At 67.7% G+C, this 55,465-nt stretch carries 55 protein-coding genes (2 of these 55 running past the window's edge); 30 read left to right on the top strand and 25 right to left on the bottom strand.

Annotation, left to right across the window (positions count from 1 at the left end; translation table 11 throughout):
• Positions 1–1,503: the 5' portion of an OpgD/OpgG family glucan biosynthesis protein gene (locus tag GGR03_RS07400; RefSeq protein WP_183206883.1), read on the bottom strand. It extends 72 nt beyond the left edge of the window; the window shows 1,503 of its 1,575 coding nt (coding positions 1–1,503); it begins with the start codon at positions 1,501–1,503; its stop codon lies off the left edge, out of view.
• Between the two features lie 118 nt (positions 1,504–1,621).
• Between GGR03_RS07400 and GGR03_RS07395 the strand changes: the two genes are divergently transcribed.
• The 8 genes from GGR03_RS07395 (at position 1,622) to GGR03_RS07360 (ending at position 11,539) form a co-directional block, all read left to right on the top strand.
• Complete coding sequence (locus GGR03_RS07395; RefSeq protein WP_183206882.1) at positions 1,622–1,786, top strand: hypothetical protein; 165 nt, start codon at positions 1,622–1,624, stop codon at positions 1,784–1,786.
• A 130-nt stretch (positions 1,787–1,916) separates the two neighbouring features.
• Complete coding sequence (locus GGR03_RS07390; RefSeq protein ID WP_183206881.1) at positions 1,917–4,106, top strand: anthranilate synthase; 2,190 nt, start codon at positions 1,917–1,919, stop codon at positions 4,104–4,106.
• A 9-nt stretch (positions 4,107–4,115) separates the two neighbouring features.
• Positions 4,116–5,033: a cation diffusion facilitator family transporter gene (locus tag GGR03_RS07385; RefSeq protein WP_183206880.1), complete on the top strand. Its 918-nt coding sequence runs from the start codon at positions 4,116–4,118 to the stop codon at positions 5,031–5,033.
• Positions 5,034–5,252: 219 nt separating this feature from the next.
• Positions 5,253–6,284: a sensor histidine kinase gene (locus GGR03_RS07380; protein ID WP_183206879.1), complete on the top strand. Its 1,032-nt coding sequence runs from the start codon at positions 5,253–5,255 to the stop codon at positions 6,282–6,284.
• Positions 6,285–6,703: 419 nt separating this feature from the next.
• Positions 6,704–8,392, top strand: coding sequence for a 2-isopropylmalate synthase (leuA, locus tag GGR03_RS07375; protein ID WP_183207078.1), 1,689 nt, complete (start codon positions 6,704–6,706; stop codon positions 8,390–8,392).
• Positions 8,392–10,059, top strand: coding sequence for a thiamine pyrophosphate-binding protein (locus tag GGR03_RS07370; RefSeq protein WP_183207077.1), 1,668 nt, complete (start codon positions 8,392–8,394; stop codon positions 10,057–10,059). The genes leuA and GGR03_RS07370 overlap by 1 nt, the downstream gene beginning before the upstream one ends.
• Complete coding sequence (locus GGR03_RS07365; RefSeq protein WP_183206878.1) at positions 10,056–10,841, top strand: alpha/beta fold hydrolase; 786 nt, start codon at positions 10,056–10,058, stop codon at positions 10,839–10,841. The genes GGR03_RS07370 and GGR03_RS07365 overlap by 4 nt, the downstream gene beginning before the upstream one ends.
• Positions 10,842–10,924: 83 nt before the next feature.
• The gene (locus tag GGR03_RS07360) at positions 10,925–11,539 is read left to right on the top strand and encodes a hypothetical protein (protein ID WP_183206877.1); all 615 of its coding nucleotides are present in this window, start codon (positions 10,925–10,927) and stop codon (positions 11,537–11,539) included.
• A 431-nt stretch (positions 11,540–11,970) separates the two neighbouring features.
• Here the strand turns inward: GGR03_RS07360 and GGR03_RS07355 are convergent, their stop codons facing one another.
• Positions 11,971–12,948, bottom strand: a complete 978-nt coding sequence (locus GGR03_RS07355) for a metallophosphoesterase family protein (protein ID WP_425486699.1) — start codon at positions 12,946–12,948, stop codon at positions 11,971–11,973.
• A gap of 49 nt (positions 12,949–12,997) precedes the next feature.
• On the opposite strand from GGR03_RS07355, the gene GGR03_RS07350 reads away from it, so the two are divergent.
• Entirely contained in the window at positions 12,998–13,459 is a 462-nt protein-coding gene (locus tag GGR03_RS07350; protein WP_183206875.1) for an NUDIX domain-containing protein, read from the top strand.
• A 3-nt stretch (positions 13,460–13,462) separates the two neighbouring features.
• Here the strand turns inward: GGR03_RS07350 and GGR03_RS07345 are convergent, their stop codons facing one another.
• Positions 13,463–14,449, bottom strand: a complete 987-nt coding sequence (locus GGR03_RS07345) for a glutathione S-transferase family protein (protein ID WP_183206874.1) — start codon at positions 14,447–14,449, stop codon at positions 13,463–13,465.
• A 292-nt stretch (positions 14,450–14,741) separates the two neighbouring features.
• On the opposite strand from GGR03_RS07345, the gene GGR03_RS07340 reads away from it, so the two are divergent.
• Entirely contained in the window at positions 14,742–15,245 is a 504-nt protein-coding gene (locus tag GGR03_RS07340; RefSeq protein WP_183206873.1) for a GNAT family N-acetyltransferase, read from the top strand.
• Positions 15,246–15,352: 107 nt separating this feature from the next.
• The gene (locus tag GGR03_RS07335) at positions 15,353–16,255 is read left to right on the top strand and encodes an HNH endonuclease (protein WP_183206872.1); all 903 of its coding nucleotides are present in this window, start codon (positions 15,353–15,355) and stop codon (positions 16,253–16,255) included.
• A 14-nt stretch (positions 16,256–16,269) separates the two neighbouring features.
• Here GGR03_RS07335 and GGR03_RS07330 read toward each other — a convergent pair whose 3' ends face one another.
• The 4 genes from GGR03_RS07330 to GGR03_RS07315 are packed head-to-tail and all read right to left on the bottom strand — an operon-like array spanning position 16,270 to position 23,133.
• Positions 16,270–18,342: a hypothetical protein gene (locus GGR03_RS07330; protein WP_183206871.1), complete on the bottom strand. Its 2,073-nt coding sequence runs from the start codon at positions 18,340–18,342 to the stop codon at positions 16,270–16,272.
• Complete coding sequence (locus GGR03_RS07325; protein WP_183206870.1) at positions 18,339–21,203, bottom strand: DUF4159 domain-containing protein; 2,865 nt, start codon at positions 21,201–21,203, stop codon at positions 18,339–18,341. Before GGR03_RS07325 ends, GGR03_RS07330 begins: the two co-directional genes overlap by 4 nt.
• Positions 21,203–22,114: a DUF58 domain-containing protein gene (locus GGR03_RS07320; protein WP_183206869.1), complete on the bottom strand. Its 912-nt coding sequence runs from the start codon at positions 22,112–22,114 to the stop codon at positions 21,203–21,205. The genes GGR03_RS07325 and GGR03_RS07320 overlap by 1 nt, the downstream gene beginning before the upstream one ends.
• A gap of 8 nt (positions 22,115–22,122) precedes the next feature.
• A complete protein-coding gene (locus GGR03_RS07315; protein WP_183206868.1) occupies positions 22,123–23,133 on the bottom strand; it encodes an AAA family ATPase in 1,011 nt (336 codons plus the stop codon).
• A 147-nt stretch (positions 23,134–23,280) separates the two neighbouring features.
• On the opposite strand from GGR03_RS07315, the gene GGR03_RS07310 reads away from it, so the two are divergent.
• Genes GGR03_RS07310 through GGR03_RS07300 form a run of 3 tightly spaced genes read left to right on the top strand, consistent with a single transcriptional unit; the run spans position 23,281 to position 25,783 of the window.
• Positions 23,281–23,904 carry a DUF1285 domain-containing protein gene (locus GGR03_RS07310; protein ID WP_435372962.1) on the top strand — a complete coding sequence of 208 codons (624 nt, stop codon included), beginning with the start codon at positions 23,281–23,283 and terminating at the stop codon, positions 23,902–23,904.
• A gap of 53 nt (positions 23,905–23,957) precedes the next feature.
• Positions 23,958–24,542, top strand: a complete 585-nt coding sequence (locus tag GGR03_RS07305) for a CoA pyrophosphatase (protein WP_183207076.1) — start codon at positions 23,958–23,960, stop codon at positions 24,540–24,542.
• Positions 24,539–25,783 (top strand): CCA tRNA nucleotidyltransferase, encoded by a 1,245-nt coding sequence (locus tag GGR03_RS07300; protein WP_183206866.1) that lies wholly within the window; start codon positions 24,539–24,541, stop codon positions 25,781–25,783. The genes GGR03_RS07305 and GGR03_RS07300 overlap by 4 nt, the downstream gene beginning before the upstream one ends.
• A 66-nt stretch (positions 25,784–25,849) precedes the next feature.
• On the opposite strand, the gene GGR03_RS07295 is transcribed toward GGR03_RS07300, so the two are convergent.
• Together GGR03_RS07295 and hemF are read right to left on the bottom strand one after the other, a co-directional pair.
• Entirely contained in the window at positions 25,850–26,026 is a 177-nt protein-coding gene (locus GGR03_RS07295) for a DUF1059 domain-containing protein (RefSeq protein ID WP_183206865.1), read from the bottom strand.
• A 111-nt stretch (positions 26,027–26,137) separates the two neighbouring features.
• Positions 26,138–27,046, bottom strand: a complete 909-nt coding sequence (gene hemF / locus GGR03_RS07290; protein WP_183206864.1) for an oxygen-dependent coproporphyrinogen oxidase — start codon at positions 27,044–27,046, stop codon at positions 26,138–26,140.
• Between the two features lie 213 nt (positions 27,047–27,259).
• Between hemF and GGR03_RS07285 the strand changes: the two genes are divergently transcribed.
• Entirely contained in the window at positions 27,260–27,520 is a 261-nt protein-coding gene (locus GGR03_RS07285; RefSeq protein ID WP_183206863.1) for a hypothetical protein, read from the top strand.
• A gap of 18 nt (positions 27,521–27,538) precedes the next feature.
• Here GGR03_RS07285 and GGR03_RS07280 read toward each other — a convergent pair whose 3' ends face one another.
• Positions 27,539–28,516: a calcium/sodium antiporter gene (locus GGR03_RS07280; protein WP_252920083.1), complete on the bottom strand. Its 978-nt coding sequence runs from the start codon at positions 28,514–28,516 to the stop codon at positions 27,539–27,541.
• Between the two features lie 160 nt (positions 28,517–28,676).
• Entirely contained in the window at positions 28,677–29,210 is a 534-nt protein-coding gene (locus tag GGR03_RS07275; protein WP_183206862.1) for a tRNA (cytidine(34)-2'-O)-methyltransferase, read from the bottom strand.
• A 224-nt stretch (positions 29,211–29,434) separates the two neighbouring features.
• On the opposite strand from GGR03_RS07275, the gene GGR03_RS07270 reads away from it, so the two are divergent.
• The 9 genes from GGR03_RS07270 (at position 29,435) to bluB (ending at position 38,671) form a co-directional block, all read left to right on the top strand.
• Positions 29,435–31,309 (top strand): ABC transporter ATP-binding protein, encoded by a 1,875-nt coding sequence (locus GGR03_RS07270; protein ID WP_183206861.1) that lies wholly within the window; start codon positions 29,435–29,437, stop codon positions 31,307–31,309.
• Entirely contained in the window at positions 31,306–33,219 is a 1,914-nt protein-coding gene (locus GGR03_RS07265) for an ABC transporter ATP-binding protein (RefSeq protein ID WP_183206860.1), read from the top strand. Before GGR03_RS07270 ends, GGR03_RS07265 begins: the two co-directional genes overlap by 4 nt.
• Positions 33,220–33,332: 113 nt before the next feature.
• Positions 33,333–33,845 (top strand): hypothetical protein, encoded by a 513-nt coding sequence (locus GGR03_RS07260; RefSeq protein ID WP_183206859.1) that lies wholly within the window; start codon positions 33,333–33,335, stop codon positions 33,843–33,845.
• Positions 33,846–34,156: 311 nt separating this feature from the next.
• Positions 34,157–34,717, top strand: coding sequence for a ubiquinol-cytochrome c reductase iron-sulfur subunit (petA, locus tag GGR03_RS07255; protein WP_183206858.1), 561 nt, complete (start codon positions 34,157–34,159; stop codon positions 34,715–34,717).
• A 17-nt stretch (positions 34,718–34,734) separates the two neighbouring features.
• Positions 34,735–36,033, top strand: coding sequence for a cytochrome b (locus tag GGR03_RS07250; protein ID WP_183207074.1), 1,299 nt, complete (start codon positions 34,735–34,737; stop codon positions 36,031–36,033).
• A 27-nt stretch (positions 36,034–36,060) separates the two neighbouring features.
• On the top strand, positions 36,061–37,002 hold the full coding sequence (locus GGR03_RS07245) for a cytochrome c1 (protein ID WP_183206857.1): 942 nt from the start codon (positions 36,061–36,063) through the stop codon (positions 37,000–37,002).
• Positions 37,003–37,123: 121 nt separating this feature from the next.
• On the top strand, positions 37,124–37,444 hold the full coding sequence (gene hmuQ, locus GGR03_RS07240) for a heme-degrading protein HmuQ (protein WP_183206856.1): 321 nt from the start codon (positions 37,124–37,126) through the stop codon (positions 37,442–37,444).
• Between the two features lies 1 nt (position 37,445).
• A complete protein-coding gene (locus GGR03_RS07235) occupies positions 37,446–38,009 on the top strand; it encodes an adenine phosphoribosyltransferase (RefSeq protein ID WP_183206855.1) in 564 nt (187 codons plus the stop codon).
• Positions 38,009–38,671, top strand: a complete 663-nt coding sequence (gene bluB, locus GGR03_RS07230) for a 5,6-dimethylbenzimidazole synthase (RefSeq protein ID WP_183206854.1) — start codon at positions 38,009–38,011, stop codon at positions 38,669–38,671. Before GGR03_RS07235 ends, bluB begins: the two co-directional genes overlap by 1 nt.
• Positions 38,672–38,700: 29 nt before the next feature.
• Here the strand turns inward: bluB and GGR03_RS07225 are convergent, their stop codons facing one another.
• From GGR03_RS07225 to lgt, 11 genes are all read right to left on the bottom strand, one after another.
• The gene (locus GGR03_RS07225) at positions 38,701–39,171 is read right to left on the bottom strand and encodes a MaoC family dehydratase (RefSeq protein ID WP_183206853.1); all 471 of its coding nucleotides are present in this window, start codon (positions 39,169–39,171) and stop codon (positions 38,701–38,703) included.
• A complete protein-coding gene (locus GGR03_RS07220) occupies positions 39,168–39,620 on the bottom strand; it encodes a MaoC family dehydratase (protein WP_183206852.1) in 453 nt (150 codons plus the stop codon). The genes GGR03_RS07225 and GGR03_RS07220 overlap by 4 nt, the downstream gene beginning before the upstream one ends.
• Before the next feature lie 70 nt (positions 39,621–39,690).
• Entirely contained in the window at positions 39,691–40,794 is a 1,104-nt protein-coding gene (gene ychF / locus GGR03_RS07215; protein ID WP_183206851.1) for a redox-regulated ATPase YchF, read from the bottom strand.
• A 48-nt stretch (positions 40,795–40,842) separates the two neighbouring features.
• Positions 40,843–41,580, bottom strand: coding sequence for an aminoacyl-tRNA hydrolase (pth, locus tag GGR03_RS07210; protein ID WP_183206850.1), 738 nt, complete (start codon positions 41,578–41,580; stop codon positions 40,843–40,845).
• 44 nt (positions 41,581–41,624) lie between these two features.
• Positions 41,625–42,278 carry a 50S ribosomal protein L25/general stress protein Ctc gene (locus GGR03_RS07205; protein WP_183206849.1) on the bottom strand — a complete coding sequence of 218 codons (654 nt, stop codon included), beginning with the start codon at positions 42,276–42,278 and terminating at the stop codon, positions 41,625–41,627.
• Between the two features lie 189 nt (positions 42,279–42,467).
• Positions 42,468–43,400 carry a ribose-phosphate pyrophosphokinase gene (locus tag GGR03_RS07200; protein ID WP_183206848.1) on the bottom strand — a complete coding sequence of 311 codons (933 nt, stop codon included), beginning with the start codon at positions 43,398–43,400 and terminating at the stop codon, positions 42,468–42,470.
• Between the two features lie 163 nt (positions 43,401–43,563).
• The gene (locus GGR03_RS07195) at positions 43,564–44,352 is read right to left on the bottom strand and encodes a hypothetical protein (RefSeq protein WP_183206847.1); all 789 of its coding nucleotides are present in this window, start codon (positions 44,350–44,352) and stop codon (positions 43,564–43,566) included.
• A 106-nt stretch (positions 44,353–44,458) separates the two neighbouring features.
• Entirely contained in the window at positions 44,459–45,613 is a 1,155-nt protein-coding gene (locus GGR03_RS07190) for a M24 family metallopeptidase (RefSeq protein ID WP_183206846.1), read from the bottom strand.
• A 4-nt stretch (positions 45,614–45,617) separates the two neighbouring features.
• Positions 45,618–46,427, bottom strand: a complete 810-nt coding sequence (pgeF, locus tag GGR03_RS07185; RefSeq protein WP_183206845.1) for a peptidoglycan editing factor PgeF — start codon at positions 46,425–46,427, stop codon at positions 45,618–45,620.
• Between the two features lie 33 nt (positions 46,428–46,460).
• Positions 46,461–47,564, bottom strand: coding sequence for a class I SAM-dependent methyltransferase (locus tag GGR03_RS07180; protein WP_183206844.1), 1,104 nt, complete (start codon positions 47,562–47,564; stop codon positions 46,461–46,463).
• On the bottom strand, positions 47,561–48,439 hold the full coding sequence (gene lgt, locus GGR03_RS07175) for a prolipoprotein diacylglyceryl transferase (RefSeq protein ID WP_183206843.1): 879 nt from the start codon (positions 48,437–48,439) through the stop codon (positions 47,561–47,563). Before lgt ends, GGR03_RS07180 begins: the two co-directional genes overlap by 4 nt.
• Positions 48,440–48,633: 194 nt before the next feature.
• Between lgt and GGR03_RS07170 the strand changes: the two genes are divergently transcribed.
• The 4 genes from GGR03_RS07170 (at position 48,634) to GGR03_RS07155 (ending at position 50,914) form a co-directional block, all read left to right on the top strand.
• Entirely contained in the window at positions 48,634–48,948 is a 315-nt protein-coding gene (locus GGR03_RS07170; RefSeq protein ID WP_163042343.1) for an accessory factor UbiK family protein, read from the top strand.
• 291 nt (positions 48,949–49,239) lie between these two features.
• Positions 49,240–49,740, top strand: a complete 501-nt coding sequence (locus GGR03_RS07165; protein WP_183206842.1) for a type III secretion system chaperone family protein — start codon at positions 49,240–49,242, stop codon at positions 49,738–49,740.
• Positions 49,740–50,552 carry a pyrroline-5-carboxylate reductase gene (gene proC, locus GGR03_RS07160; protein WP_183206841.1) on the top strand — a complete coding sequence of 271 codons (813 nt, stop codon included), beginning with the start codon at positions 49,740–49,742 and terminating at the stop codon, positions 50,550–50,552. The genes GGR03_RS07165 and proC overlap by 1 nt, the downstream gene beginning before the upstream one ends.
• 5 nt (positions 50,553–50,557) lie before the next feature.
• Positions 50,558–50,914: a tRNA-binding protein gene (locus tag GGR03_RS07155; protein ID WP_183206840.1), complete on the top strand. Its 357-nt coding sequence runs from the start codon at positions 50,558–50,560 to the stop codon at positions 50,912–50,914.
• A gap of 28 nt (positions 50,915–50,942) precedes the next feature.
• Here GGR03_RS07155 and GGR03_RS07150 read toward each other — a convergent pair whose 3' ends face one another.
• The 3 genes from GGR03_RS07150 to GGR03_RS07140 form a co-directional block, all read right to left on the bottom strand.
• Positions 50,943–52,238, bottom strand: a complete 1,296-nt coding sequence (locus GGR03_RS07150) for an ATP-binding protein (RefSeq protein WP_183207073.1) — start codon at positions 52,236–52,238, stop codon at positions 50,943–50,945.
• A 184-nt stretch (positions 52,239–52,422) separates the two neighbouring features.
• A complete protein-coding gene (locus tag GGR03_RS07145) occupies positions 52,423–53,148 on the bottom strand; it encodes a response regulator (protein ID WP_183206839.1) in 726 nt (241 codons plus the stop codon).
• On the bottom strand, positions 53,145–53,687 hold the full coding sequence (locus GGR03_RS07140; protein WP_183206838.1) for a MarR family winged helix-turn-helix transcriptional regulator: 543 nt from the start codon (positions 53,685–53,687) through the stop codon (positions 53,145–53,147). Before GGR03_RS07140 ends, GGR03_RS07145 begins: the two co-directional genes overlap by 4 nt.
• A 196-nt stretch (positions 53,688–53,883) precedes the next feature.
• Between GGR03_RS07140 and GGR03_RS07135 the strand changes: the two genes are divergently transcribed.
• Positions 53,884–54,774 carry a branched-chain amino acid aminotransferase gene (locus GGR03_RS07135; RefSeq protein ID WP_183206837.1) on the top strand — a complete coding sequence of 297 codons (891 nt, stop codon included), beginning with the start codon at positions 53,884–53,886 and terminating at the stop codon, positions 54,772–54,774.
• Positions 54,775–54,856: 82 nt separating this feature from the next.
• A protein-coding gene (locus tag GGR03_RS07130) for a spermine/spermidine synthase domain-containing protein (RefSeq protein WP_183206836.1) crosses the window boundary here: on the top strand, positions 54,857–55,465 show its 5' portion. It continues 72 nt past the right edge of the window; the window shows 609 of its 681 coding nt (coding positions 1–609); it begins with the start codon at positions 54,857–54,859; the stop codon falls past the right edge of the window.

Raw genomic sequence — 55,465 nt, 5'->3', positions numbered from 1 at the left:
ACGCACGAGGTAGAGCCGCAGATCCACCGGCTCCGTCCCGTCGACGGTGAGGTCGAAGGTCGACCGCCAGGCGGTGCCGACCTTCACCGAATAGGCGTCGATCCGCGACAGCGTGCCGCGGGAGGCGGTGACCACGGCCTCGACGCCGCTTGTGTCGCGGGAGAGCGCCGCCACCTTGCCGCCATCGAAATCGACGGCGAATTTCGAGGCGTCGGCGGGGCGTGGCTGGCCGGGTATGCCGCCGCGGCCCATGCGGGTGGCGCTGACCGTGCCGACCTCCGGCGGGTAGGGATCGTCCTTCGACCAGGTCAGGCGATAGTCCAGCGCGATCTCGTCGCCGCGGCGAAACGGCTTTTCCGGCACCCAGGTGGCGACGATGTTGTCGTGGATCTCGTCGTCGGTGGGGATCTCGACCAGTTGCACGCTGCCGGCGCCCCAACCGCCTTTCGGCTCCACCCAAAGGCTCGGCCGGCGGTCGTAGAACACCCCGTCGTCCTCGTAGGATTCGAACTCCCGGTCGCGCTGCATCAGGCCGAAGCCCTTCGGGTCGCGGTCGGCGAAACTCGAGGTGATGACCCGCGTCGGATTGTTCAGCGGCCGCCAGATCCGTTCGCCGGCGCCGGTCCACATCGCCAGCCCGTCGGAATCGTGCACTTCCGGCCGCCAGTCGATGCGCCGGTCGCGGTCGGTCTCCGAATACCAGAACATCGACGTCAGCGCCGCCAGGCCGAGACGGTCGATGTCGGCGCGGGCGAAGAAGCGGGCCTGGATGTCCATGATGACCCGGCCGCTTTTGCCGACCTCCATCTTCACGACGCCGGTCATGCGCTGGCTGTCCAGCGGGCAGGTGATCGACAGGTCGTGCTCGGGCGAGCTCGGCGGGCCGAGATAGAAGTCGGTGAAGCGCGGAAATTCCTCCGGCGTCGGCATGGCGACGTCAACGGCGACGGCGCGTGCCGACAGGCCGTACTGGTTGAGCTCCCCGGCGCTGCGGAAGTAGCAGCCGCCGAGGAAGGCAAGCCAGTCGGCTGCCGAATTCGGCTCCATCACCCGAAAGCCGGCAAAGCCGACATCGTGGGGCAGGTCGCGTGCCGGGCTGTCGGACGGCATGTCGAACAGCGCCTCGTCGTAGATCAGCTTGCGGGCTTGGCCGCCCTCGACGACATGGATGTTCACCGGGACCTGAAAGTACCGCCCGAGATGGAACAGGCTGACCGGCGCCTTGCCGTCCGCGACGTCCAGAACCGCATCCGACCGGTACTTGATCTTCCAGTGCGTGTCGAAATCGATCCGGTCGAGGACGCCGCCGCCGCGCACCTGCGGCGGGACGTAGGGCTCGGCCGCGAGACGACGGGCATGGTCTGCCAGCGCCTCGAAGGAAAATGGCCTTGCGGCTTCGAATTGCAGAGGCCCATCCGCCGCATGGGCGGATCCGGGCAGTCGTACGACACCGAGTGCCGTCAGCCCCGCGAGGATCTCGCGGCGCGTCATTGCTGAAGTCATGGTTCGCCCCTTCGCTTACACTGGAGCGAAGCCGGCACGATCGGATCGTCCCCTCCGGCACCCCTCCGGCAAGAAGCTCGCGATACCGACCTGTCATTGGGGCAGGAGCGTGGCGAATATGTCGCACCAGTCGATGGTGGTGCCGGAGACGCCGGCAACATCGCTGCCGCGCCATTCTTTCCCCGCGCTTCGGGGAGCCTTGCCCTTCGCCGCCGCCTCGGCTATCGATCATGCCATGAACACTCGGATGATCCTCGCGATGAACTGGTGGCGGACGCGCTAAAGCGGCCGGACCATCACGCATGTGATCAGTACCTCAAGGCCGCCTCGGATCATCCGGCGGCCTTTTTGCTTTGTCGCCAGGGGTCCGGGGCCGAGACCCGCGAACGTGCCCTTAGACCCGGAGATAAGTCATGGTGATCGAGCAGACCGAAGACGAGCGCGAGCGGTACGTCACCGCCGGCGGCATCGTGATTACCCGCAACCGGCGGACGGTGGCCTACGAGGGCGCCATCGAGCCGTATTTTGACCGGCTGGATGATCGCCGCGGCGCGGTGCTCTTCTCCAACTACGAATATCCCGGCCGCTATACCCGCCAGGACGTCGCCTTCGTCGATCCGCCGCTGGTGCTGGCCTCGCGCGGCCGCAAGATGTGGATCGAGGCACTCAACCCGCGCGGCGAGGTCCTGCTCGGCTTCATCGCCGACGCGCTCGCAGGCCACGCGGACATCGCGCATCTCGAGCGGCAGGCGGCCCGCATCGACCTGACGGTCCGGACACCTTCGGGCGCGGTGACCGAGGAAGAGCGGTCGCGCATGCCGACCGTGTTCTCGGTGCTGCGCTCGATCGTGTCGCTGTTCAAGGCCGATGACGACAGCCAGCTCGGCCTCTACGGCGCCTTCGGCTACGACCTCGCCTTCCAGTTCGATCCCGTCGCTGAGGTGCTGCCCCGCGATCCCGCCGGCCGCGACCTGGTGCTGTACCTGCCGGACGAGATCCTTTCGGTGGACCATTATTCGGCGAGCGCGGTCCTCACCCGCTACGCCTTCGCCCATGACGGCGTCTCGACCGACGGCCTTGCCGGCGGCGGAGAGCCGGCGCCCTTCGTGCCATCCGAGCGGATCCCGCCGCGCGGCGACCACCGGCCCGGCGAATATGCCGAGCTGGTGCGCGCTGCCAAGGACAAGTTCATCCGCGGCGATCTCTTCGAGGTCGTCCCCGGCCAGGTGTTCTACGAGCGCGCCGAGCATCGCCCGTCGGAGATTTCCCGCCGCCTCAAGGCGGTGAACCCTTCGCCCTACTCGTTCTTCGTCAATCTCGGCGAGAACGAGTTCCTGATCGGCGCCAGCCCCGAGATGTTCGTGCGGGTGAACGGCCGGCGGGTCGAGACCTGCCCGATCTCCGGCACGATCAAGCGCGGCGAGGACGCCATTGCCGATTCCGAGCAGATCCTGAAGCTGCTCAACTCCAAGAAGGACGAGTCGGAGCTGACAATGTGCTCCGACGTCGATCGCAACGACAAGAGCCGGGTCTGCGAGCCGGGCTCGGTCAAGGTGATCGGCCGTCGGCAGATCGAGATGTATTCGCGGCTGATCCACACGGTCGACCATATCGAGGGCCGGCTGCGCGACGGCATGGACGCCTTCGACGCGTTCCTCTCCCACGCCTGGGCGGTGACGGTCACCGGTGCGCCGAAGCTCTGGGCCATGCGCTTCATCGAGAGCCACGAGAAGAGTCCGCGCGCCTGGTATGGCGGCGCCGTCGGCATGGTGCATTTCAACGGCGACATGAACACCGGCCTGACCCTTCGCACCATCCGGCTGAAGGACGGCATCGGCGAGGTGCGCGCCGGCGCGACGCTGCTCTACGATTCCAATCCGGAGGAAGAAGAGGCCGAGACCGAGCTGAAGGCTTCGGCGCTGCTCGGCGCGATCCGCGAGGCGGGCGCCACCGGCGCGGTCGGCGGCGAACGGCACGCCGCGAAGGTCGGGGAGGGGATCCGGATCCTGCTCGTCGATCACGAGGATTCCTTCGTCCACACGCTCGCGAACTATTTCCGCCAGACCGGCGCGACCGTCTCGACGGTCCGCACGCCGGTGCCCGCGGAAGTGTTCGAGCGGATCGATCCGGACCTCGTCGTCCTTTCGCCAGGACCCGGCCGTCCCTCGGACTTCGACTGCAAGGGAACCATCGCCGCGGCGCGTGCGCACGGCGCCGGGATCTTCGGCGTCTGCCTTGGCCTGCAGGCGCTGGCCGAGGCCTACGGCGGATCGCTGCGCACGCTGCACCTTCCGGTGCACGGCAAGCCGTCGCGCATCCGCGTGTCAAAGCCCGGCATCATCTTCCAGGGCCTGCCGGGCGAGGTCACGGTCGGGCGCTATCACTCGATCTTCGCCGATCCGGTGCGCCTGCCCAAGGAGTTCGAGGTCACTGCCGAGACCGACGACGGCATCGTCATGGCCTTCGAGCACCGCACCGAGCCAGTCGCGGCGGTGCAGTTCCACCCCGAGAGCATCATGAGTCTGGGCGGCGACGCCGGGATGCGGATGATCGAGAACATCGTCGCCAAGCTGCCGCGCCGCGCCCGCGTCAAGGCCGCCTGAGACGTGAGCATGGCTGCCCAGGAACCGCGGGACGGCGGCGGGACGCTGGTCAAGCGCATCGCCATGATCTCGGTCGTGGTGGCGCTCGTCGTCCTGGCGATCAAGTACGCCGCCTATCACGTGACCGGCTCCGTCGCGCTGTTCTCGGACGCGATGGAGTCGATCGTCAACGTCGTCGCCGGGCTGATCGCGCTGTGGGCCGTCTCCCTGAGCTACAAGCCGGCCGACAGCGATCATCCGTTCGGCCATACGAAGGCGGAGTACTTCTCGGCGGTGGTCGAAGGCGTGCTGATCGTCGTCGCCGCGATGCTGATCCTGCGGGAGGCCTGGGGGGCCTATCTCGTGCCGCGCGCGATGGAGGCGCCGCTCACCGGCATCGCCATCAACGCGATCGCCACCACGATCAACGCCGCTTGGGCGCTCTACCTGATCCGCCGCGGCGCCGAGAAGCGCTCGCCGGCCCTGGCGGCGGACGGGCGCCACATCATGGCCGACGTCGTCACCTCGGTCGGCGTAATCGGCGGCCTGCTGATCGCGACGGCCACCGGCTGGTCGATCCTCGACCCGCTGATGGCGGCGCTCGTTGCCCTCAACATCCTGCGCGAGGGCTATCTGGTCGTGACCAGTTCGCTGTCCGGCCTGATGGACCAGGCGATGCATCCGGGCGAGGAGGCGCAGGTGCGCGACCTCATCTCCGCCAATGCCGACGGCGCGATCGAGGTCCACGACCTGAAGACGCGGCTGGCGGGTCGGGCGATGTTCATCGAGTTCCACATGGTGGTGCCGGAAGCGATGACGGTCGGGGCGGCGCACGACATCTGCGATCGCATCGAGGACGCGCTGAAGCATGAGTTCCAGGGCGCGCGGGTGCTGATCCACGTGGAGCCCGAGGCCGAGGCGAAACAGACTGGCGTGCCGGTGCTCTAGCACCGTTTTTTCTGCGCATGGATCAGCGAATTTCATTGCGCTGCACGCCGAAGTTTTCGATATGTTCCGAAGGGGCCAGTATTCTCCGGAAGGCGGAAACGCGCGGATTGTCGGCTGGGCGCTGCCTGGCGCCGCCAGCCGCAGGTTGCGCGACGTGGACGCATGGAGACAGGGGACGTTTTGACAGTAGCGCCTTCCAGGCTGAAGGGGATCCAGGCATTGCTGGCCCGAACGTCGCTCAGCGAGCGGCCGGTGCTGCGCTGGGTGTTCGCCGTCGCCGCCTTCGTGATCGCCTTCGCGATCCGCTACGAGCTGGATGCGCAGCTGCCGGTCGGCTTTCCCTATCTGTCGTTCTTTCCGGCCGTCATCATCACCGCCTTCTTCGCCGGTATCAGGCCCGGGATCGTCGTCGCCCTCGCGGGCGGCATCGCCTCCTGGTACTTCTTCATACCGCCGCTCAATTCGTTCGAACTGACCGGCGGCTCGGTGCTGGCGCTGGCCTTCTACGTCTTCATCGTAACGGTCGACATCGCGCTGATCCACTGGATGCAACTGGCGCTGCAGCGGGTCACGGTGGAAAAGGAAGCGGCGAGCCGCTACGCCGGCGAACGCGATCTGCTGTTCCAGGAGATGCAGCACCGGGTCTCCAACAATCTCGGCGTCGTCTCCGCGCTGCTCAACGCCCAGTCGCGCGGCACGACGAACCCGGAAGCGACGGCGGTGCTGCTGCAGGCATCTGCCCGCATCGGGCTGATCTCCAAGATCCAGCGGCAGCTGCACGATCCGGGCAAGCAACTGCTCGACATGGGTCCCTATCTGGCGCAGCTCGGACCGGACCTGCTCGAGGCGTCCGGCATCGAGGGCGTGCGCTACGAGATCGACGTCGAGACGGTCGAGCTCTCCGCCGACATGGCGGTGCCTATCGGCCTGATCGCCACCGAGCTGATCTCCAATTCCATCGAGCATGGCCGGGTGCCCGGACAAGGCGGCATGATCCGCGTCACGTTGGGGCGGGACGGGGCCGGCAAGGACGGCGGGAGCGTGCCGCTCGTCCTGCGCGTGGCCGATGACGGGCCCGGCTGGCCGGAAGGTTTCTCGCCAGCCGCCTCGCGCAACCTCGGCATGCGCATCGTCGTGTCGCTGACCCAGCAGATTGGCGGGCGCCTCGATATCGCCAATTCGGGTGGGGCGGTCACCACGCTGCGCTTCGTCTCGCAGCCTGTGCCGAAGCTCGTCGGACGCGCCGCCTGAAGCGGGGTGGCCGGACGTCCCTGCCGAAGCGACAGCTTTTTTGCTTGCTTCGGCGCTGTTTCCGGTTAGCTTCGCAGCCATGAACCTGGCTCGTGCCCCTTTCGCGTCTTTTGCCGCTGCCGCATCCGTCGGCGGCGCACGCTCGGCCGGCCTGCTTCTTGGACTACTTATCGGCGGCCGTCGGACCCGTTGATCGAAGGGGCGTCCGGCGGTCGAGCCGGCGCGTAGAGTGGGCCTTTCGGCTCCTGCGCTCTGCCCCTCAATCTTTACAACCATGTTCCAATTGCCGATGACCGGTCTGAAGCGCGCCTTGTCGCCGCCGCCGGCATCCGCCCGAGATGAAGGTCAGAGCCATGTCCGTCAGTCCCGCCATCGAACCCGTCATCGAAGCTGAGAAGCCGGCCGGCCGCGCCGCGCCGATGCCGCTCGCTTCCCGCAAGTACCAGCCCTATGGCCAGGTCGACCTGCCCGACCGGACCTGGCCGTCGAAGACCATCACCGCCCCGCCGATCTGGTGTTCGGTCGATCTGCGCGACGGCAACCAGGCGCTGGTCGACCCGATGGGCCACGACCGTAAGGCGCGGTTCTTCCGGCTCCTGAAGGACATGAACTTCAAGGAGATCGAGATCGGCTTCCCGTCGGCCTCGCAGACGGACTTCGACTTCGCGCGCTGGTGCATCGAGGAGGGCGACACGCCCGAGGACGTGTCGCTGCAGGTGCTCGTCCAGTGCCGGCCGGAGCTGATCCAGCGCACCTTCGAGTCGCTCGAGGGGGCGGTGCGGCCGATCGTGCATTTCTACAACTCGACCAGCGAGCTGCAGCGTCGCCTCGTGTTCCAGAAGGACCGCGCCGGGATCAAGCAGATCGCTACGGACGCTGCCAAGCTGATCACCGACATGGCGGCGAAGGCCGGCGGCGGCTACCGCTTCGAGTATTCGCCGGAGAGCTTCACCGGCACCGAGCTCGAGTTCGCCGCCGAGATCTGCAACGCGGTTGCGGAAATCATCGGGCCCTCGGCCGACAACAAGCTGATCCTCAACCTGCCGGCGACCGTCGAGATGTCGACGCCCAACATCCATGCCGACCAGATCGAGTGGATGTGCCGCCAGCTCGACAATCGCGAGAACATCATCGTCTCGCTGCATCCGCACAACGACCGCGGCACCGCCGTCGCGGCGACCGAGCTCGGCCTGATGGCGGGTGCCGACCGGGTCGAAGGCACGCTATTCGGCAATGGCGAGCGCACCGGCAATGTCGATCTGGTGACGCTGGCGCTGAACATGTTCACGCAGGGGATCGACCCCGGCCTCGACATCACCGACATCAACCGGATCAAGGACGTCTACGAATACTGCAACCAGCTGACGATCCCGGAGCGCCACCCTTACGTCGGCGAGCTGGTCTACACGGCGTTTTCCGGCTCGCACCAGGACGCGATCAACAAGGGCATGAAGGCGCGCAAGACCGCCAACAAGGAACTGTGGGAGGTTCCCTACCTGCCGATCGACCCGAAGGATGTCGGGCGCAGCTACGAGGCGATCATCCGGATCAACTCGCAGTCCGGCAAGGGCGGCATCGCCTATGTGCTGCAGGCCGATTACGGGCTCAACCTGCCGCGCAATCTGCAGATGGAGTTCCGCGAGGACATCCAGCACATCACCGACGAGGAAGGCCGCGAACTGCCGGTGAAGCGGATCTACGACCGGTTCATCGAGCTCTATGTCGAGCAGCCGGGCGCGCGGATCCGTTTCCTCGACCATCACACGCTGCCCGATCCGGAGCATCGCGGCGAGCGGCTGCTCGAGGCGACGATTCTCGACGGCGACAAGGAAGTCACGATCACCGGCCGCGGTACCGGACCGATCGACGGCTTCATCGACGCCCTTTCGCGCCATCTGGGGCTCGAGATGTCGGTCGCCGACTATTCCGAGCATTCGCTGCAGCACGGCTCCAACGCCTCGGCGATCTCCTACATGGACATCGAGTATCAGGGCGGAGCGCTCGGCAGTGGACGGCTGTTCGGCGCCGGCATCAACAAGAACATCGTCACCGCGTCGCTGCAGGGCATCGTCTCGGCCGCCAACCGTATCGTCGGAGCGGTGAAATGATGGCGGAAGGCGGCGTCCTTCTCGTCCGCGCGCTGGAAGCGCAGGGCGTCGACCGCGTCTTCTGCGTGCCGGGGGAGAGCTATCTCCCGGTGCTCGACGCACTCGTCGACAGCGGCATCGACACCGTCCTCTGCCGGCAGGAGGGCGGTGCCGCGATGATGGCGGAGGCCGACGGCAAGCTCACCGGCCGGCCCGGCATCGTCTTCGTCACCCGCGGCCCCGGCGCGACGAACGCCGCCTCCGGCGTGCATGTCGCCTCGCACGACCTGACGCCGATGATCCTCTTCATCGGCCAGGTGCCGACCGAGTTCCGTGGCCGCGGCGCCTTCCAGGAGGTGGACTACGACAAGATGTTCGGCGGCATGGCCAAGGCGGTGTTCGAAGCGACCACCGTCGCCGAACTGCCCGACCTCGTCGCCGAGGCCTTCCGCATGGCCCTCGACGGCGCGCCGGGCCCGGTGGTCGTCGCCCTGCCGGAGGACACATTGTCCGGCGAGGCGGCGGCGGACATTCCGAGCCGCGTCGAGGCGATCGAGATCCATCCGGCCGAGTCCAAGCTCGAAGACCTCTGGGCGATGCTGGAAGGCGCCAAGGCGCCGATCATGATCCTCGGCGGTTCGCGCTGGACGGACGGGGCGATCGCCGACGTCGAGGAATTCGCGACGCATTTCCACCTGCCGGTCGCCTGCTCCTTCCGCCGCCAGTCGCTGTTTCCGAGCCTGCACCCGAACTATGCCGGCGATGTCGGCATCGGCATCTCGCCGGCGCTGAAGGCGCGGATCGCGACCTCCGACCTCGTCATCGCCATCGGTGCGCGGCTCGGCGAGATGCCGAGCCAGGGCTACACGCTGTTCGACGTGCCGGCGCCGCGCCAGCGCCTCGTCCATGTCCTTCCCGACGACACCGAACTCGGCCGGCTCTACCACCCGGCGCTGTCGATCCTCGCTGATCCCGTCTCCTTCGCGCGGAAGGCGGCGCAGCTCGCCGCGCCCGCGACGGTCGCCTGGTCGGGCGAGGCGGAGGCGGCGCATGCGGCCTATCTCGCCTGGTCGGAGCCCGCACCCGACGCCACGGCGCGGCCGGGCTACGTCGACATGAACATCGTCATGGCGCATCTGGAAGAGGTGTTGCCGGCAAGAAGCACGCTGACCAACGGCGCCGGCAATTATGCCGGCTGGCTGCACCGCTACCATCGCTTCACCGATCACGCCGCGCAGCTCGCGCCGACATCCGGCTCAATGGGCTACGGCCTACCGGCAGCGGTTGCAGCCAAGCTGCGCCATCCCGAGCGGACGGTGGTGTGTTTTGCCGGCGACGGCTGCTTCCAGATGACGATGCAGGAATTCGGCACCGCTTGCCAGGCCGGCGCGGCCGTCGTGGTCCTCCTCGTCGACAACAGCCAGTACGGCACGATCCGCATGCACCAGGAGCGGCACTATCCGGGCCGGCCATCGGCGACGACCCTGGTCAACCCGGACTTTGCGGCGCTCGCCCGCAGCTATGGCGGACACGGCGTCACGGTGACCGAGACCGCCGCGTTCCCCGCGGCGATGGAGGCGGCGCTCGCCGCCGGTGTCCCCGCGCTGGTGCATCTGCGAACCGATCCGGACCGCATCTCCACCACAGCGCGCCTGCCGTTCGCGCCGGCCGGAGACGCCGCGGGGTGAGCGATCCGACGCGCCTTTTCGGGTTGGAGGAAGGCGCAGGCGAGGGCTCCCCGGTCGTCTTCCTGCATGGCTTCGACGGCCGGGCGGCGCTCTGGTCGAGGGTGCGCACCGCGCTCGGCGATATCGGGCGCCGAACCATCGCCTTCGATCTGCCCGGCCATGGCCGTTCGCTCGATTACCCGGGCGCGGGCCCGGCGAAGGTGGCGGCCCGCGCGGTGCTGAGCGAGCTGGACCAGCGGGGCATCGACGCGGCACATCTCGTCGGCCATTCGATGGGCGGTGCCGTTGCCGCGTTGATCTGCCTGTTCGCGCCGGAGCGGGTGGCGTCGCTCACGCTGCTGTCGCCCGGCGGCTTCGGGCCGGAGATCGGCACGGGACCAATCCGGGCGATGATGGAAGCGTCGGAGGGACAGGATCTGCAACAGGCCCTCAGCCTCATGGGCGGGCCGGGCTGGGTGGCACCAGCGGATGTCGCCGCCGGCGGCGACCGCACGCCGGAAGGTCGGGCGGCCATGCGCCGGATCTTCGAGGAATTGTTCGCCGGCGGCGGGCAAGGGGTCCTCCCGCTGGCGGCGATCGCCGAAAAGCATCGGCCGATCCATTTGATCTGGGGGAGCGAGGATCCTGTGACGCCGATCGCCCAGACCGCCGGTCTGCCGCCGGGCTTCACCCTCCACCGGCTCGACGGTGTCGGCCACATGCCGATGCTGGAAGCGCCAGATGCCTGCGCCGCGGTAATCCGGGCCGTCGTGGCGGACGGGAAGCGGGCGTCCGCAGACTGATCGACACGGCCGCGGTTTCTTCCGCCGGGAAAGCTGGGTAAGATGAAGACCGCGTTAACGAAGCGGATTCGAGGATGCCGGTGATGGGCGAAGGCAAGGACAGCGCGGCGTCCCTGATGGGCACGAAACGTCTATCCGACGCCGTGCGGCAGGCGAAGATCGCCGCGGCGCACCGCTCCGACGTCGTGATCGACATCCGCGAGGCCGATCGTGCCCGCCTGGAGATCCTCGCCGATGAGCTGCAGCCGCTGCTCGATGAACTGCCGCCGGGCGAGGACCTCTTCGATTTCACCATTTCCGGAGGCATGCATCCGCGCCTGTGGGTCGACGGTACCGCCAACGTCATGATGGCGCGCGACCGGCGGACCTATCGCCTGGTGCGCGAGACCCGGCTCGGCCGGGTGGTTCTCATGGAAGCCGCGGAGGCGCGGGTGATCGCCGACCGGGTGACGGACTACGTCGCCGAGCGCATCGTCGAGCGCGACAAGGCCTTCGCGGCGGAAGACGGGCTGAACGAGCGGATGATTACCCCGGCTCGCCCCGCCCGGGCGGTCAGCGACGAGCCGCTGCGCGTGCCCGCGCAGAAAAGCCGGGCGACGGACGTCGTCGTGGCGCTGACCTGGCTGATGATCGGCGTGGTCATCGGTGCCGGCATCCTGCTTGCCATTGCCTCCTACCAGGGCGTCTCGATCGGCTGATCGATGGCGGGCGATGCGGACCGCGGATGCGCAAACCCCTCTCCTGCGATTTCTATCGTTCAGCACCTGCGGCGCTGAGCCGATGAAATCGCTTACTCCCCCTCAAGGGGGGGGAGAGGGAGCCTGGACGTCGACGGGTACGCCGTCAGCGGTGATCCGCTCTCTCTCTCCCCTTGAGGGAGAGAAAGCCTTTTCGCGGTCTTGGTCCCGAGGCGAGGGCCAAGTCGCAGAAAAGGCAAGAGAGGGGCGAGGGACTTTGCCGGGGGGCGCTGAGGCGCGTGGAAGCCGAATACCCCTCTCTTGCGATTTCTATCGTTTAGCACCTTCGGCGCTAAGCCGATGAAATCGCTTTCTCTCCCTCAAGGGGGAGAGAGGAGTCTGGTTCGAGGTGAAACCGCGGAAAAGAACGCGGTCGCATCATCTGCCGGGTCTCAGGCCGCATCCTGCGGTTCGCGCGCCGGTCTTGCGTCCTCGCGCGGTCTTGCCTGGACGGCCCGACCGCTCGACAACAGCTCGTGTTCCCGGATCCAGTCGATACCGGGCGCCTCCTTGCGGGCACCACGTTCCCGCTGGACGAGCGACCATTTGCCCGGTCCCCCGTCGATCTCGAAGAGATTGTAGCGCGACGCCGGGTTCGAGCCCCCTGGGCTCTGGCTTGCCGAGGGCACGCCGACGACGGGCACCATGTGGTCCGGTCCCCTCAGCCAGTGCAGCGTGTCGAGATGCGTATGGCCGTGAAGCACCAGGTCGGCGCCCACCTCGTGAATGACCTTGTAGAAGAACTGCTTGCCGATCAGCCGCTTGTGCCAGGCCGCCGCACCGGAAACCGGCGGGTGGTGGATGAGCACGACCCTGAAGTGACCGGTCGCCCGGCAGTTGTCGAGCAGGCGCGCAAGGTGCAGCGCCTGGCCGCGCTTGAACGTGCCGGTGGCCATGAAGGGCGCCGTCGCCTCGGCGGTGGAGACCCCGAAGATCGCGACATTGTCGCGCACCCGCAGATAGGGAAAGGAGTTGCCCACGGCCGACAGCGGATTGTCGCCCAGCATGTACTCGTGCCATTCCTTGTAGGCCCGCCTCAGGGCGCCCGGCACATAGGCGTCGTGATTGCCCGGCACCACCGAGACGTCGCGCGGCAGGCCGAGTTCCTCCAGCCAGATGCGGGCGGCGATCGTCTCCGTCTGGGTTGCGAGATTGACCAGATCGCCGGTCACCGCGACGTGGTCGGGCGCCTCCTGCTTGAGGTCCTGGACGAGGTCGGTCAGGGTTTCGCCGAACATCACGCGTCGACGATTGCGGTGCCAGTTGACGTAGCCGGTCACGCGCTTCGAGGCGAGTTCCCGGATGGACAGGGCGGGCAGCGGACCCAGATGAATGTCGGAGAGATGGGCAAGGCGGAACATTCCTGCCATCCTAGCTCAAGTCGCCGCGATTGGTAGGGCTCGCGGCTCGGGAGAATCCATGCTGTTCGAGAAACCGCTGATCCGGCTGCTGCACGGCGTGCATCTGGTTGCGCGGCCCGTGACCCTCGGTGTCCGCGCCGCGATCTTCGACCCCGACGGCAGGATCTTCCTCGTCCGGCATACTTACGTTTCCGGATGGTACATGCCCGGGGGCGGTGTCGAGCCCGGCGAGACGGCCATCGAGGCGCTGACCCGCGAGGTCTTCGAGGAAGGCAATATCGAGCTCGACGCACCACCGGCGCTCTTCTCGGTGTTCTTCAATCGCAACGCCTCGAACCGCGATCATGTCCTGCTCTATCGCTGCGGCGCCTTCAGTCAGGCCGTCGACAAGAAGCCCGATGCCGAGATTGCCGAAACCGGGTTCTTCGCCCCCGATGCGCTGCCCCCCGGCACCACCGACGCGACCCACCGGCGGCTGGCGGAGCTGCGCGGCGAGGCCGAGACCGACCACTATTGGTAGCCGTCAGGCGCCCGGCCGCAGGCGCCCGTGCGGCCGGGTGAGGTCCTGATCCGGACCGAGCGGCACGATCCCGGTCGGGTTGATCATCCGGTGGCTCGAATAATAGTGACCCTTGATGTGCTCGAAATTGACCGTCTCGGCGATGCCGTCCGTCTGGTAGAGCTCGAGCATGTAGCCGAACAGGTTCGGATAGTCGGCGATCTGTCGCCGGTTGCACTTGAAGTGGCCGTGATAGACCGCGTCGAAACGGATCAGCGTGGTGAATAGCCGCCAGTCTGCCTCGGTCGGCGCCTCGCTCGCCACCAGATAGCGCTGGCGCGACAGCCGGTCCTCCAGCTCGTCGAGCGCCTCGAACAGTTCGTGGAACGGCCGTTCATAGGCCTTCTGCTCGGTGGCGAAGCCGCATTTGTAGACGCCGTTGTTGACGCTGTCATAGACCATCGCGTTGATCGCATCGATCTCGGGAAGCAATGCTTCCGGCGTGATGTCGACCGAAGCGTCGCCCCATTCGTCGAAACCCGTGTCGAGGATCCGGATGATCTCCGCGGACTCGTTGTTGACGATCGTACCGGTCTGCTTGTCCCACAGCACCGGCACGGTGACGCGGCCGGTGAACTGCGGATCCGCCTCGAGGTAGACCTCGTAGAGCCGCTGCTTGCCGAGCACGCTGTCGGGGATGGCACCGGGACGATCGGAGAAAGTCCAGCCCTCGTCCCCCATCAGGTAGTCGACGACGGACAGCGAGATAACGTCCTCCAGCTTCTTCAGCCGGCGCACGATCAGGGTGCGGTGTGCCCAGGGGCAGGCGAGCGAGATGTAGAGATGGTAGCGGCCGGCCTCGGCCTTGAACGCCTTCTGGCCGTCAGGGCCGGGCGCGCCATCCGGCGTGATCCAGTCCCGGAACACCGTCTTGGTTCGCTCGAAGCTGCCGCCGGTCGACTTGGTATCGTACCATTGATCCTGCCATTTTCCGTCGACCAGAAGTCCCATTGCGTCAGTTCTCGCTGTTCAGTGCCTTGCTTGTCCTACAGTCTAACCGGACATCGGGTCTCCCGTTCCCCCGGCGTTCGTGACGGATCGTCAACCGGTGGCGTGTTGCGGTCGGTGCTGGACCGACCCGCGATGCGGTGGTAACAGCACCGCCAACTGAAAGGGCGTCCGATGATCCTGCTGCGACGACGATCCTGGCTGCGCGCTGCCGCGCACTGACCGAAGTCGTTCGCCGCAGGTCCAGGGGACCGGCGCGGGCACTCCAAGGCCTGCCACCATCCGGTTCCCGCCCATGTTCGATCTCGCCGACGTCCGGTTTATGCCGGAACATCCCGACCACGCGCCGCTGATCGCCGCGATCACCGACGAGGCTTTCGGCCCCGGCCGCTTCGTTCGCGCGGCGGAGCGGGTCCGCGAAATGGCGTCTCATGATCCGGCGTTGTCCTTCGTCGCCGAGCACGGCGGCGCGATCATCGGCTCGGTCCGGCTGACTCCCATCGCGATCGGCAGGGCGCCCTCGCTGATGCTCGGTCCACTGGCCGTCCGCCCGGACTACAAGAACCGCGGTGTCGGCAAGGCGCTGATGCGGCTCGCGGCCGAAGCGGCGCGGGACGCCGGCGAGCGCTCGGTCATCCTCGTCGGCGATCCGCCCTATTACGCGCCGCTCGGATACTACCCTTTGCCGCCCGGTTCGGTGATCATGCCGGGCCCGGTTGATATTTCGCGGCTGCTCGGCCTGCCGCTCGCCGACGGCGCGCTGGCAGAACTCGTCGGCAAGGTCGGACCGCGGCGATAGTCAGACCGGTAGCCCCGCGCCGACATTCCCTGTCGATGGCCAATTCTACCTGCTCTTTTTGCAAGGCAAGCTATGGTCTTGTCCGCGCTGCCGGTATCCACTGACGCATGGCATTCGGCATCTTCATCCACCGCACAGATTCGATCTACGACGATAGCCCGACGGAGCGCTATCAGTTCCCGAGTCAGTATCTCGGTCGTGTGCGTGCATGCCTCGGCGATTGGATCGTCTATTACGAACCGCGGAAGGTGATCGACACTCGAGGATATTTTGCGATCGCGAAGGTCCAAGAGGTTATTCCCGACCCCAAGGCGCCTGGAATGTACATCGCCTTGATCGAGCCGGGGAGCTATCTGGATTTCCCGAACCCCGTACCGTTCAGCGACGCGGATGGCGTCGTCGAGCATGGTGTGCTGAATGATATGGGTCGGATCTCCGGGCGAGCGCAATCAGCGGTACGGCAGATTTCTGCTGGGGATCTCGACCGCATTCTGGAGCGCGGATTCGAGATGGACGCGGATATTCTGCCGCGAACCGACTTACGAAATCAGACGGGCTTCGAAGATGAGCAGGCGCCGTACCGATATGCTGAAGAGGAAGAACGCGCTCGGATCGAATACATTGGCTCACGGATAGTGCGGGACCGTGTCTTCCGGCGGCTTGTCTTGCGCGCCTACGACTCGCGATGCGCCATCACCGGTTTGAAGCTGATCAATGGCGGCGGGCGGGCGGAGGTCGAAGCAGCCCACATCCGCCCGGTGGAATTGGATGGGCCCGATGTCGTCAACAACGGGGTGGCGCTGTCGGGCACAGCCCACTGGATGTTTGATCGCGGGCTGATCGGTATCGCCGACGATCTTGAGATACTGGTGTCGCGGCAGGTGAACGACCCCTTCAGCGTCCGAAGCATGATCAACAAAAGCGGTTATCTGCTGCCACCACATCGATTGGCGGATCGCCCGCACCCCCGCTTTCTAAGCTGGCACCGGGAAAACTGCTTCAAACAATAGCGCCCGACGTCCCGCTACCGCCCTTCGCGGTACCAGGTCGCCGAGAGCGCCATCAGCAGCACGGCGAGGCCGAGGAAGCCGGCGAAGAGCGGCGTGCGCTCGACGCCGCGCAGCACGGTCTCCTCCGTCGTCCTGAGGCCGATCCAGTCGCGGCCGTTGGCATCGGCGCGGCCGCTGACCGGCACGATGCGCGGCACCGCGACATCCTCGCCCAGGCGGCGGACACTGCCGCTGGTGGCATCAGTGAGCGGCGCCAGCTTGTCCTCGGTGGAGATCGCCTCGCGATATTCGCGCGGATTGACCGGGCCGACATTGGCAAGCGCCCGCAATTCGCCGTTCGCCGCCTGGAACAGGCCGAGCTCCTCCGTCGCAAGCCGGCCTTCCCAGCGACCCTCGCCGGCCGCCAGCATCGGCACGGTCACCGCCTCGCCGGAGGGCGTCAGCACGGTCGAAGGTCCCGGGTCCTCGCCGATGGTCTGGCGGGTGATGACGAGGTCGGATCCACTGGCCTCGGCGTCCAGCGCCTCTTCCTCGAGCTCCGGCTCCTTCATCAGCCAGTGGGCGAGGCGGCGGAACAGCGCGACGTGCGGCCCGCCGCCCTCGAAGCCGCGCGACCACAGCCATTCGTGATCGGACAGGAGCAGCGCGATGCGCCCTTCGCCGACGCGGTCGAGGACCAGCAGCGGCTTGCCGCCCGGGCCGTCCATGACGGTCTCGCCGCGGGGCTCGTCGACATCGATCGAGCGGAACCACTGGCTCCAGTCGGGCGGCTCGCTGGCCGAGCCAGGCAGGTCGCGCGTGACCGGATGCTTGCGCCCCAGCTCCGACAGTTCGGGGTGAAAGGCCTGCTGGTCGATGCCGCCGGTCGGCAGCGCCGGCAGGATCGATTGCAGCGGCGTCGTCGCGACGCTCTCATCGCCGGCATATTCCGGACCCGCGGCGATGAGGATGGCGCCGCCGTTTTCGACATATTGGGCGATGTAGTCGAAATACAGCGACGGGAGCACGCCGCGCTCCTGGTAGCGGTCGAAGATGATCAGGTCGAAATCGTCGATCTTCTCGACGAACAGCTCGCGGGTCGGAAAGGCGATCAGCGACAATTCGTCGATCGGCGTGCCGTCCTGCTTCTCCGGCGGGCGCAGGATGGTGAAGTGGACGAGGTCGACGGCGGCGTCCGACTTCAGGAGATTGCGCCAGGTTCGTTCGCCGGCATGCGGTTCGCCGGAGACCAGCAGCACGCGCAGATTCTCGCGGATGCCGTCGACGACGGCGATCGCCCGGTTGTTCACCGCGGTGATCTCGGCCGGGTCGCGCGCGACGGACAGTTCCAGGATGTTCTTGCCGGCGCGCGGCAGCTGGAAGGTGAGGGCGGCGTCGCTGCCCGGCCGCGCCTGCTCGCGCGAGACGAGGTCGCCATTGACGAAGACCTGCACCTCGACCGGCCTGTCGGAGGCCTGCGGGCCTTCTTCAACGACGCGGTAGCGCAGCGTCTGGTCCTCGTCGACGAGGCCGAATCGTGGGCTGGTGGTGATCTCGATGCGACGGTCGAACTCGTCCTCCCGGCCGGTGATCAGCCCGTGGACCGGAGCATTGAAGCCGAGCGCCTGGGCTTCCGCCGGAATGTCGTGGATCTGGCCGTCGGTGATCATCACCGCGCCGGCGACGCGCGCAGGCGAAACGTCCTTGAGCGCGCCGGAAAGCGCGCCGAACAGCGCCGTGGTCGCGTCGTCGCCGGGCGTCGCGCCGGACCGGGCCTCGACCGTGCGGACCTCGAATTCGGGGAAACGTGCGAGGCTCTCCTTCAGCGCTGCCTCGGCCGTGTCGGCCTGTGCGGTGCGCTCCTCGATGGTCTGGCTCTGGCTGCGGTCGACGACAAGCGCGACGACGCTCTTCAGCGGGTCGCGCTCCTCTTCCAGCACCACCGGGTTGATCAGCGCCAGGAGGATGGCGGCAATGGCGACGACGCGGATGAGGGCGCCGCGCATCCGGGCGAGCAGCAAAGCGAGCGCGAGGATCACGGCCGGAACCGCCAGGATCGCGATCACCGTCCACGAAAACAGCGGGGCAAACTCCATCGACCAGGTCACTGGCCGAGCCTTTCCAAGAGCGCCGGCACGTGCACCTGGTCCGCCTTGTAGTTGCCGGTCAGCACGTACATCACGATGTTGACGCCCGCCCGATAGGCGAACTCGCGCTGCGCCGGGTCAGCAGAGTCGGTGGGGAACAGGAACAGGCCCTGCTCGTCGACCGCCCAGGCGCTGGCGAAGTCGTTCGAGGTGATCATGATCGAGGAGACGCCGTCGCCGCCGCGCGCCGGCCGCGCCGTGCCGTCCGCATCCTGCACCAGCGACTCCACCCACAGATCCGAGCCGGTATGGCGGCCGGGAAAATCGTCGAGAATGTAGAAGGCCTTGGTCAGCACGTGGTCGGCGGGCACCGGCTCCAGCGGCGGGATGTCGAGGTCCGCGAGAATGTCGCGCAGCCGGCGCTGCCCGGCGGAGACCTCGGTGCCGGAGAGCCCGGCCAGCGTCTCGTCGGCGACGTCGAACAGCACCGTGCCGCCCTGCTTCATGTAGGCGTCGATGCGGCTGATCGCAGCCTCTTCCGGCATCGGCGCGGCCGGGTCGATGGGCCAATAGATCAGCGGGAAGAAGGCGAGTTCGTCCGTCGCGATGTCGACGGCCATCGGCTCGCCCGGCTCGAGGGCCGTCTTCGCCGCGACATACTGGCTGAGCCCGGCGAGGCCCGCGCGGGCGACGTCGTCGACGGCCGGAAGGCCGGTCTCGACATAGGCGAAATGCGTCGATTCCGTCGCCAGGATGGCGCGTTCGACGTCGAGCGGCACCGCCGTCTCCGGCGGGGCCGGCGTGCCGGGTGCCTCCTGGGCATGCGCCGGGGGGACGGCGGCGAGCAGCAGCCCGGCAGCCGCGAGCACGGCGATGGCCGGCAACGCCGTAGCCCGCCGGCGCGACAGCGTGCCGCCGATGCGCGAGAAGGCGCCGTTCAGCCACAGCAGCGCCAGCGCGTCGAGGGCGAAGAGCACGAGCGCGGCAGCGAACAGCCAGGGCGCCAGGTTCAGCGCGCTTTCGCCGCCATAGCCGCGCGCCTCCACCGGTGCGCCGAGATCCAGCGCCGGCAGCCGTCGCAGTTCCGCGCCCGCCGGCAGGAGATTGAGCGCCATGTAGCCTTCCTCGTTGCCGTAGAGCCCGGGCGGGTTCTGACGGGTCACCGGCGGCACGCCTTCGGCGACGGGTTCCAGCGGCTGGACCTCGGCCCCCGGTCCGACCAGCCGGCCCTGGCCGTCGAGAATGCGATAGGGCGGCAGGCTGTCGGCCGCCGTCCGCCCGTCGGTAGTCCCGCCGCTGGCGCGCGACAGCGTCACAATGCGCCGCAGCATGTCGACGAAGGCGCCGGAAATCGGCAGGTTCGACCAGGTCGCCTCGGCGGTGACGTGGAAGAGCACGATGGAGCCGGCGCCGACGTTCGCCGCGGTGACCAGCGGCGTGCCGTCAGACAGGCTGGCCCAGGTGCGCTCGGGCAGGTCAACGGAGGGCTCGGCCAGCAACTGGCGCGCCACGGTGACGTCCGCCGGCACCTCGATACCGGCAAATGGCGTCTCGGCAGCCATCGGGGCAATCGTCTGCGGCTCGGACCATGACATCGCGCCGCCGAGCTGCCGTTCGCCGGCCCGCAGGCGCACCGGCACCAGCGGGTCGTCGCCGGTCGTCGCGGCGAGCCGCGGCCCGGCGAAGCGGACGAGATAGCCACCGCCCTCCACGAAACCCTGCAGCGCCACCTGGGCGCGTTCGGGCATCACGCCGATATCTGCGAGCACGATCATCGACGGACGGCGCTCGACCAGTGCCGGGATCGCCTCGCCAAGGTCGGCGCTCTCGGCGCGCACGATGTCGGCGAAGGGCTCCAACGCGCGGCTGATGTAGTAGAGCGGGGAGAGCAGCGGCTGCGCGACGTCGGCGGATTCGCCGGAAACCAGGCCGACGCGGCGACGTCGGAAACTGTCGTCGACCAGCCGGACGGCGCCGGCCTGCGACGCGCCCTCGACCTCGATGCGGGCGATGTCGTTGCGCAGCTCCACCGGGATCGCGAAGCGGGCTTCGGCGGTGGCGGCGCCTTCGGCGAATTCCAGCGGCGCGCGGCCGACTTCGCGGCTCTGCGAATCGAGGGCCCGCAGCGCCAGATCGGCGGCAAGCGCGCCCTCAGGGCGAACCGCCTGCACGACCAGCGCCTCGGTGGAATTGTCGGCGCCGGTGAGGCCGACCAGCCCGTCGACATTCGGCGCGTAGACGATGGCTTCGCCCGGCGCCAGCGCGGCAAGGCTGCGCGCCGCGGCCTCGGTGCCTTCGCTGTCCAGCCCGTCGGCGAGGAACACCAGCGACCCAGGACTCTCGCCCGCCAGCGCAGTCACCAGCCGGTCGGCCGCTGCGACGCGGTCGGTCGGGATCGGGCGCGGTCCCGCGGCGGCCAGCCGTTCGAGCGCCGTATTGGCCTCGGCGGGCGTCGCGTCGTCCTCCGCCGCTTCGGCGGTGAAGGCGAGGGCGATCGGTCGGCCCTGGTCGCCCGCCCGCTGGATGAGCTCTTCGGCGGCCTCGCGCCGCGCATCCCAGTCGCCGCCGCTCGCCCAGCCATTGTCGACCAGCAGCGCCAGCGGGCCGGAGCCTGAAAGGAGACCCTCGCGCGGGTTCAGCGTCGGCGCCGCCAGCGCCAGGATGATCAGGGCAGCCAGCAGCAGCCGCAGCAGCGTCAGCCACCACGGGCTCTTCGACGGCGTCTCTTCGCTCTTCAGGACGCGTTGCAGGATCCGCAGCGGCGGGAATGTCTCTGTCTGGGGCCGCGGCGGTGTCAGCTTCAGCAGCCACCAGATCACCGGCAGGGCCAGAAGTCCTGCCAATACCAGCGGTGCGCCGAAGGAAAGGGCGAGGCCGCCCATCACGGCAGACGGCCCGTCGGCTGCGGCGCGCCGCTCAACCGTGCGTGGATGGCGACCAGCGCCTCCGAGGCCGGCCGGTCGGTGCGGTGCGGGATGAAACTCCAGCCAAGGCGTCGGCAATGCTCGGCGATATGGTCGCGGCGGGCGTTGTAGAGCGTGACGTATTCGGTGCGCAGCGTCTCGGCGCGTCCGGCGGTGAGCTTGGCGCCGGTCTCCGGATCGCGGAACTCGGTACGCCCAGCATAGGGGAAGGCTTCCTCGGCCGGGTCGGAGACCATGACCACGTGGCCGCGAATGCCGCGGCGCGCGATGCGGTCGATCCGCGCGACGATCTCGTCCACAGGGTCGAGCAGGTCGCTGACGATCACCATCTCGGAGAAGCGCTTCAGCCTGTCGTCCGGCGGAAAGGCATCGTCCGGGCGGCTGCCGAGCAGGGTCGCGGCAATCCGCTCGGCGGCATTGCGCGCCGAGATCGGATCGACGACGCCCGGATAGCCAATGCGCTCGCCGGAGCGCGACAGGATTTCCGCCAGCGCCAGGACGAGCACCAGCGCGCGCGACTCCTTCGATACCGGCGCGGTCTTCGACTGATACTGCATCGACGAGGACGGGTCGGCCCAGACCCAGACCGTGTGCGCCGCCTCCCACTCCTGGTCGCGCAGATAGACATGATCGTCGCGGGCCGAGCGTCGCCAGTCGATGCGAGATACCGCCTCGCCTTCGACGAAGGGGCGGAACTGCCAGAAATTCTCGCCGACGCCGCGGCGCCGTCGGCCATGCCAGCCGGCGATCACCGTCGCCACGACGCGCCGGGCCTCGACCAGGAGGTCGGGCATCAGCACGGCGCGCTGCCGGGCCCTGACCAGGGCCTCCGGCGCGGCGGTGAGTTCGACGGTCGAGCCGATGGGCATCAGCGTTCCTACGCCGCGTCGCGCTTGAGCGTGGCGATCACGTCGCGCACGCTCATGCCCTCGGCGCGGGCGGCGAAGTTCAGCGCCATGCGGTGCTGCAGGATTGGCTCGGCTAGCGCCATCACGTCGTCCACCGAGGGAGCGAGACGGCCGTCATAGAGCGCGCGGGCGCGGACGCAGGTCATCAGCGACTGCGAGGCGCGCGGGCCGGGACCCCAGGCGATGTGCGCGTCCGCCTCCTTGTGTCCGTTGCCCGGCCGGGCGGAGCGGACGAGGGAGAGGATCGCCTCGACGACGCTTTCGGCCACCGGCATCCGACGGATGAGCGCCTGGATCTCGCGCAGCCGCTCGGCGGTCACCACGGGTTCTGCCGACTGATCGTGGCCGCCCGTCGTCTCCAAGAGGATGCGGCGTTCGGCGGCGAGGTCGGGATAGGAGACGTCGACCTGCATCAGGAAGCGGTCGAGCTGCGCCTCGGGCAGCGGATAGGTGCCCTCTTGCTCGAGCGGGTTCTGGGTCGCCAGCACGTGGAACGGGGCGGGCAGGTCGTGGCGCTCGCCGGCGACGGTGACGTGGTATTCCTGCATCGACTGCAGCAGCGCCGACTGAGTGCGCGGCGAGGCGCGGTTGATCTCGTCGGCCATCAGCAGCTGCGCGAAGACCGGCCCCTTGACGTATCGGAACGAGCGACGGCCGTTCTCGTCCTGGTCCATCACCTCGGTGCCGATGATGTCCGAGGGCATCAGATCCGGCGTAAACTGGATGCGGCGCGCGTCGAGGCCGAGCGCGACGCCGAGCGTGTCGACCAGCTTGGTCTTGGCAAGGCCGGGCACGCCGACCAGCAGCGCATGGCCGCCGGCGAGGATCGCGATCAGCGCCTGTTCGACGACCGTCTCCTGGCCGAAGATCACCCGCCCGACGGACTGGCGGATCGCGGCGATGTCGGAAAGGGCCGTCTCGGCCAGGCGAACCACTGCGCCTTCGTCGAGCGTTGCCTCGTGGGGCGCGAGAATCGTCATGGTGATGTCTCCGTCGAGAAGGCCGCTATCGGGCGCTGCAGCGCGAAAGTGGCGCCGCCGCCGCTTGCCGCCTCATGAAAACCGCCGCGACCGCTCCTGGCAAGCAAGGAAAGGACAACTATTTCGTGACTGCGAAGGCGGGCCAAAATAAGACCAGCAGGGCCTGGAAGTACCGCGTCGCAACACAAGGGCGTTATGGAAAATCAAGCATCTAGCAGCGGCGGTCCAAGCCTCAAAGCGCTGGTGTCGCGCGCCGAGCGCGCAGGCAAGGGCGCACCGCCCGTCGAGATCTGGAACCCGCCCTTCTGCGGCGATATCGACATGGTGATCCGCGCGGACGGCACCTGGACCTATGGCGGCTCGCCGATCGGACGAAAGCCTCTCGTCCGGCTGTTCTCGACCGTCCTGCGCAAGGACGCAGACGGCCGCACCTATCTGGTGACCCCCGTCGAAAAGCTGGGGATCACGGTGGAGGACGCGCATTTTCAGGCGGTGGAGATGAGTCGCGACATGCAAGGCGGCGAGCCCATCCTGACGTTCCGGACAGAGGTCGGCGACGTCGTCATCTGCGGACCTGACCGCCCGCTACGCTTTGCTGGCGACACGGAAGACGGCGCGTTCCGCCCCTACGTGACGGTGCGGGGTCGCCTCGAGGCGCGGCTGACGCGGGCGCTCGCATATGATCTCGCCGACTTCGTCGAGGATGACGGCGCCGGCCCGTTCGTGCGCTCCGGCGGCGCCCGCTTCGCCATCGGCAAAGGCGCGGCGTGACCGCATGGCCTGACGACTATGCCGGCTTCACCGCCGCGGACCTGCGGGCGCGGATGGCAGCCGCCGGGCCGGCTTTGCCGCCCGAGCGGCACTATGGCGACCATTTGCTCAACCCGGACCTCGTCCAGCTGATGGAGCGCGAATCGGCGCGCGAGGCCGCCGTCCTCGTGCCCGTCGTCGATCGCCGCGAGGGTGCGACGGTGATCCTGACGACGCGGGCCTCGCATCTGCGCCAGCATTCGGGCCAGATCGCCTTTCCGGGCGGCTCCGTCGATCCGGGCGACGCCTCGCCCGAGGCCGCGGCGATGCGCGAGAGTCTCGAGGAGATCGCGCTCGACCCGGACCATGTCGAGCCGATCGGGCGGCTGCCGCATTACCGCACCACCACCGGTTTCCGCATCACCCCGGTCGTCGGCCTCATCCGGCCGGGATTTGCGCTCAGTGCCAATCCGGTCGAGGTCGAGGACGTCTTCGAGGTGCCGCTGGGCTTCCTGATGAACGAGGCCAACCACCGCCAGGAAAGCCGGGTCTGGCAGGGGCGGACCCGGCACTACTATGTGATGCCCTTCGGCGAACGCTTCATCTGGGGCGTCACCGCCGGCATCATCCGGACGCTCTACGAAAGGCTCTACGCATGACCAACCGGCGGATCGACGACGCACCCTGGCTTCGCGCGCCATCTTTGCAGGCGCTGCTGGCGGCGTTGTCGGCGGACGGCGAAAGCGCCCGCGTCGTCGGCGGCGCGGTCCGAAACACGATCATGGGCCATGCGGTCACCGACGTCGACGTGGCGACCACCAACCAGCCTTCCGAGACGACGAGCCGGATCGAGGCAGCCGGGTTCCGCGCGATCCCCACCGGCGTCGAGCACGGCACGGTCACGGCGGTGACGCCCGACGGCGTCTTCGAGGTCACGACGCTCCGCCGCGACATCGAGACCGACGGACGCCGCGCCGTCGTCAGCTTCGGCCGCGACTGGCAGGCGGACGCCGAGCGCCGCGATTTCACGATCAACGCGCTCTATTGCGAGGCGGACGGAACGGTGGTCGACCTCGTCGGCGGGCTCGCCGACATCGAGACGAAGACGCTGCGCTTCATCGGCGACGCCGAGGCGCGCATCCGCGAGGACTATCTGCGCATCCTGCGCTTCTTCCGCTTCTTCGCCTGGTACGGCGACGGCCGGCCGGACGCCGCCGGCATCAGGGCGGCGACGCGGCTGAAGGAGGGGCTCGACGGGCTGTCCCCCGAGCGGGTCTGGAAGGAGCTGAAGCGCCTGCTGGCAGCGCCCGACCCGTCGCGGGCACTCCTGTGGATGCGCCAGACCGGCGTCCTGACGCGAATCCTGCCGGAGAGCGAGCGCTGGGGCATCGACGCCATCCACGGGCTGGTCGACGCCGAAAGCGCCTTCTCCTGGCCGGCGGATCCGATGCTGCGGCTGGCGGCGATCGTGCCGCCCGATGCCGCCCGGCTTGCCGAACTCGCGAAAAGGCTGCGGCTGTCCAATGGCGACCGCGACCGGCTGCTGGCCTTCGCCCAGGCCGAAGCCGTCGCGCCCGAGACCGACGACAATGCCCTGCGCACCCGGCTCTATTTCGGCGACCGCCCGGCGATCGCCGACCGGCTGAAGCTGGCACTCGCCGCCGAGCGGGCGAGGGCCGGCGTGACGGCCGACAGCTTGACGCGCATCGCCGCGCTGGTGCGCCAACTTGAGACGACGACGCGATTTGCGCCGCCGGAATTTCCGCTGAACGGGACGGATCTGCAGGAGGCCGGCATCGCGCCGGGGCCGGAACTTGGCCGGACCCTCGACCGGCTCCGCCGCATCTGGGCCGACAGCGGCTTCACGCTGGGCCGGCAGTCGCTGTTGGGGAAGCTGTAGGCGCCGGTCCGCGCCGAACAAAAAAGGCGGGCTTGTGAGCCCGCCTACTATACGCCGTCGTTCGCGTCAGTTTGCCATTTCGCGGGTCTTCTGGCGCATCGTGTCCAGCATTTTCGGCGTGATCCGCGCGACCCCGAGCTGCTTTGCCTGGACCACGGCCCGGCGGAAAACTTCCGCCTGGGTCTCGGCCCTGATGATGCGCTGGCAGCCGGGGATGACGCCCGAACAGTCGAGTTCGTACATGGTCGATCCTCCCTTTGAGTAGCCTCCACTACCGCAGGATCAACGGCGCAACCTTCAACTGGTTCAACATTGGCAATAAAATGTGCAGGTCGTGGCTAGGAATTGATCAGATCACGGCCACTTCACGACGGGTGGCATCGACGACAGGATCGACGCGACGTTGCCGCCAGTCTTGAGCCCGAACAGCGTCCCGCGGTCGTAGAGCAGGTTGTACTCCACATAGCGGCCGCGGCGGATGAGCTGCTCCTCGCGGTCTTCCTCGGTGAATGGCAGTTCGACATTCTGCCGGACGATGTGCGGGTAGACCACGATGAAGGCCTTGCCGACGTCGCGGGTGAAGGCGAAATCGGCGTCCCATCCGCCCTTCTCCTGCGGCGAATGCAGCCAGTCGTAGAAGATGCCGCCGACGCCACGCGCCTCGCCGCGATGCGGCAGGAAGAAGTATTCGTCGCACCATTCCTTGTATTTGCCGTAGTCGGCGACGCCGGAATGGCGGTCGCAGACGAATTGCAGCGCCTTGTGGAAGGCGCGCGTGTCGGCATCGTCCTGGCTGCGCCGCCGCTCCAGCGTCGGCGTGAGGTCGGCGCCGCCGCCGAACCACTGGCGGGTGGTGACGACCATGCGGGTGTTCATGTGGACCGCAGGAACGTTCGGATTGCGCAGATGCGCGATCAGCGAGATGCCGGAGGCCCAGAAGGTCGGGTCCTCGTCGGCGCCGGGGATCTGCTTGCGGAACTCGGGCGAGAACTCGCCGTGCACCGTCGACGTATGCACGCCGACCTTCTCGAAAACCCTGCCGTGCATCATCGACATCACGCCGCCGCCGCCATTGCTCTCGCGCGACCAGGGCGTCCGCTCGAAGCGCCCCGGGGCGAGGCCGGTGCTTTCGCCGTGGCGATCCTCGATCTCCTCGAAGGACGCGCAGATCCGATCGCGCAGCGTTTCGAACCAGGCCTGCGCCGTCGCCTTCTTGGTCTCGATGTCGTCCGGAAGCCCCTCGGGCAGGTCTGGCCGTTCCATGTCACTCTCGTCCGGTTGGCCGCGTGCGTTGCCTGCGGCTCCTGGCGCCCCTCGCGAAAACAGGACGCCTTTTCTTTCGGCAATCGCATCTGGCGGCCCGAGGCGCAATGCCGACGCCCGGTCGCAGCGGCTCTGCATCGATTCGCAAACGCTGCAGCGCCACGCTATCTTGGGGATAAGTTGGAACGATCGGAGCCACGGAGGCTGCGCAGAATGTCACGGCTCTCTCGCCCGCCGCTCGACGGCCTGAGACGGCAGCTGCACCGCGGCCGCAACGAACGTGCCGGCGGCACGAGCGGCGACAGCTTCGTGCGCGAGACGTTCACGCTGCCGCGCGACGCCGCCCGCAGCAAGGCACGCGAGTGGTTCGAGCGCTATCCCAAGGCCGCCTACTGGACCTCGGTCGAAAGCTGGCGGCTGCTGCCGGGAGACGAGGTGGAGTTCACGATGCGCCGCCTGCCCAGCGCCGACTGAGCCGGCGCTGGCCGGCCATCAGGCGACGGCCTGCATCCCCATGTAGCCGGCGTAGAGCGCCAGCAGCAGCGCACCGGTCCACCGCCCGATCGAGCGGAAGGCGAAAAGATAGATGAGCGTCGCGATCGCGATCGCAGTCATCAGCGGACCGTCCAGCACGGCGAAGCGATGGGCGACCCCGATCGGCGCGATGATCGCCGTGATGCTCAGGATGCAGAGCAGGTTGAAGATGTTCGAGCCGACGACGTTGGCGAGAACCACTTCGGCGTGCCGTCGCCACGACGCGATGATGGCGGTCGCCAGCTCCGGCAGGGAAGTGCCGATGGCGACTACGGTCACGCCGATCACCGCCTCGGAGATGCCGAAGCCGCGGGCGATGCCGACGGCGCCGTTGACCATCAGACGCGCGCCGACGACCAGCAGCACGAGGCCGAGGAGCGCTGCAACGATCGCCAGGAACAGCGACATCGGCTTCTGCGCCTGCTCCTCGGCGTATTCGCTCTTCTCGATTGCCCCTGCGTCGCCGTTGGCGGCCTTCACCCGGCGCGCTTCCAGCGCGTAGGTGACGCCGAGATAGAGGGCGAGGGCGGCCAGCATGGCGACGCCCGTCAGCCGGCTGATCTCGCCGGTGAAGAAGATCGCCGTGACGCCGATGGAGGCCAGTACCATCACGACGAGGTCGCGCCGGATCGCCGGATCGCTGTTGGCCACCGGCGCGATCAGCGCCGCGACACCGACGATCAGCAGGACGTTGGCGATGTTGGAGCCGACGACGTTGCCGACCGAAATGTCTGGCGAACCGCCGAGCGCTGCCTGGATGGAGACGAGCAGTTCCGGCGCGGACGTGCCGAAGCCGACGATGACGAGGCCGACGACCAGCTTGGAGATGCCGAAGCGGTCGGCGATCGAGACGCTGCCGCGGACGAGGAATTCACCGCCACCGAACAACAATACGGCGCCCACGGCCAGATAGACCCAATCCCATGTCAGCAGCACGTGAACTCCAGTTCCTGTCGAGCGTCGTCGAATGGCGAAGGCCGCAACGCCGGCGCAAACAGGCGGTAGGGAATGATGCGGCCGTCCCCAAGATGGGAAGAGGCCGGCGTTTTCCAACCGTATCGACCGGCGTCTTCCCCGTGAACGCCACCGGCGTCCGCTACCGGCGAGAAGCCGACCACCGCAACTGCCGAAGCGCTTCGCCGGCGACCATCGCCACCGAAACTGCGAGGTTGAGGGACCGCGTCCCCTTCTGCATCGGGATCGTCAGGCGCGCGTCGGCGACCTCGTGCAGGTCGTCCGGTACGCCGGCGCTCTCGCGGCCGAACAGCAGCGTGTCGCGCGCGCTGAAGGCGAAATCGGTATAGTTCGTGTCCGCCTTCGTCGTCAGCAGCACCAGTCGCCGCCCGGCGCTCCGCCGTGCATTGTCGAAGGCCTCGCGGTCGACATGGCGGACCAGCTGCGACATCTCGATATAGTCCATCCCGGCCCGCCGCAGGGCCCGATCGGAGAGATCGAAGCCGGCGGGGCCGATCACCTCGACCGTGAGACCCAGACACGCGCCCAGCCTCAGGATCGTCCCGGTATTGCCCGCAATGTCGGGCTGGTACAGCGCGATGGATGGCTGCGGCACCGGGCTCGACTGCGCAAGATCCGGTCCGCCGGCCACACTGTTCTCGGGATCGCTCGTCATCGTCGGTTCGTCCAAATGGCGTAGGCGGCCCAGGCAGGGCGTGAATCTTCGCAAACCCTGCCTATATCGTGGAAGCCGCGCCCGCCACGCGGCGACAGCATCGGATTTGACCCGACCATAGCGCCCGCCCGAAAGGCGCAGCGGCGTCGGCGAGGCCGTCTCTCATCCGCTTGGCGATCCGGCGCCAGCTGGTCCCTTGCGGCACATCGATTGGAAGTACGTCCATGTTCTCCTTCTTCGAAAGGATGGTCGAGCCGTTCCCCGATCGCGGGGTCGCGACGCCCCCCAGCGGCGGCATCGTGCGGTTCATCTGGTTCTATGCCAGGCCGGTGTGGCCGCTCTTCCTGGCGATGGGCGTGCTGACCGCCTTGGTGTCGATCGTCGAGGTGTCGCTGTTCGGCTTTCTCGGCCAGATCGTCGACTGGTTCTCCGGCGTTTCGCGCGAGACGTTCCTGGCCGAGCGCGGCTGGATGCTGGCCGGCATGGCCTTCGTCATCCTGGTCGCGCTGCCGGCGCTGATTTTCGTCGAGGGCCTCGTCACCTTCCAGGCGCTGTCGGCCAATTTCCCGATGCGCTTTCGCTGGATGGTGCATCGCTGGCTCCTCGGCCACTCGATGGGCTTCTACCAGGACGAGTTCGCCGGACGGATATCCACCAAGCTGATGCAGACGGCGCTCGCCATCCGCGAGACGCTGATGAAGTCGATCGACGTCTTCCTCTATGTCGCGGTCTATTTCACCGGCATCATCGTGCTGGTGGCGGCGGCCGACTGGAAGCTGGCGCTGCCCTTCGCCGGCTGGCTCGTGGCCTATGGCGTGATCCTGTGGATCTTCATCCCGCGCCTCGACCGCATCTCGGAGAAACAGGCCGACGCGCGGGCAGAGATGACCGGTCGGGTGGTCGACGCCTACGCCAATATCGCCACCGTCAAGCTGTTCGCCCACACGCGGCGGGAAGCCGATTTCGCGCGCCGTTCGATGCGCGGGTTCCTCGGTACCGTCTACGGCCAGATGCGGCTGGTGAACCTCTTCTACGTCTCGCTCTACGTGCTGAATTCGGCGCTGCTGTTCGCCGTCGGTGCCCTGTCGATCTCGCTGTGGCTGGACGAGTTGGTGAGCATCGGCGCGATCGCCGCGGCGATCGGCCTCGTCCTGCGTATCAACGGCATGTCGCAGTGGATCATGTGGGAGGTGGCGGCGCTGTTCGAGAATATCGGCACGATCCGCGACGGCATGGCGACCTTCGCCAACCCGCACACGATCACCGACCGGCCGGACGCAAAACCACTGGCGGTGCCGCGCGGCGAGATCGCCTTCGAGAACGTTTCGTTCCACTACGGCAAGGGCGGCGGCGTCCTCAGGGACTTCAACCTCGTCATCCGACCGGGTGAAAAAGTTGGGCTCGTCGGCCGATCCGGCGCCGGCAAGTCGACGATCCTCAACCTCTTGCTACGCTTCCACGACGTCGAATCCGGCCGCATCCTGATCGACGGCCAGGACATCGCGACGGTCCAGCAGGAGACCCTGCGCGAGAATATCGGCATGGTGACGCAGGACACCTCGCTGCTGCACCGCTCGATCCGCGACAACATCCTCTATGGCCGGCCGGATGCCAGCGAGGCGGATCTGCGCCGTGCCGTCGAGCGCGCGGAAGCGGCCGATTTCGTCGAGGAATTGCGCGACAAGGAAGGGCGGCAGGGCCTCGACGCCGAAGTCGGCGAGCGCGGCGTCAAGCTGTCGGGCGGCCAGCGCCAGCGCGTCGCCATCGCCCGCGTCATGCTGAAGGACGCGCCGATCCTGCTGCTCGACGAGGCAACGTCGGCGCTGGACTCCGAAGTCGAGGCAGCGATCGCCGCCAATCTCTACCGGCTGATGGAAGGAAAGACCGTCATCGCCGTCGCCCACCGCCTGTCGACCATCGCCGCGCTCGACCGGCTGATCGTCCTCGACAAGGGCCGCATCGTAGAGGAGGGCAGCCACGCGGATCTGATCGGCGCGGGCGGCCTTTACGCCCAGCTCTGGGCGCGGCAGTCCGGCGGCTTCCTGCCGGTCGAGCCGGTCGATGACGCCGAGGCGGCGGCGCCGAGGGCGGCCGAATGATGGACCGGCTTCTCCAGCGCTTCGAAAACTGGCTCGATCCGTTCGAGGACGAGGGCGAGGACCGCGAGGATGCGCGGCTCAACCGGACCGGCCATCTCGAGCCGCTGCCGGACGAGACCAACCGCTTCATCTGGCACTTCGCCAAACAGGCGAAATGGCCGCTGCTCGGGCTGCTGATCACCGGCGGCCTGACCGGCGGGATCGAGGTGGTGATGTTCACCGGCGTCGGCTGGCTGGTCGACGCGCTGGGCCAGTCCTCGCCTGAGACGCTGTTCACCGACCATTTCTGGCTGATCGCGGGCCTCGCCTTCATCACGCTGGTCGGCCGCTCGGTAATCCTGTTCCTCGCCTCGGTGCTGGAGGAGCAGGTCGTCTCGCCCAGCTTCTACAACCGCATCCGCTGGCAGAGCTATCGGCGGCTGATGGAACAGACCTACACCTTCTTCCAGAACGACTTCGCCGGTCGCCTGGCCCAGAAGGTGCAGCAGGTCGGACAGGCGACCGGCGACTTCATCACCACCGTGCTGCAGACCTTCTGGTCATTCGTCACCTTCATCGTCCTGACGGTGACGATCCTCGGCGCCATCGACTGGCGCATGGCGGTTGTGCTGGCGGTCTGGTCGCTCGGCTATGTCTGGATCGTGCGCAATCTCCTGCCGCGCATCCGCGAGAACGGCCGCGCCGCTGCGGAGGCCCGCTCCGCCGTCTCGGGCAGGGTGGTCGATGCCTTCACCAACATCCTGTCGGTGAAGCTTTTCGACTCCGACCGCCGCGAGGACAGTTTCGTCAAGGAAGGCTTCCAGCACCTCGTCGACACGACGCGGCGGATGACCCGCGCGCTGACCGAAGTCCGCACCGCGGTCGCCGTCCTCAATGGCTTCATGATGACTGGTGTCGGCGCCGTCGCGCTCGTCGGCTGGCAGGCGGGCAGCGTCTCGACGGGCGGGGTGGCGACGGCGCTCGGCCTGGTCCTGCGCCTCAACCAGATGTCCGGCTGGATGATGTTCAACATCAACGGCCTCGTGCGCAATTACGGCACAATCCAGGATGCCGTGGCGACGGTGACGCGCGTGCCGACGCTGGTCGACGACCCGCAGGCGCAGCCGCTGGTCACGAAGCGCGGCGAGATCCGCTACGAGGACGTGACCTTCCATTATGGCAAGGGCGCCGGCATCATCGAGCGTCTCTCCTTGACGATCCGGCCCGGCGAGAAGGTCGGGCTGGTCGGGCGTTCCGGCGCCGGCAAGACGACGCTCGTCAACCTGCTGCTGCGGCTCTACGACCTCGAGGGTGGGCGGATCCTCATCGACGGGCAGGACATCGCCAAAGTCACGCAGGCCTCGCTGCGGTCCGCGATCGGCGTGGTCACCCAGGACACTTCGCTGCTGCACCGCTCGATCCGCGACAATATCGCCTATGGCCGGCCTGGCTCCGAAGACGGCGACATCCTCTCGGCGGCCGAGCGCGCCAGCGCCGAGGAGTTCATCCCGACGCTGCGCGACCCGAAGGGCCGCGAGGGCTACGACGCGCATGTCGGCGAGCGCGGCATCAAGCTTTCCGGCGGCCAGCGCCAGCGCATCGCGATCGCCCGGGTGCTGCTCAAGGACGCGCCGATCCTCGTCCTCGACGAGGCGACCGCCGCTCTCGACTCGGAGGTGGAGGCGGCGATCCAGGACAATCTGACCAAGATGATGCAGGGCAAGACGGTCATCGCCATCGCCCACCGCCTGTCCACCATCGCGGCGATGGACCGCTTGATCGTCCTTGACAAGGGCCGGATCGTCGAGGAGGGCACCCACGCCGAGCTCGCCGCCTCGGGCGGGCTCTATGCCAGCCTGTGGGCCCGGCAGTCGGGCGGGTTCCTCTATGCCGATGCGGACGCGGAAGAGGGGGCGGCGGCGGCGGAGTAGGCGTGGCCGGACGCGGGAGCGCCCGTTCGTGCCACTGGACTGCAACCCCGGGGCGCCGAGGGGGTTAGGTCTTACACGACCATTCATTTCAAAGAACGACAGAGTGAGAATCGATGGCCCGAACACGACGCGAAGAAGACCGACTCCTCAGCGCCGACGAGCGCGAAACCGTTGCGCAGACCCATCATCCGGTCCTGGCGGAACTCAGCGACTCCGATCTGACGGCGTTGATCAAGCGGCTGCGCGATCGTCGCGACCGGGCCCAGGGCATTGCCCGCCAGCAGCGGCGGGAAATGCGCGGCAAATCCGCGCCCGCAGGTGCTCGTGCGGCGACCGACGATACGGGCAGCCAGGAAAAAGGCAGCGTCCTCTCGGCCGCGCTGAAACGGGTCAACAAGGAAAGGACCCGCCGCGGCAGCGCCGAAGCAAAGAGCGAGTTGGTCCGCAATGCGCGGCGCGCCCTGAAGCAGGCCAACGCGGCCAAGGCACAACGGCCCAAGCGGCCGCGTTCGCGAACCGCCGACGAGGGCATGCAGCCGATCCCCAACGAGGGCATCGCCCCGTCCGGCAATTTCGACGGCGAAGGCGGCCGTCCGGTGCTGGAGCGCAGCCGCAAGGTGCGCTGAGGCCCACCAGGGCATCTGCGATTTGACAGGAAGGCGTGCCCGGTCGCGCGCCTTCCTGAGACGCTTGCCAGCCGCCGGGGGACCTGCCGTCACGCGTAGCTCCGGTGCCGGCCTCGCACGCCGCGCGACAGAACGACCTTAAAGCCCTTCTAGTCTGGACAATGGGCCAGCATCCCGCTTAGAACCGGCGCGAAATCGTCATCGCCTGAAGGGCGTTGCGGCCGTCCGGCCGCGTCTCCCCTTGCCGCATCGGCCGGAATCGGCAAGAAGCGGTCGATCCGCGCGAGACCAGTCAAGGAGTGGCAGCCGCCGTGAGCGTCAACGACACCGCCGAACCGACCCGTCGGGACTTCCTCTATATAGCGACCGGCGCCGTCGCCGCGGTCGGTGCCGCCGCCTTCGTCTGGCCGTTCATCGACCAGATGAACCCGGATGCGGCGACGCTCGCGCTGGCTGAGATCGATGTGGACGTCAGCCAGGTCGCGGAAGGACAGTCGATCACCGCCAAATGGCGCGGCAAGCCGATCTTCATCCGCCAGCGTACCGCCCAGGAGGTCGAGGAAGCCAAGACCACCGATCTTGGCGAACTCAAGGATCCGATCGCCCGCAATGCCAACATCGCGGCCGACGCGCCGGCGACGGACGTGAACCGCGCCGCCGAAGGGCGCGAGCAGTGGCTGGTGATGGTCGGCGTCTGCACGCATCTCGGCTGCATCCCGCTCGGCCAGTCGGGGAACTACGACGGCTGGTTCTGCCCGTGCCACGGCTCGCACTACGATACCGCCGGACGCATCCGGCAGGGACCTGCTCCGACCAACATGGAGATCCCGCCTTTCACGTTCACGTCCGACACCACCGTCCGCATCGGCTGATCGGTTAGAGGGTACACATCATGAGTGGTCATTCTTCCTACGTGCCGTCCAGCGGGATCATGCAGTGGATGGACGCGCGGCTGCCGCTGCCGCGCCTGGTCTACGACTCGTTCGTCGCCTATCCGGTGCCGCGCAACCTGAACTACGCCTACACCTTCGGCGGCATCCTCGCGGTCTTCCTGGTGCTGCAGATCCTCACCGGCGTCGTGCTGGCGATGCACTATGCCGCATCCTCGGCGCTGGCCTTCGAGTCGGTCGAGAAGATCATGCGCGACGTGAACTGGGGCTGGCTGCTCCGCTACATGCACGCCAACGGCGCGTCGTTCTTCTTCATCGCCGTCTATCTCCACATCTTCCGCGGCCTCTATTACGGCTCCTACAAGGCACCGCGCGAGGTGCTGTGGATCCTCGGCGTGATCATCTTCCTCCTGATGATGGCGACGGCGTTCATGGGCTACGTGCTGCCCTGGGGCCAGATGTCGTTCTGGGGCGCCACGGTCATCACCGGCTTCTTCACCGCATTCCCGCTGATCGGCGAGCCAATCCAGCAGCTGCTGCTCGGCGGTTTCGCCGTCGACAACGCCACGCTCAACCGCTTCTTCTCGCTGCATTACCTGCTGCCGTTCATGATCGCCGGCGTGGTGATCCTGCATGTCTGGGCGCTGCACGTCACCGGCCAGACCAACCCGACCGGCGTCGAGGTGAAGTCGTCGAAGGATACCGTGCCGTTCACCCCGCACGCGACGATCAAGGACGGCTTCGCCATGGTCGTCTTCCTGGCGATCTTCGCGTATTTCGTCTTCTACATGCCCAACTACATGGGCCATGCGGACAACTACATCCCCGCCAACTCGCTGAAGACGCCGTCGCACATCGTGCCGGAATGGTACTTCCTGCCCTTCTACGCCATGCTGCGGGCCATCACCTTCGACATCGGACCGATCGACTCCAAGCTCGGCGGCGTTCTGGTGATGTTCGGCTCGATCATCGTCCTGTTCTTCGTCCCGTGGCTGGACACGTCGCGGGTTCGCTCGAGCGTCTTCCGGCCGATGTACAAGATCTTCTTCTGGATCTTCGTGGCGAACGCCATCTTCCTCGGCTGGCTCGGCGCCAAGCCTGCGGAAGGCATCTACCCGGTGCTCGCCCTGATCGGGACGATCTACTACTTCGCCCACTTCCTGATCGTCATGCCGGTCCTCGGCCTGGTCGAGAAGCCGAAGAAGCTCCCGAACTCGATCACCGAGGCTGTGCTCGCCAAGAGCGCGGCGCGCGGACACCCGGCCGGTGCGACGGCTTCCCCGGAAACCCACGGCTGACCTGACGGTTCGAAGAGAGACATATCCATGAAAAGACTCCTGTCAGCCCTTCTTGCCGCCGGCCTGCTCTTCGGCCCGGTGGCGGTGGCGACCGCCCAGCAAGATGGCGGCCAGGGCCCGGTCGAGAACGACGCGGCCGAGACCGAAGCCGCGGCAACGGGCGAAGATCCCGCTGCCGAAGTTGCCGAAGAGGGTCATGCCGAGACGCCGCATTACCCGCTGAAGCGCCCCGAGGAGATGAGCTGGACCTTCGCCGGTCCGTTCGGCCACTGGGATCTCGGGCAGCTGCAGCGCGGCCTGAAGGTCTACCAGGAGGCCTGCGCCGTCTGTCACTCCATGAACCTCGTCTCGATGCGCTCGCTGGCCGACCTCGGCTACAGCGAGGAGCAGGTGCAGACCTTCGCGGCGCAGTTCCAGGTGCAGGACGGGCCGAACGATTCGGGCGAGATGTTCGAGCGTCCCGGCACGCCCTCGGACCGCTTCCCGGCGCCGTTCCCCAACCCGGAAGCCGCGGCGGCCGCCAATAACGGCGCCGCTCCCCCGGACTTCTCGCTGCTCGCCAAGGCCCGCGCCGTCGAGCGGGGCTTTCCGACCTTCGTCTTCGATATCTTCACCCAGTACCAGGAGGCGGGCGTCGACTATATTCACGCTCTGCTGACGGGGTACGACGAGGAAGCGCCGGCCGGTCTCGAGATCCAGCCGGGCACCTATTACAACCCCTACTTCATCGCCGGTCCGGCGCTGGCCATGCCGCCGCCGATCTCCGACGACCAGGTCGAGTACACCGACGGTGCGCCGCAGACGGTGGACCAGTATTCGCGCGACGTCGCAGCCTTCATGATGTGGGCGGCGGAGCCCCACCTCGTCGAGCGCAAGGCGACCGGCTTCGTGGTGATGATCTTCCTGGTCATCTTCGCGGTGATGATGTTCCTGGTGAAGCGTCGGGTCTGGGCGAACACCCCGCACTGACCTGATAGCGTCTCCTTCGAAATGACGGAAAAGGGGGCCACGGCTCCCTTTTTCTTTGGCGGTCCGCCGTGCGAGGTTGCGAACCGCCGGAAGCCGGTGACCAGACGTGAGGAGAATGCCGATGTATATCGCGATGAACCGCTTCAAGGTTCTGCCCGGCTCGGAAGCCGATTTCGAGACGCTGTGGATGAGCCGCGAGTCGAAGCTTCCGGAGGTTCCGGGCTTTGTCGAGTTCCACCTCCTGAAGGGACCGGAGCGGGAAGGGCACCGGCTCTATTCCTCTCACACGATCTGGCAGGACTATCCTTCCTTCGAGGCCTGGACGAAGTCGGAGGCGTTTCGCGCCGCCCATGGCGGCGCCGGCAGCACCAAGCCGCTCTATGACGGCCACCCGCAGTTCGAGGGCTTCGAGGTCATCCAGACCATCGGCAAGGACGGCTGACATGGCGAATGACGCGGCGCCGGCCCTTCGCGACCCGACGGATTTCGCCGCCGCGATCCGCACGATTGCGGACTATCCCAAGCCCGGGATTCTCTTCCGCGACATCACCACGCTGCTCGCCGATCCGGCGAGCTTCAGCGCCGCCGTGGACGCGCTGGTCGAGGGCCACCGCGACGACCGGGTCGATCTCGTCGCCGGCATCGAGGCGCGCGGGTTCATCCTGGGCGGGGCGCTGGCGCATCAGCTGTCCGCCGGGTTCGTCCCCATTCGCAAGAAGGGCAAGCTGCCGCACGACACGGTGCGCATTGCATACAGCCTGGAATACGGCGTCGACGAGATGGAGATGCACCGCGACGCGGTCCGGCCGGGCCAGCGCGTGCTCCTGACCGACGACCTGATCGCCACCGGCGGCACCGCCGAGGGGGCGGTCCGCCTGCTGCGCGAGCTCGGCGCCGAGATCGTCGCCGCCTGCTTCGTCATCGACTTGCCGGATCTCGGCGGCCGCAGGAAGCTCGAAGCGATGGGGGTCGAGGTGCGGACGCTGGTGGCTTTCGAGGGCCACTGATGTCGGCGGGCGGAGACGCCGATGACGGCGCGCCGCATTTCGACGATGGCTTCTTCGCCGGTTTCCTGACGCTGCTGCGCTGGCGCCGCGATGTCCGCGCCTTCGATCCGCGGACAGTGCCCGATGCCGAGCTGGCGCTGGCACTCGCCGCCTGCGATCTCGCGCCGTCGGTCGGCAACAGCCAGCCCTGGCGCTTCATTACCGTCGCCGATCCGCAGCGTCGTGCGGCCGTCCGTGCCAGCTTCCTGCGCTGCAATGCCGAGGCGCTCGCCGCCCAGCCCGATGACAGGGCGCCGCTTTATGCGCGGCTGAAGCTGGAAGGGCTGGACACGGCGCCGGTGCATCTGGCGGTCTTCTGCGACGAGGGCACGACCCAGGGGCATGGGCTTGGCATCCGGACCATGCGCGAGATGCTGCGCTATTCGGTGGTCACGGCGATCCATAATTTCTGGCTGGCCGCCCGCTGCCGCGGTCTCGGGGTCGGCTGGGTGTCGATCATCGAGCCGGACGTCGTGGCGGCGGCGCTGGACGTGCCCGCCGAATGGCAGCTGGTGGCCTATCTCTGCGTCGGCTATCCGCGCGCACCCGATGACGTGCCGGAGCTGGAGCGCGAAGGCTGGCAGGCCCACAGCGAAGGCGGCCTCCGTCTGATTCAGCGCTGAGCTGCATCCCGCCGCCGCGATGCCGACGCTCAGTCGGTGCCGTAGAACGCCGCGGCGTCGAAGGAGAACACCGTCTCACCCGACTGGTTGACGCCTTCGCAGCTGAACTCGATGACGCCCCAGCCGGGACGGCTGGCGGACTTTCGCTTGGCGGTCACGTGCTGGGTGAAGGTCACGGTGTCCCCGGCATAGATCGGCTTCAGCCAGCGCAGGTTCTTGAGGCCAGGGGAGGGGCCCACCTTCGGGACCGGGTTGCCGGCCGCGACGAACGCGTTGATCCGCGCCGTCTGGCTGTCGATATTGAGCCGCATCCACACGGCGGTCGTATGCCAGCCGGAGGCGCAGAGCCCGCCGAGCACCGAATGACGGGCGGCTTCCTCGTCGAGATGGAAGGGCTGCGGGTCGTATTTGGCGGCGAAGCGCTTGATGTCCGTCGCCTCGAAACGGTGCGAGCCGATCTCGACCTTCTCGCCGATGACGATCGCGTCCCAGTAGCTCATGCGGCCAATCCGGCGCGGGTCAGCAGCAGCAGCGTGTATTCGCTCTCCAGCACCGCCTCGTCCCGCTGGTTGCGCAGCACGGTGATGATCTTCGCCAGACCCATGGCCGGGCGCTTGGCCGAAAGGCGCCGCGACTCGACCCTCGCGGTACCGGTCAGCACGTCTCCTGGCTGGACCGGGCGCAGCCATTTCACATAATCGACGCCGGGCGAGCCCTGGGAACTGGAATCGAGCACGTAGCTGTCGGCCATCATCCGCATCATCATCGCGCATGTGTGCCAGCCGGATGCCGACAGACCGCCGAGCAGGGAGTCGCGCGCGGCTTCCTCGTCGAGATGGAAGGGCTGCGGATCGAACTCGCGCGCGAACTCCAGCACTTCCTCTCGCGTCACCGCATAGGGACCGAGCGGCAGTTCCAGCCCCTCGGTGAAGTCTTCATAGGTTCGCATCGATGCCTCTTGCGTCAGCTTCCTGTGAAGGCCGCACGCAAGCCGGCCCCGCCTGCGCCCCCGCGTCCGGTCAGTTGTTGAACTTGAACATCAGCACGTCGCCGTCCTGGACGACATATTCCTTGCCTTCGTCGCGCGCCCTGCCGGCTTCCTTCGCCGCGACCTCGCCACCAAGTCCGACGAAATCGTCGAAGGCGATGGTCTGGGCGCGGATGAAGCCCTTCTCGAAATCGGTGTGGATGACGCCGGCGGCCTGCGGCGCCTTGGCACCGCGCCGGACCGTCCAGGCGCGCGTCTCCTTCGGACCCGCGGTGAAGTAGGTGATCAGGTCGAGGAGCTCGTAGCCGGCGCGGATCACCCGGTCGAGGCCTGGCTCGGTCAGACCCATCGACTCCAGATACTCGCCGACCTCGGCTTCCGGCAGCTGCGCGATCTCGGCCTCGATGGCGGCGGAGATCACGACGCTCTTGGCACCCTGGCGCTCGGCCATCGCGGCGACCGCGGCCGAATGGGCGTTCCCGTTCGCGGCGTCCGCCTCGGCGACGTTGCAGACATAGAGGACGGGTTTGGAGGTAAGGAGGTTCAGCGCCTTCAGCTCGCGCCGGTCGTCGGCGTCCATGCCGGCCAACAGCACCCGCACCGGCTCGCCGGCCTGCAGCTTGGCGAGCGCGGCTTCCATCACCGGGAGCGCCTGCTGCGCTTCCTTGTCCTTGCCGGCGGCCTTCTTGCGCGTCGCCACGATACGCCGCTCGATGCTCTCGAGGTCCGAGAGCATCAGCTCGGTCTCGACCGTCTCGGCGTCCGCCACCGGGTCGATGCGGCCCTCGACATGGGTGATGTCGTCGTCCTCGAAGCAGCGCAGCACGTGGACGATCGCGTCGACCTCGCGGATGTTCGCGAGGAACTGGTTGCCGAGGCCTTCACCCTTGGAGGCGCCGCGCACGAGGCCGGCGATGTCGACGAAGGTGATGCGGGTGGCGATGGTGTTCGCCGACTTGGCGATGCCGGCGATGTCCTTCAGCCGCGGGTCCGGCACCGGCACGTCGCCGGTGTTCGGCTCGATCGTGCAGAACGGATAGTTGGCGGCCGCGGCGGCCGCCGTCTTGGTGAGGGCGTTGAACAGTGTCGACTTGCCGACATTCGGCAGCCCGACGATCCCGCATCTGAAACCCATGGGGTCAATCCTTGTCTCTTGCTGGCGGAGGCGAGGGCTTGTCGCCGCTCAGTCCTTGCCGCCGAATAATCGCTTGAGCATCTCGGCCATCGGGCCGCGCTCCGGAATCTTGACCTGCGGGCCGACACCCCGCGCCTGGCGGACATGGCTCTGGCCCTTCGGCCGGGCCGGCGAAGGCGCCGCGCTTGCAGAGCCCTTGGCGCCCGACGGCTCGCTCGCACCGGTCGCCATGGCCACCTTGTTCATGAAAACCGCGTCCTCGCCCTTGGCGAGGCTGTCGACATGACGCGCGACGGCCTCGAGGAACGGCTCCAGCCATTCCCGATCGACCTTGGCGAAGTCGCCGAGGACGTGGGGGGTGACCGCTTCCTTGCTGCCCGGATGTCCGATGCCGAGACGGACGCGCCGATAGTCCTTCGAGCCCAGATGCGCATCGATCGAGCGGAGCCCGTTATGGCCGCCATTGCCGCCGCCGGTCTTCACCCGCAGCTTGCCGGGCGGCAGGTCGAGCTCGTCATGGATGACGACGACCTGCGACGGCTCGAGCTTGTAGAAGCGGACGGCATCGCCGACCGAGCGGCCGGATTCGTTCATGAAGGTCTGCGGCTTGAGCAGCACGACCTTCTCGCCGCCGATCAGCCCTTCCGCGATCTCCCCGGAGAATTTCTTCGACCAGGGGCCGAAGGCCGGGTCGCGGGCGATCTCGTCGACCGCCATGAAACCGATATTGTGTCGGTTGCCGGCATAGCGGGAGCCGGGATTGCCCAATCCTGCGATCAGCAACATGGCCCGGCTCCCTTGGCTTTACGTCGACGGTCAGCGTCGAACGGTCAGTCTTCCTGGTCGGACTCGGCCTGGGCCTCTGCCGACTCGGCTGCCGCTGCGGCCTCTTCGGCCTCATCTTCCTCCGAACGGAGCGCCGCAGGCGCTGCGATCGTCGCGATGGTGAAGTCGCGATCGGTGATGGTCAGCTCGACGTTCTTCGGCAGCGTCAGGGCCGAGGCATGGATCGAATCGCCGATCTCGAGCCCGGTCAGGTCGACCGTGAAGGCTTCCGGGATGGCCGTGGCCGGGCATTCGATCTCGACCTCGTGGCGAACCACGTTGAGCACGCCGCCGCGCTTGAGGCCGGGCGATGCTTCCTCGTTCTCGAAATGCACCGGCACCTCGACCGTCACGCGGCTCTTCTCGGAGACGCGCAGGAAGTCGACATGCATCAGGAAGTCGCGAACCGGCTCCAGCTGGTAGTCCTTCGGGAGGACCTGGATCGACTGGCCGCCGACCTCGATCGTGCCGACATGCGTCATGAAACCACCGGCGTGCAGCGCCAGGAAGGTTTCCTTGTAGGGGATGGCGATCGGCAGCGGGTCCTGCTTGTCACCATAGATCACTGCGGGAATCATTCCGGTGCGGCGAAGATGTCTGGCGGCCCCCTTGCCGACCTTCTCGCGCGCCTCGGCCTTGACCGTGAAGGTCTTGCTCATGGCTTGTTCCTTTTGTTCGTGAGGGGTCGAGTGGGCGCCGTGCCCGAAACGACGAAAAGCGGACCCGTCAAGGACCGCTTAACTCCGCGCTGCCTCCAAGGGTGTCCGCGCGGACGTCGTGCCTATAGCGTAGCCGCGGAAAACGGGCAAGCCGGCGGCGGCAAACGGCGCGACGGCTTGCCGGATCTCTCAGTCGAAGAGGCTGGAGACCGATTCCTCCGACGCGGTGCGCTGGATCGCCTCGCCCAGCAGGTTGGCGGTGGTGATCACCCGGATGTTCGGGGCCTCCAGCACCGCCTTGGTCGGCTGGATCGAATCGGTGATCACCAGCTCCTTCAGGCTCGAGGCGCTGATCCGGGTGACGGCGCCGCCCGAGAGCACGCCGTGGGTGATGTAGGCCGAGGCGCTGTTGGCGCCGGCCCGCATCAGCGCATCGGCGGCGTTGCACAGCGTGCCGCCGGAATCGATGATGTCGTCGATGAGGATGCAGTTGCGGCCGGTGACGTCGCCGATGATGTTCATCACCTCCGATTCGCCCGGCCGGTCGCGGCGCTTGTCGACGATGGCGAGCGGCGCGTCGAGGCGCTTGGCGAGCGAGCGGGCACGCACCACGCCGCCGACGTCGGGCGAGACGACCATCAGGTCGTCGAGGTCCTGGTGTCCCTTCACGTCGCGCGCCAGCAGTGGCACGGCGAAGAGGTTGTCGGTCGGGATGTCGAAGAAGCCCTGGATCTGCCCGGCATGCAGGTCGAGCGTCATGACGCGGTCGGCGCCGGCCTCGGTGATGATGTTGGCGACCAGCTTGGCCGAGATCGGCGTGCGGCCGCCGGCCTTCCGGTCCTGGCGGGCATAGCCGAAATAGGGCAGCACCGCGGTGATACGCCGCGCCGAGGCGCGCCGCATGGCGTCGATCATGATGAGCAGTTCCATCAGGTGATCGTTGGCCGGATAGGAGGTGGACTGGACGATGAAGACGTCCTCGCCGCGGACGTTCTCCTTGATCTCGACGAACACTTCCTGGTCGGCGAAGCGGCGGACCATGGCCTGGCCCAGCGGGATCTCCAGATACTGGGCGATGGAATCGGCCAGCACGCGATTGGAGTTGCCGCTGAACAATTTCATCGCGTTGTTTCCGCTGGCGGGACGGCGACGCGGTACCTGGCGCTGCATGCGCATCCTTCCGCTGCTGCCCATCGAGGGCCGATCAGTGATGGACGGGCTCATAACAACATCGGGCGAAACTTCAACCGGAGTCTGAGCGGGCCGGCCCGATCAGTCGGGGAAGCTAACCGGATTGCCCCACCAGCGCGGCGGCCTCGCGCAGCGTGCGGGCGGCGACGGCATCGAGCTGTGCCTGGCCGATATCGGCCCAGGGATCGCTCGACGTGCCGGGAACGCTTTCCTGTCCCTGGATGCGGTGGATACGCTGGTCGCCGGGGTCGAGGACGTCCCAGACATAGACGAGCGTCGTCGACGAGCCGTCGTTGAAGGCGGAGAAATAGCCCTTGAGTCGCACCGGCGTCGCCGGGCCCCCGGCGGGGCGGATCTCGACGCCGGCCGTCGCGGCGCTGTCGGAGAGCGAACGGGCGAGCATCACCGCCTTGTCCTCCGGTGCGCCGGTCAGCGGCAGGAACTGGATCTCGCGGCTCGCCATGGCGTTGGCCGGGGGAGGCGCGGGCGGCACGGCCGCCACCTGCACCGGCTGCGCCGGCGGCGGGGCGGGCTCGTAGGTCTGCTGCCGTGGCGCCTCTTCGTAGGTCTGGAAGGGCGCCTGTTCCGGCGGCATGGCTGGCGGCGGCTCCATCGACGGCGGCGGCAGCGGGGCCGGCTGGCTGACGAAGGGCTCGGGCGCCGAGGCGATCGGTGCCGGCGGCTGCATGTTGTTGGTGGCGACGTTGTAGGCCGGTGCCGGCGCTACCGTCGGGGAAAAGCTCATGCCGGGATAGCCGACATCGACGCTCGGCACCGGAGCGTCCGCCATGCCGATCATCGGGTCGACGCCCGTGCAGCCGGCCAGAGTCGCGCAGAGACCGGCTGCGATGATCGGCCTGCGAAGGGTGGTGCGGGCTTCCACGGCACGCTCCCTGCCTTGGGTCGGATCCGCGCTCGTCGAAGCGAACGCCTGACCCTTCGTGGCAGAGAAACGTTAAGATACCCCTTGGTGCTTGGGGTTTTTCGCCTCAGCCGCGAATGACGGCCAGCTCCAGCGGCAGCCGCGACAGCGGCTCGGGTGCGCCATTGGTCGTCAGATAGGTCCGCCCGAGGGTCATCGCGGTCTCGGTGTCGGAATCCATGATGATCATGTGGGCGAACAGCGTCATGCCCGGCACGATCATCTCCGTGTTGCCGGAGTAGAACATCGGCATGTCCATCCATGACGGCGCATAGCGCGCGCCGAGCGAGTAGCCGCAGGCGCTGAGGCGGTGGCGGGCCAGCTCGTGCGCCTCCATCACCGCCGCGTGAGCGTCGAACACCTCGCCGAAGCTGTGGCCCGGCTGCATGACCGCCTCGACCGCGTCCAGCGCTTCGCGGGCGGCGGCGTGGAGCTCCAGATGCCGCTCCGTCGGCGGGCCGATGATCACCGTGCGCATCAGGGCGGCGTGATACTGCGATTTCACCCCCGCCCATTCCAGCGTCAGCTGGTCGCTGGCACCGAGCTTGCGGCGGCCCGCCTTGTAGCGGCAGAGCAAAGCGTCGCGGCCGGATCCGATGATGAACGGGTTGGCGGGATAGTCGCCGCCTTCCGCCAGCACGGTTCCCTGCATCGTCGCCAGGATCTCGGCCTCGTCGGCGCCCGGCCGGATCAGCGGCAACGCCGCTTCGTAGGCTGCGTCGGCGAGGCGCGCCGCCTCGCGGATGATCTCGATCTCGGCCGGGCTCTTCACCGCCCGCAGCAGCGGGATCAGCGTCGAGGCATCCTTCAGCGACGCGAAGGAGCCGAGCCGCTCCTCGACCGAGCGGCCGTTCGCCGCCGTCAGGCCGTGCGTCGCCCACTCGACGCCGATCTTGGCACCCAAAAGGCCCATCTCGTCGAGCATGTCGCGAAGTTCGATCACCGGCTCGGCATTGCCGCGGTCGCGCCAGACGGAGATGTTCTCGATGATCGAGGTGTGGCGCGCCTGGCGCAGGTCGGCCGAGCGGCTCAAGAGGCGCATCTCGCCGTCGGCCTTCACCACCAGGCACTGGAAGAAGCAGAAGCCGAACGTGTCGTAGCCGGTCAGCCAGTACATCGAATCCTGCGCGAACAGCATCATCGCGTCGAGCTTCTGCTCGCCCATCTCGACGATCAGCCGGTCGCGCCGGGCCTCGTATTCGTCCCGTCCGAAATGCAGCATGGTCTCAGTCCCGCAGAGCGATCGCGGAAAGTTGCCGTCCGTAGTCGGGCTCGCCGCGGTGGGTTGTGCGCCGGAAGGAGAAGAAGCGATCCGGTTCGGCATAGGTGCATAGACCGACGAAACTGGCGGCAACGCCGTTCTCGACCAGCCGGGCGACGATGAAGCCGGGAAGGTCGAACTGCCGCTTGTCGGCGGTGCGGCCCGGCGCGAAGAACCGCTCCCGGGTGGCATCGCCGTCCAGGAATTCCTCCATCATCGCGGCCCCGACCTCGTAATTGGGCTGGGTGATGGTCGGCCCCAGCACCGCGGTGATCGATTTGCGCTCGGCGCCGGCCGACTCCATCGCCGCGATGGTGGCCTCGAGGACCCCGCCGAGCGCGCCGCGCCAGCCGGAATGGGCCGCGCCGACGACGCCGTTGCGGGCATCTGCAAACAGGACGGGTCCGCAGTCGGCCGTGACGACGCCGATGGCCAGGCCCGGGCGGCTGGTGACGATGCCGTCGGCCTTGGGGCGCTCGCCCTCGAACGGTCCGTCGACGACGATCACGTCGGGCGAGTGCACCTGCCAGGGCGTGACGAAGTCCCCGTCGCCGATGCCCATATAAGCCATCGCCCGGGCACGGTTCTCGGCGACGCTGCCTCTCTCGTCATCGGATCCGTACCCGACGTTCAATCCCTTGTAGATGCCCCCCGACACCCCGCCGCTTCGGGTGAAGAAGCCGTGCCGTACGGCGGTCGCTGCCCCGAGTTCCGGCGCGCGGACGACGTCGGAATCGGTAAGGCGCACTGCGGGTTCTGATCGGGATTCGGACATGGCGCGGGATGGTGGTCGAGGGCCGGGGGGAAGTCAATCGGCCGCGTCGAGGCCGAAGGGCGGCAGAGGAAACAATTCAGCCGACGCGCACAAGACTTTGAAAAGGCGTCCCATTTCGCCTTTTTCAGGCCCAGCGAGGCGGCGCATCGCCGCTTCGATTGTAGCGCGGTTCTCAGCGTCCGCCGGGGCCCCCAGCGCCTCGGCGCGTTCGCGCAGGCCCAGCGAAAGCAGGAAGGCGCCCTGGGTCGCGACAGGCGAGACAGCGAGACCGCGATCGCGAAAGGCGGCCGCGATCGGGGCGAAATCCACATGGCTGGTGATGTCGCATTCGCCCGGACGATCGAGCGGATCGGCGAAGGCGTGGCCGTGGACGGCCTGGAGGGTGTCGCCAAAGCCGGTGGCGGCGTGGCCGTAATCGATGAACAGGCCGGCGCCGCCATTGCGGGCGAGCCGTTCCGCCAGTTCGGCGGCTAGCGCCTCGCGGGCCGGCGACCATTCGAGCACGGCGCCGGCCAGCGGCGACGCGCCGGCCACCCGCACTTCCGGCAGGTCGTTGGCTCGACGGGTGAGAACGAACTCGAAGCGGCCGCTGCCGGAGATGGCGACGCAGCGCTCGCGCCAGGCCTCGCCATCGAAGACGAACTGGCGCATCGCGATGGCGTCGAAGAGCTCGTTGGCGATGATGATCGCGGGCGTCGCCTCCAGCTCCCGGATCTGGCGCAGCCGGCGGATCGGCAGGTCGAAGCGCTCCAGGGTGGCGACCTGCACCGCGGCCAGCCGGTCGCTCGTCTCGACGAGCCGGACCGTCACCGCCCGCATGCAGTTCGGTGCGATCCTGGCAATGGTGCGCAGCATGTCGGCCATCAGCGTGCCGCGGCCGGGCCCGATCTCCGCGAGCAGGAAGGGCGTCGGTGCTCCCAGCGCCCGCCATGACGCCACCACCCAGGCGCCGATCAGCTCGCCGAACATCTGGCTGACTTCGGGGGCGGTGATGAAGTCGCCGGTGCGCCCGAAGGGCTCGCGGCTGGTGTAGTAGCCGTGCTCGCGATCGAACAAGGCGATGTTCCAGTAGCGATCGAGCCCGATCGGACCTTCGGCCTCGATCGTCGCGGCAATCTTCCGTGCCAGCGGGTTCACGGCCGCGCGGCGTCCTGTTCCGTCACCGGGTCGACGGGAGGGGCATAGGCCCGCGGCTTGGCGGTCGCCATCGCCCAGATGCCGATCACCAGCATCGGGAAGGAGAGGATCATTCCCATGGTCATCCAGCCGCCGAAGAGGTAGCCGAGTTGCACGTCGGGCATGCGGAAGAACTCGACGAATATCCGGGCGCAGCCATAGCCGAAGATGAACAGGCCGGCGGTGAAGCGCGGCCGCTGCAGCGTCTTGAAGTGGTGCGTGGCGATGCGCAGCACGATGAACAGGACGACGCCCTCGAGCAGCGCCTCGTAGAGCTGGCTCGGATGGCGCGGCAGCGGTCCGGCTTCCGGGAAGGCCATTGCCCATGGCACGGTGGACGGAGCGCCCCAGAGCTCGCCATTGATGAAGTTCGCGATCCGGCCGAAGAACAGGCCGAAGGGCACCGAGGCCGCGACGACGTCGGTCAGGCTCCACAGCGGCACCTTGCGCACCCGGCAGAAGATCGCGATGGCGACGACGACGCCGAGCAGGCCGCCATGGAATGCCATGCCCCCCTCCCAGACCCGGAAGATCGCCAGCGGGTCCTCCGCGTAGCGGGCGAAATCGTAGAACAGCACCGATCCGAAGCGTCCGCCGATGACGATGCCGATGGTGATGTAGAGGATGAAGTCGTCGATGTCGGTCTTGGTGAAGGGCGAGACGCCGTTCGCCCACAAGCGCGGATTGCCGGCTAGATACCGCCCGTAGAGCCAGCCGCAGAGGATGCCCGCCACGTAGGAAAGACCGTACCAGCGCAGCTGGATCGGCCCGAGATCGAGGAAGACAGGATCGATCTGCGGATAGGTGAGTACGCCGAAGAAGGGAAGGGTAAGCATCGGGCCGCCATTGTCTGGTCGCCGGCGCCGGGCGCCGCGGGAAGGCGGCGCGACATTGGCCAGAGCTTGCCGCGGGGGTCAAGGCGATAGCGGCATGGACGGCTTCGGGCTTGCCGCCATTGCCTTCGCCCCGGCCCGTCTCTACCTCCGGGTCATACCCAACGCGCGCGAGGGCGCCAGAACGGAGATTCTCCATGTCCAGTACAGGCCCCGGCCGGCAAGGCCCGAACCGCATGCTCGACGAGTTCGCGCGGATGATGACCGATGCCGCCGGCGCCGCCCAGGGCGTGCGGCGCGAGATGGAGACCATGTTCCGCGCCCAGGGCGAACGGCTGATGAACCAGATGGACATCGTCCAGCGCGAGGAGTTCGAGGCGGTTCGCGACATGGCGGCGAAGGCCCGGACCGAGAACGAGACGCTGAAGCGCCGGCTGGCCGATCTGGAGGCGAAGATCGCCAATCTGCCGGGCGCTGCTTCCGGTTCGGAGACGACGCAGAGCCAGGGCTGAGGTTCTCCACAGGCTTTCAACAGCTTTTCCCCGCCGACGCATTGGCGTCGGTCGGGGCGGAAAGCGCTTTGCGGCGAGTCGCTTAAGACTCGCCGTCGATGCGGCGCACGAGCCGCAAAATCCGATCAATGGTGAATAAACCGTTCACGCCCTTAGCGCGAAGACTCCCGGTCTATATGCTGATTCATAAGGGTGATTCGGCGCCGGTCGGCATCGGGCACCCAGCTTTGTAGGGGTGTCGGAGCGGACCGACCCTCCCCGAAGCGGATACGGGGACGCCGGGGCGAACGAATGAATCTGACCGACTATGCAAGTTTGCGGCAATCCAACCCGGTCGATGTGATCGAGTGGGTGGCCGCGTCGCGGGAATGGGCCTTCGAGCGCTCCTGCGACGACGAGATCGCCGTCGCGGTGGCCGGCGTCTGGACCGACTATGCCGTCTCCTTCTCCTGGCTGGAGAATATCGAGGCGCTGCATCTCGGTTGCGCCTTCGACCTGAAGATCCCGGCACATCGGCGCGCCGAGGTGCTGCAGCTCCTGGCCAAGATCAACGAGACGCTGCTGGTCGGCCATTTCGACCTCTGGCAGCAGGAGGGCGCGGTGATGTTCCGTCACGCCCTGCTGCTGTCCGGCGGGGCCGAGCCGACCAGCCAGCAGGCCGAGCGGATGCTGGCCATGGCGCTGGAAAGCTGCGAGCGCTTCTACCAGGCCTTCCAGTTCGTCATCTGGGCCGACAAGCCCGCCGACGAGGCGATGGCCTGCGCGATCTTCGAGACGGCGGGAGAAGCCTGATGGCGATCACCGAGCGCATCCTCCTGCTCGGTGGCGGCAACATGGGTGCCGCGATGCTGGCGGGCTGGCTGGACAAGGGTGTCGACCCGGCGAAGGTCACGGTCGTCGACCCCCGGATCGGCGAGACGCTGCGGCCGCTCGTCGAGGAGCGGGGCGTCCGCCACGCCGTTACGGTCCCGGCGGAGACCTTCGACGTCGTCGTCCTGGCGGTGAAGCCGCAGATGATGGGCGAGGCGCTGGCGCCACTGCGCGCCGCGCTGGCGCCGGACACGATCGTCATCTCCGTCGCCGCCGGCACCACCATCGCGTCGATCGAGGCCGGCATCGGCGAGCGCGCCGTGGTGCGCGCCATGCCCAACACACCGGCGCTGATCGGCCGCGGCATCACCGGCGCCTTCGCCAACGCCCGCGTCGACGAGGCCGGCCGGGCGCTGGCGGATGCGCTGCTGGCCGCCAGCGGGTCGGTCGAATGGGTCGACCGCGAGGAGCTGATCGACGCCGTCACCGGCGTGTCGGGCAGCGGTCCTGCCTATGTCTTCCATCTCGCCGAGTGCCTTGCCGAGGCCGGCGTCGCCGCCGGCTTGCCGGCCGACCTCGCGATGCGCCTCGCCCGCTATACGGTGGCCGGGGCCGGGGAGCTGATGATCCGCTCGCCCGAGACGCCGGAGAAGCTTCGCCGCAACGTCACCTCGCCGAACGGCACGACGCAGGCGGCGCTGGACGTGCTGATGGCCGAGGACGGGCTGGCGCCGCTGATGCGGCGCGCGGTGCTGGCCGCCCGCGACCGCTCCGCGGCTTTGGCGAAGGAATAAGGCTGATGGCGACGGAAGAACCGGCGGCCGAGATCGCGTTCGCGGACTTCATGAAGGTCGACATCCGGGTCGGCACGGTGGTCGAGGCGGCGCCGTTCCCTGAGGCGCGCAAGCCCGCCTACCGGCTGGTCATCGATTTCGGCGAGACGATCGGCCGGAAGAAGTCCTCCGCCCAGATCACCACCCACTACACGCCGGAAACCCTGATCGGCCGCAAGGTGGTCGCCGTGGTCAATTTCCCGCCGCGCCAGATCGGCCCGATGCGCTCGGAAGTGCTGACGCTGGGCGTGCCCGACGCCGACGGCGAGGTGGTGCTGCTGCAGCCGAGCCACGACGTCCCGAACGGCGGCCGGATGTTCTGAACCGCGCGGCCGGCTGAACGCCCCGCCCTCAGGCCGGGATACGCACCAGCGCCCGCAGGCCGCCGAGCTTGCTGTCGGACAACAGGATGTCGCCGCCATGGCTGCGGGCGATGTCGCGGGCGATGGCGAGCCCCAGCCCGGTGCCGCCGCTGTCGATGTTGCGGGCGGTATCGAGCCGCACGAACGGCTTGAATACTTCCTCGCGCTGCTCCGCCGCGATGCCCGGACCGTCGTCCTCGACGCTCACCGTCAGCCAGCGTCCCTCGTGGCTGGCGCGGATCCGTACCCTGGTGCCGTGCCGCATGGCGTTGGCAACGAGATTGGTGATCATCCGCGCGAAGGAGTCCGGCCGCACCGCGATGCGCGGGTCGCCGACGATGTCGACGGAGATCTGCCGTCCCTGCAGCTTGGCGTCGTTGTGGAATTTGCCGAGCATCTGGGCGAGGTCGCATTCGCCGACATCCTCGCCGGCCTCGTCCTTGGCGAAGGCGAGATAGCCCTCCAGCATTCGCTGCATCTCGTCGACGTCTTGATTCAGTTCGTCCTGGTCCTCGCCCTCGCCGAGCAGCGCCAGCTGCAGCCGGAAGCGCGTCAGGATGGTGCGCAGATCGTGGCTGACGCCGGTCAGCATCGCCGTCCGCTGCTCCATCTGCCGTTCGATGCGGTCGCGCATCTGGATGAAGGCGAGCGAAGCGCGCCGCACCTCCGAGGCGCCGCGCGGCCGGAAGTCGCTCGGCATCGGCTGGCCGCGCCCGAACCCTTCGGCGGCGGCGGCCAGCGCCTGGATCGGGCGGATCTGGTTGCGGAGGAACAGGATGGCGATGATCATCAGCACCAGCGACGTGCCGACCATCCAGACCAGGAATATGTGGGTGTTCGAGGCGTAGGCGGAGTTCCGCGGCGCGAACACCCGCAGGACCTTGTCGGCGAGCTGGATGCGGATCTCGACGATCTTCGAGTTACCCACCGTGTCGATCCAGAATGGCCGGCCGATCTGCCGCGTCACCTCCTCGCTGAGGATCCCGTCGAGAATGTTGAAGAACGGCTTCGGCGCCGGCGCGGGCAGGGGCTCCGGCGCCAGGATGCTGACATTGAGGCCGAGATGCTCGCGGGCGATGCGCACGATGTCGCTGTTGTCGGCGCCGGCGGGGCGCTCTTCCACCATGGCGGTGATCGCGGCGATGTCCTGCACCACCGATTCCGACAGCCGCTTGGTTACCAGCTGCCAGTGCCGTTCCATGAACACCACCGTCACGACGCTCTGCAGGATCACCACCGGCGCGATGATGATGATCAGCGAGCGGGCGTAGAGGCCGGTCGGCATGTAGCGCTGGACGATGCGCGGGATGTGCCGCAGCGGGCCGCGCCAGATCCGGATGCTCGGCAGGTGCCAGCCGTAGCGGCGGCCGCGCGGCAACCTGTCGAGCCACGTTTTCCACCAGGGCCGGCCGTCCGGGCGGCGCGGCGGTCTGTGCTGGATGAGGCGCTCGATCAGGGTCACTTGCGTCTCAGTCGACGTTCAGGCGGTAGCCGATGCCGCGCACGGTCTGCAGCCAGAGCGGATTGGCCGGGTCGCTCTCGATCTTGCGGCGCAGGCGGTTGATCTGGACGTCGACCGTACGCTCGCCGACCTCGGTCTCGTCGCCGAGCAGTTCCTGGCGCTGGATCGTCTCGCCGGCCTTGCTGGCGAACAGCGTCATGATCTCCTGTTCGCGGTCGGTGAGGCGGATGATCTCGGGACCCCGCTTCAGCTCGCGCCGCGAAAGGCTGAAATTATACGGCCCGAAGCGCACGTGTTCGAGTTTCTGGACCGGCGCGGGCGAACCGCGCTTGAGGATGTTGGTGATGCGCAGCAGGAGTTCGCGCGGGTCGAAGGGTTTGGGCAGATAGTCGTCGGCACCGGCCTCGAGCCCCTCGATGCGCTGCTCGGTTTCCGACCGGGCGGTGAGCATCAGCACCGGCGCGGTGCGGGTCTCGCGCAGTGAGCGCACCAGGTCGATGCCGTTCTCGCCGGGCATCATCACGTCGACGACGAGCAGGTCGAAATCCAGTCCGCCAAGGATCTTGCGGGCCTCCGCAGCATTCGCCGCCACGGACACGCGAAAGCGCTTCTCGGTCAGAAAGCGCGACAGCAGCGAACGGATGCGGCGGTCGTCGTCGATGATCAGGATGTGCGGGGCATCGTCGCCGAGCGGCTCGATGTCTGTCTTTGTCGCGATGGCAGCGTCGGTCATGCCGGATCTTTCCTGTCGATGCCCTGCTTCTTGAACCATTCCTGCGTCGCCCTGCGGTCGGAGGCCATCTGCATCAGGAAACTTCCGATCGGCGCGGCGTCGTTGGGCGCCGTGGTGCCGAGCGCCGCGTCGATGCGGCGGGACTGGGCCCGCGAGAGTTCAAGCGTCAGATCGCGGCCCTTCTGGGTCGGGTAGAGGCAGCGCTGGCGGCGATCCTCGGCACCGGGCATCTGCCTGACGAAGCCTTCCTCGATCAGCTGCCGCAGGACGCGCGACAGCGACTGCTTGGTGATCTGCAACAGTTCGAGCAGGTCGGCAATGGTCATGCCGGGATCGCGATTGACGAAATGCAGGATGCGGTGATGCGCCCGGCCGAAGCCGTATTGCTCCAGGATCGAGTCCGCGTCGGCCGTGAACTCGCGATAGGCGAAGAACAGCAGCTCGATCATGCGGAAATCCAGATCGCCCCGCGTGGGCAGGGGATCGCGGACGATCACGGCGCTGGCGTCCGGTGCCTTCGCAGGCGGAGAAATTTCCATGATAATAGGTCAGCACCATTGACGTAATTTGGGTCTATTGTTACACCGGCGAGCATAGAGGGGAAACCGCCGCCTTCTACGGTCTCTGCATCCGGCGCTGTTGCCCGATCGCACATTGACGACGATCGATCGGCGACGGACATTCGACGCAACAATAAACGATCAGGGAGGACGCCTTGATGGCGTCGCGCAAACGATGAGCAATGTTCCCTTCGACCAGCTGGACGGCGAGATCTGGTTCAATGGCGAGTTCCTTCCCTGGAAGGACGCGAAGATCCATGTGCTGACGCACGGCCTGCATTATGCGAGCGCCGTCTTCGAGGGCGAGCGGGCCTATGGCGGCACGGTCTTCAAGCTGCGCGAGCACACCGAGCGGCTGATCGAGTCCGGCCGTCTGCTGGGCTTCCAGATCCCCTACAGCGCCGATGCGATCGACGCGGCGACCAACGAGCTTCTGGAGCGCCAGGGCTTTTCCGACGCTTATGTCCGGCCGATCGCTTTCCGCGGCTCGGAGATGATGGGTGTCTCGGCGCAGAAGAACCGCATCAACGTCGCCATCGCCATCTGGCAGTGGCCGAGCTATTTCGATCCCGAGCAGCGGATGAAGGGCATCCGCCTCGACCTCGCCGAATATCGCCGTCCCGATCCGCGCACCGCGCCTTCCAAGGCCAAGGCGACCGGGCTCTACATGATCTGCACGATCTCCAAGCATGCAGCCGAGGCCAAGGGCTACGCCGACGCGCTGATGCTCGACTGGCGCGAGCAGGTGGCCGAGGCAACCGGCGCCAACGTGTTCTTCGTCAAGGACGGCGTCATCCACACCCCGCTGGCCGACTGCTTCCTCGACGGCATCACCCGCCGCACCGTCATCGCGCTGGCGAAACGCCGGGGCATCGAGGTGCAGGAGCGGGCGATCCTCCCTGCCGAACTCGCCGATTTCGACGAGTGCTTCCTCTGCGGGACCGCGGCGGAAGTCACGCCGGTGTCCGAGATTGCCGACTGGCGCTTCACGCCCGGCGCAACGACCCGCCAGCTGGTCGAGGACTACGCCAACGAAGTGCAGCCGCTCCGCGCGGCGGCGGAGTAGGCGTGGCTGGCATCCCCATCTTGCGTGCCGGGTCTTCCCGGCACGCCAAGGCTTGCGGTCCTGCTACGCGCCATAACCGGCCGTGATCCCCTGGGAGCACATCGACAGCACGCCGGTGCCGGGTGGCAGCGGCGAGCTGCGCCTGATGCGGCGGGCCGCCGAGTTCTCGATCATGCTCGGCGGCACCGAGCTGATGAACAGCCGGCTGAGCGGATCCGAGGAAGCCCTGGCGCGGCTCTCGCTGGCGCAGATCCCCGGCCGCCCGCAAACGTCGGTGCTCGTCGGCGGGCTCGGCATGGGCTTCACCCTTCGCGCCTTGCTGGCGGCGATGGAGCCGGACGCGCAGATCACCGTCTCCGAGCTCGTGCCGGCCGTCGTCGAGTGGGCGCGGGGGCCGATGGCCTCGATCTTCCAGGGATGCCTCGACGACCCGCGCGTGACGATCGCGGTGGAGGATGTCGCCGACTGCATCGCCAAGGCACCTTCGACCTATGACGCGATCATTCTCGACGTCGACAACGGCCCGCAGGGACTGACCAGCCGCGAAAACGACCGCCTCTACACCGTCGCGGGCCTTGGTGCGGCGCGCGCCGCCCTGCGGCCGGGCGGCGTCCTTTCCGTCTGGTCGTCAGGCCCCGACAGCTACTTCACCGGCCGCCTGCGGCAGGCGGGTTTCGTCGTCGAGGAAGCG

The organism is Aurantimonas endophytica (genome assembly GCF_014196845.1).
GTDB classification, from domain to species: domain Bacteria; phylum Pseudomonadota; class Alphaproteobacteria; order Rhizobiales; family Rhizobiaceae; genus Aurantimonas; species Aurantimonas endophytica.
Note: the sequence above shows the minus strand (reverse complement) of the source record. Positions and strands in the feature narration are given on the sequence as shown.

Bases quoted from the DNA above. Each gene is read 5' to 3' on its own strand.
- GGR03_RS07220 (WP_183206852.1), bottom strand. From the start codon at position 39,620: ATGCGAACCTATGAAGACTTCACCGAGGGGCTGGAACTGCCGCTCGGT.
- pgeF (WP_183206845.1), bottom strand. From the start codon at position 46,427: ATGTCCGAATCCCGATCAGAACCCGCAGTGCGCCTTACCGATTCCGAC.
- GGR03_RS07170 (WP_163042343.1), top strand. From the start codon at position 48,634: ATGTCCAGTACAGGCCCCGGCCGGCAAGGCCCGAACCGCATGCTCGAC.
- GGR03_RS07355 (WP_425486699.1), bottom strand. From the start codon at position 12,948: ATGGCAGGAATGTTCCGCCTTGCCCATCTCTCCGACATTCATCTGGGT.
- lgt (WP_183206843.1), bottom strand. From the start codon at position 48,439: ATGCTTACCCTTCCCTTCTTCGGCGTACTCACCTATCCGCAGATCGAT.
- proC (WP_183206841.1), top strand. From the start codon at position 49,740: ATGGCGATCACCGAGCGCATCCTCCTGCTCGGTGGCGGCAACATGGGT.
- GGR03_RS07300 (WP_183206866.1), top strand. From the start codon at position 24,539: ATGACCAACCGGCGGATCGACGACGCACCCTGGCTTCGCGCGCCATCT.
- GGR03_RS07265 (WP_183206860.1), top strand. From the start codon at position 31,306: ATGATGGACCGGCTTCTCCAGCGCTTCGAAAACTGGCTCGATCCGTTC.
- ychF (WP_183206851.1), bottom strand. From the start codon at position 40,794: ATGGGTTTCAGATGCGGGATCGTCGGGCTGCCGAATGTCGGCAAGTCG.
- GGR03_RS07335 (WP_183206872.1), top strand. From the start codon at position 15,353: ATGGCATTCGGCATCTTCATCCACCGCACAGATTCGATCTACGACGAT.
- GGR03_RS07360 (WP_183206877.1), top strand. From the start codon at position 10,925: ATGGGCGAAGGCAAGGACAGCGCGGCGTCCCTGATGGGCACGAAACGT.
- GGR03_RS07325 (WP_183206870.1), bottom strand. From the start codon at position 21,203: ATGGGCGGCCTCGCCCTTTCCTTCGGCGCACCGCTGGTATTGGCAGGA.
- GGR03_RS07190 (WP_183206846.1), bottom strand. From the start codon at position 45,613: ATGCTGCATTTCGGACGGGACGAATACGAGGCCCGGCGCGACCGGCTG.
- GGR03_RS07150 (WP_183207073.1), bottom strand. From the start codon at position 52,238: ATGCCGACCGGCCTCTACGCCCGCTCGCTGATCATCATCATCGCGCCG.
- GGR03_RS07305 (WP_183207076.1), top strand. From the start codon at position 23,958: ATGGCAGCCGCCGGGCCGGCTTTGCCGCCCGAGCGGCACTATGGCGAC.
- GGR03_RS07285 (WP_183206863.1), top strand. From the start codon at position 27,260: ATGTCACGGCTCTCTCGCCCGCCGCTCGACGGCCTGAGACGGCAGCTG.
- GGR03_RS07370 (WP_183207077.1), top strand. From the start codon at position 8,392: ATGGCGGAAGGCGGCGTCCTTCTCGTCCGCGCGCTGGAAGCGCAGGGC.
- GGR03_RS07345 (WP_183206874.1), bottom strand. From the start codon at position 14,449: ATGGGACTTCTGGTCGACGGAAAATGGCAGGATCAATGGTACGATACC.
- bluB (WP_183206854.1), top strand. From the start codon at position 38,009: ATGTCGGCGGGCGGAGACGCCGATGACGGCGCGCCGCATTTCGACGAT.
- GGR03_RS07155 (WP_183206840.1), top strand. From the start codon at position 50,558: ATGGCGACGGAAGAACCGGCGGCCGAGATCGCGTTCGCGGACTTCATG.
- leuA (WP_183207078.1), top strand. From the start codon at position 6,704: ATGCCGCTCGCTTCCCGCAAGTACCAGCCCTATGGCCAGGTCGACCTG.
- GGR03_RS07165 (WP_183206842.1), top strand. From the start codon at position 49,240: ATGAATCTGACCGACTATGCAAGTTTGCGGCAATCCAACCCGGTCGAT.
- GGR03_RS07315 (WP_183206868.1), bottom strand. From the start codon at position 23,133: ATGACGATTCTCGCGCCCCACGAGGCAACGCTCGACGAAGGCGCAGTG.
- GGR03_RS07395 (WP_183206882.1), top strand. From the start codon at position 1,622: ATGTCGCACCAGTCGATGGTGGTGCCGGAGACGCCGGCAACATCGCTG.
- GGR03_RS07135 (WP_183206837.1), top strand. From the start codon at position 53,884: ATGAGCAATGTTCCCTTCGACCAGCTGGACGGCGAGATCTGGTTCAAT.
- GGR03_RS07385 (WP_183206880.1), top strand. From the start codon at position 4,116: ATGGCTGCCCAGGAACCGCGGGACGGCGGCGGGACGCTGGTCAAGCGC.
- GGR03_RS07145 (WP_183206839.1), bottom strand. From the start codon at position 53,148: ATGACCGACGCTGCCATCGCGACAAAGACAGACATCGAGCCGCTCGGC.
- GGR03_RS07390 (WP_183206881.1), top strand. From the start codon at position 1,917: ATGGTGATCGAGCAGACCGAAGACGAGCGCGAGCGGTACGTCACCGCC.
- GGR03_RS07200 (WP_183206848.1), bottom strand. From the start codon at position 43,400: ATGAAATTGTTCAGCGGCAACTCCAATCGCGTGCTGGCCGATTCCATC.
- GGR03_RS07275 (WP_183206862.1), bottom strand. From the start codon at position 29,210: ATGACGAGCGATCCCGAGAACAGTGTGGCCGGCGGACCGGATCTTGCG.
- pth (WP_183206850.1), bottom strand. From the start codon at position 41,580: ATGTTGCTGATCGCAGGATTGGGCAATCCCGGCTCCCGCTATGCCGGC.
- GGR03_RS07245 (WP_183206857.1), top strand. From the start codon at position 36,061: ATGAAAAGACTCCTGTCAGCCCTTCTTGCCGCCGGCCTGCTCTTCGGC.
- GGR03_RS07340 (WP_183206873.1), top strand. From the start codon at position 14,742: ATGTTCGATCTCGCCGACGTCCGGTTTATGCCGGAACATCCCGACCAC.
- GGR03_RS07295 (WP_183206865.1), bottom strand. From the start codon at position 26,026: ATGTACGAACTCGACTGTTCGGGCGTCATCCCCGGCTGCCAGCGCATC.
- hemF (WP_183206864.1), bottom strand. From the start codon at position 27,046: ATGGAACGGCCAGACCTGCCCGAGGGGCTTCCGGACGACATCGAGACC.
- GGR03_RS07225 (WP_183206853.1), bottom strand. From the start codon at position 39,171: ATGAGCTACTGGGACGCGATCGTCATCGGCGAGAAGGTCGAGATCGGC.
- GGR03_RS07205 (WP_183206849.1), bottom strand. From the start codon at position 42,278: ATGAGCAAGACCTTCACGGTCAAGGCCGAGGCGCGCGAGAAGGTCGGC.
- GGR03_RS07350 (WP_183206875.1), top strand. From the start codon at position 12,998: ATGCTGTTCGAGAAACCGCTGATCCGGCTGCTGCACGGCGTGCATCTG.
- GGR03_RS07270 (WP_183206861.1), top strand. From the start codon at position 29,435: ATGTTCTCCTTCTTCGAAAGGATGGTCGAGCCGTTCCCCGATCGCGGG.
- GGR03_RS07320 (WP_183206869.1), bottom strand. From the start codon at position 22,114: ATGCCCATCGGCTCGACCGTCGAACTCACCGCCGCGCCGGAGGCCCTG.
- hmuQ (WP_183206856.1), top strand. From the start codon at position 37,124: ATGTATATCGCGATGAACCGCTTCAAGGTTCTGCCCGGCTCGGAAGCC.
- GGR03_RS07260 (WP_183206859.1), top strand. From the start codon at position 33,333: ATGGCCCGAACACGACGCGAAGAAGACCGACTCCTCAGCGCCGACGAG.
- GGR03_RS07235 (WP_183206855.1), top strand. From the start codon at position 37,446: ATGGCGAATGACGCGGCGCCGGCCCTTCGCGACCCGACGGATTTCGCC.
- GGR03_RS07140 (WP_183206838.1), bottom strand. From the start codon at position 53,687: ATGGAAATTTCTCCGCCTGCGAAGGCACCGGACGCCAGCGCCGTGATC.